Annotated in this window: 54 protein-coding genes (1 of these 54 cut by a window edge); 23 read left to right on the top strand and 31 right to left on the bottom strand. The window is 61.5% G+C overall.

Annotated elements, in window-relative coordinates:
- The 4 genes from mdh to AB8A50_RS20730 all read right to left on the bottom strand — a co-directional run.
- Positions 1-776: the 5' portion of a malate dehydrogenase gene (mdh, locus tag AB8A50_RS20745; RefSeq protein ID WP_439078776.1), read on the bottom strand. The gene continues 190 nt to the left of window position 1, outside the view; 776 of the gene's 966 nt are visible here — the first part of the coding sequence; it begins with the start codon at positions 774-776; its stop codon lies off the left edge, out of view.
- Between the two features lie 207 nt (positions 777-983).
- Positions 984-2,168 (bottom strand): cell division protein ZapE, encoded by a 1,185-nt coding sequence (gene zapE / locus AB8A50_RS20740; RefSeq protein WP_439078775.1) that lies wholly within the window; start codon positions 2,166-2,168, stop codon positions 984-986.
- A gap of 64 nt (positions 2,169-2,232) precedes the next feature.
- A complete protein-coding gene (thpR, locus tag AB8A50_RS20735) occupies positions 2,233-2,769 on the bottom strand; it encodes an RNA 2',3'-cyclic phosphodiesterase (protein ID WP_089263280.1) in 537 nt (178 codons plus the stop codon).
- Between the two features lie 227 nt (positions 2,770-2,996).
- Entirely contained in the window at positions 2,997-3,704 is a 708-nt protein-coding gene (locus AB8A50_RS20730; protein ID WP_439078774.1) for an arylesterase, read from the bottom strand.
- Between AB8A50_RS20730 and AB8A50_RS20725 the strand changes: the two genes are divergently transcribed.
- The 4 genes from AB8A50_RS20725 (at position 3,703) to AB8A50_RS20710 (ending at position 8,726) form a co-directional block, all read left to right on the top strand.
- The gene (locus tag AB8A50_RS20725; protein ID WP_089263284.1) at positions 3,703-4,443 is read left to right on the top strand and encodes an ABC transporter ATP-binding protein; all 741 of its coding nucleotides are present in this window, start codon (positions 3,703-3,705) and stop codon (positions 4,441-4,443) included. The genes AB8A50_RS20730 and AB8A50_RS20725 overlap by 2 nt on opposite strands.
- Before the next feature lie 4 nt (positions 4,444-4,447).
- Complete coding sequence (locus tag AB8A50_RS20720; protein WP_439078773.1) at positions 4,448-7,018, top strand: ABC transporter permease; 2,571 nt, start codon at positions 4,448-4,450, stop codon at positions 7,016-7,018.
- A gap of 312 nt (positions 7,019-7,330) precedes the next feature.
- A complete protein-coding gene (locus tag AB8A50_RS20715; RefSeq protein ID WP_089263288.1) occupies positions 7,331-8,119 on the top strand; it encodes a Bax inhibitor-1/YccA family protein in 789 nt (262 codons plus the stop codon).
- An 82-nt stretch (positions 8,120-8,201) separates the two neighbouring features.
- The gene (locus AB8A50_RS20710; RefSeq protein WP_439078772.1) at positions 8,202-8,726 is read left to right on the top strand and encodes a GNAT family N-acetyltransferase; all 525 of its coding nucleotides are present in this window, start codon (positions 8,202-8,204) and stop codon (positions 8,724-8,726) included.
- Between the two features lie 15 nt (positions 8,727-8,741).
- On the opposite strand, the gene AB8A50_RS20705 is transcribed toward AB8A50_RS20710, so the two are convergent.
- The 3 genes from AB8A50_RS20705 to acnA all read right to left on the bottom strand — a co-directional run bounded on the left by AB8A50_RS20705 (position 8,742) and on the right by acnA (position 13,181).
- On the bottom strand, positions 8,742-9,104 hold the full coding sequence (locus tag AB8A50_RS20705; RefSeq protein WP_089263291.1) for a DUF2794 domain-containing protein: 363 nt from the start codon (positions 9,102-9,104) through the stop codon (positions 8,742-8,744).
- A gap of 436 nt (positions 9,105-9,540) precedes the next feature.
- Complete coding sequence (locus AB8A50_RS20700; protein ID WP_089263293.1) at positions 9,541-10,293, bottom strand: DUF1223 domain-containing protein; 753 nt, start codon at positions 10,291-10,293, stop codon at positions 9,541-9,543.
- Positions 10,294-10,460: 167 nt separating this feature from the next.
- The gene (acnA, locus tag AB8A50_RS20695; protein ID WP_439078771.1) at positions 10,461-13,181 is read right to left on the bottom strand and encodes an aconitate hydratase AcnA; all 2,721 of its coding nucleotides are present in this window, start codon (positions 13,179-13,181) and stop codon (positions 10,461-10,463) included.
- 228 nt (positions 13,182-13,409) lie between these two features.
- Here acnA and ccmA point away from each other — a divergent pair, with 228 nt between their 5' ends.
- From ccmA to AB8A50_RS20665, 6 genes are all read left to right on the top strand, one after another.
- Positions 13,410-14,012, top strand: a complete 603-nt coding sequence (gene ccmA / locus AB8A50_RS20690; protein WP_439078770.1) for a heme ABC exporter ATP-binding protein CcmA — start codon at positions 13,410-13,412, stop codon at positions 14,010-14,012.
- Complete coding sequence (ccmB, locus tag AB8A50_RS20685; protein ID WP_089263299.1) at positions 14,009-14,677, top strand: heme exporter protein CcmB; 669 nt, start codon at positions 14,009-14,011, stop codon at positions 14,675-14,677. Before ccmA ends, ccmB begins: the two co-directional genes overlap by 4 nt.
- A 123-nt stretch (positions 14,678-14,800) precedes the next feature.
- On the top strand, positions 14,801-15,538 hold the full coding sequence (locus AB8A50_RS20680; RefSeq protein WP_089263301.1) for a heme ABC transporter permease: 738 nt from the start codon (positions 14,801-14,803) through the stop codon (positions 15,536-15,538).
- Positions 15,538-15,717 carry a heme exporter protein CcmD gene (gene ccmD / locus AB8A50_RS20675; RefSeq protein WP_068730071.1) on the top strand — a complete coding sequence of 60 codons (180 nt, stop codon included), beginning with the start codon at positions 15,538-15,540 and terminating at the stop codon, positions 15,715-15,717. Before AB8A50_RS20680 ends, ccmD begins: the two co-directional genes overlap by 1 nt.
- Positions 15,714-16,292, top strand: coding sequence for a DsbE family thiol:disulfide interchange protein (locus AB8A50_RS20670; protein ID WP_439078769.1), 579 nt, complete (start codon positions 15,714-15,716; stop codon positions 16,290-16,292). The genes ccmD and AB8A50_RS20670 overlap by 4 nt, the downstream gene beginning before the upstream one ends.
- Before the next feature lie 145 nt (positions 16,293-16,437).
- Entirely contained in the window at positions 16,438-16,809 is a 372-nt protein-coding gene (locus tag AB8A50_RS20665) for a ComEA family DNA-binding protein (protein ID WP_089263307.1), read from the top strand.
- A gap of 75 nt (positions 16,810-16,884) precedes the next feature.
- Here AB8A50_RS20665 and AB8A50_RS20660 read toward each other — a convergent pair whose 3' ends face one another.
- The gene (locus tag AB8A50_RS20660) at positions 16,885-17,790 is read right to left on the bottom strand and encodes a LysR substrate-binding domain-containing protein (protein WP_093757738.1); all 906 of its coding nucleotides are present in this window, start codon (positions 17,788-17,790) and stop codon (positions 16,885-16,887) included.
- Positions 17,791-18,026: 236 nt separating this feature from the next.
- Here AB8A50_RS20660 and katG point away from each other — a divergent pair, with 236 nt between their 5' ends.
- Both katG and AB8A50_RS20650 read left to right on the top strand, forming a co-directional pair.
- The gene (gene katG, locus AB8A50_RS20655) at positions 18,027-20,231 is read left to right on the top strand and encodes a catalase/peroxidase HPI (protein WP_439078768.1); all 2,205 of its coding nucleotides are present in this window, start codon (positions 18,027-18,029) and stop codon (positions 20,229-20,231) included.
- Between the two features lie 220 nt (positions 20,232-20,451).
- Positions 20,452-21,057, top strand: a complete 606-nt coding sequence (locus tag AB8A50_RS20650; RefSeq protein WP_439078767.1) for a glutathione S-transferase family protein — start codon at positions 20,452-20,454, stop codon at positions 21,055-21,057.
- Positions 21,058-21,063: 6 nt separating this feature from the next.
- On the opposite strand, the gene fabI is transcribed toward AB8A50_RS20650, so the two are convergent.
- From fabI to fabA, 3 genes are all read right to left on the bottom strand, one after another.
- Positions 21,064-21,870 (bottom strand): enoyl-ACP reductase FabI, encoded by an 807-nt coding sequence (fabI, locus tag AB8A50_RS20645; protein WP_439078766.1) that lies wholly within the window; start codon positions 21,868-21,870, stop codon positions 21,064-21,066.
- A 4-nt stretch (positions 21,871-21,874) separates the two neighbouring features.
- Positions 21,875-23,101: a beta-ketoacyl-ACP synthase I gene (fabB, locus tag AB8A50_RS20640; RefSeq protein WP_068730055.1), complete on the bottom strand. Its 1,227-nt coding sequence runs from the start codon at positions 23,099-23,101 to the stop codon at positions 21,875-21,877.
- A gap of 82 nt (positions 23,102-23,183) precedes the next feature.
- Positions 23,184-23,723: a bifunctional 3-hydroxydecanoyl-ACP dehydratase/trans-2-decenoyl-ACP isomerase gene (gene fabA, locus AB8A50_RS20635; protein WP_210269351.1), complete on the bottom strand. Its 540-nt coding sequence runs from the start codon at positions 23,721-23,723 to the stop codon at positions 23,184-23,186.
- Positions 23,724-24,032: 309 nt separating this feature from the next.
- Here fabA and irrA point away from each other — a divergent pair, with 309 nt between their 5' ends.
- Positions 24,033-24,521, top strand: coding sequence for an iron response transcriptional regulator IrrA (irrA, locus tag AB8A50_RS20630; protein ID WP_089263317.1), 489 nt, complete (start codon positions 24,033-24,035; stop codon positions 24,519-24,521).
- Positions 24,522-24,543: 22 nt separating this feature from the next.
- Here irrA and AB8A50_RS20625 read toward each other — a convergent pair whose 3' ends face one another.
- Positions 24,544-25,290, bottom strand: coding sequence for an SGNH/GDSL hydrolase family protein (locus AB8A50_RS20625; protein ID WP_439078765.1), 747 nt, complete (start codon positions 25,288-25,290; stop codon positions 24,544-24,546).
- 47 nt (positions 25,291-25,337) lie between these two features.
- The gene (locus tag AB8A50_RS20620; protein WP_068730049.1) at positions 25,338-25,865 is read right to left on the bottom strand and encodes an SH3 domain-containing protein; all 528 of its coding nucleotides are present in this window, start codon (positions 25,863-25,865) and stop codon (positions 25,338-25,340) included.
- A 224-nt stretch (positions 25,866-26,089) separates the two neighbouring features.
- Between AB8A50_RS20620 and AB8A50_RS20615 the strand changes: the two genes are divergently transcribed.
- On the top strand, positions 26,090-27,091 hold the full coding sequence (locus AB8A50_RS20615) for a 2-hydroxyacid dehydrogenase (protein ID WP_068730047.1): 1,002 nt from the start codon (positions 26,090-26,092) through the stop codon (positions 27,089-27,091).
- Between the two features lie 28 nt (positions 27,092-27,119).
- Here AB8A50_RS20615 and AB8A50_RS20610 read toward each other — a convergent pair whose 3' ends face one another.
- The 11 genes from AB8A50_RS20610 to tsaB form a co-directional block, all read right to left on the bottom strand.
- Positions 27,120-27,878, bottom strand: coding sequence for a tRNA (guanine(46)-N(7))-methyltransferase TrmB (locus AB8A50_RS20610; protein ID WP_439080010.1), 759 nt, complete (start codon positions 27,876-27,878; stop codon positions 27,120-27,122).
- A 78-nt stretch (positions 27,879-27,956) separates the two neighbouring features.
- Entirely contained in the window at positions 27,957-28,373 is a 417-nt protein-coding gene (locus AB8A50_RS20605; protein WP_068730045.1) for a helix-turn-helix domain-containing protein, read from the bottom strand.
- A 273-nt stretch (positions 28,374-28,646) separates the two neighbouring features.
- Positions 28,647-30,254, bottom strand: a complete 1,608-nt coding sequence (gene lnt / locus AB8A50_RS20600; RefSeq protein WP_439078764.1) for an apolipoprotein N-acyltransferase — start codon at positions 30,252-30,254, stop codon at positions 28,647-28,649.
- On the bottom strand, positions 30,251-31,366 hold the full coding sequence (locus AB8A50_RS20595; protein ID WP_439060157.1) for a hemolysin family protein: 1,116 nt from the start codon (positions 31,364-31,366) through the stop codon (positions 30,251-30,253). Before AB8A50_RS20595 ends, lnt begins: the two co-directional genes overlap by 4 nt.
- 1 nt (position 31,367) lies before the next feature.
- Positions 31,368-31,880, bottom strand: a complete 513-nt coding sequence (gene ybeY / locus AB8A50_RS20590) for an rRNA maturation RNase YbeY (RefSeq protein ID WP_093757733.1) — start codon at positions 31,878-31,880, stop codon at positions 31,368-31,370.
- Between the two features lie 65 nt (positions 31,881-31,945).
- A complete protein-coding gene (locus AB8A50_RS20585) occupies positions 31,946-33,001 on the bottom strand; it encodes a PhoH family protein (protein WP_439078763.1) in 1,056 nt (351 codons plus the stop codon).
- Between the two features lie 4 nt (positions 33,002-33,005).
- Positions 33,006-34,424, bottom strand: coding sequence for a tRNA (N6-isopentenyl adenosine(37)-C2)-methylthiotransferase MiaB (gene miaB / locus AB8A50_RS20580; RefSeq protein ID WP_439078762.1), 1,419 nt, complete (start codon positions 34,422-34,424; stop codon positions 33,006-33,008).
- Between the two features lie 104 nt (positions 34,425-34,528).
- Positions 34,529-35,230 (bottom strand): HAD family hydrolase, encoded by a 702-nt coding sequence (locus AB8A50_RS20575; RefSeq protein ID WP_439078761.1) that lies wholly within the window; start codon positions 35,228-35,230, stop codon positions 34,529-34,531.
- A gap of 13 nt (positions 35,231-35,243) precedes the next feature.
- The gene (locus AB8A50_RS20570) at positions 35,244-35,696 is read right to left on the bottom strand and encodes a Fur family transcriptional regulator (protein WP_068730031.1); all 453 of its coding nucleotides are present in this window, start codon (positions 35,694-35,696) and stop codon (positions 35,244-35,246) included.
- 42 nt (positions 35,697-35,738) lie between these two features.
- Entirely contained in the window at positions 35,739-36,224 is a 486-nt protein-coding gene (gene rimI / locus AB8A50_RS20565) for a ribosomal protein S18-alanine N-acetyltransferase (RefSeq protein WP_231081255.1), read from the bottom strand.
- Positions 36,224-36,919 (bottom strand): tRNA (adenosine(37)-N6)-threonylcarbamoyltransferase complex dimerization subunit type 1 TsaB, encoded by a 696-nt coding sequence (gene tsaB, locus AB8A50_RS20560; RefSeq protein ID WP_439078760.1) that lies wholly within the window; start codon positions 36,917-36,919, stop codon positions 36,224-36,226. The genes rimI and tsaB overlap by 1 nt, the downstream gene beginning before the upstream one ends.
- Between tsaB and AB8A50_RS20555 the strand changes: the two genes are divergently transcribed.
- On the top strand, positions 36,836-37,186 hold the full coding sequence (locus tag AB8A50_RS20555; RefSeq protein WP_439080065.1) for a hypothetical protein: 351 nt from the start codon (positions 36,836-36,838) through the stop codon (positions 37,184-37,186). The two genes, tsaB and AB8A50_RS20555, sit on opposite strands and share 84 nt — an antisense overlap.
- Before the next feature lie 111 nt (positions 37,187-37,297).
- The gene (locus AB8A50_RS20550; protein ID WP_439078759.1) at positions 37,298-38,977 is read left to right on the top strand and encodes a methyl-accepting chemotaxis protein; all 1,680 of its coding nucleotides are present in this window, start codon (positions 37,298-37,300) and stop codon (positions 38,975-38,977) included.
- Between the two features lie 73 nt (positions 38,978-39,050).
- Here the strand turns inward: AB8A50_RS20550 and AB8A50_RS20545 are convergent, their stop codons facing one another.
- The 4 genes from AB8A50_RS20545 to murJ all read right to left on the bottom strand — a co-directional run bounded on the left by AB8A50_RS20545 (position 39,051) and on the right by murJ (position 43,103).
- The gene (locus AB8A50_RS20545) at positions 39,051-39,620 is read right to left on the bottom strand and encodes a NifU family protein (protein WP_115032234.1); all 570 of its coding nucleotides are present in this window, start codon (positions 39,618-39,620) and stop codon (positions 39,051-39,053) included.
- A gap of 136 nt (positions 39,621-39,756) precedes the next feature.
- The gene (locus AB8A50_RS20540; protein ID WP_089263331.1) at positions 39,757-40,251 is read right to left on the bottom strand and encodes a universal stress protein; all 495 of its coding nucleotides are present in this window, start codon (positions 40,249-40,251) and stop codon (positions 39,757-39,759) included.
- A gap of 157 nt (positions 40,252-40,408) precedes the next feature.
- Positions 40,409-41,461, bottom strand: a complete 1,053-nt coding sequence (gene trpS / locus AB8A50_RS20535) for a tryptophan--tRNA ligase (RefSeq protein WP_089263333.1) — start codon at positions 41,459-41,461, stop codon at positions 40,409-40,411.
- Between the two features lie 88 nt (positions 41,462-41,549).
- Positions 41,550-43,103, bottom strand: coding sequence for a murein biosynthesis integral membrane protein MurJ (murJ, locus tag AB8A50_RS20530; protein ID WP_439078758.1), 1,554 nt, complete (start codon positions 43,101-43,103; stop codon positions 41,550-41,552).
- Between the two features lie 160 nt (positions 43,104-43,263).
- On the opposite strand from murJ, the gene AB8A50_RS20525 reads away from it, so the two are divergent.
- Positions 43,264-44,265, top strand: a complete 1,002-nt coding sequence (locus AB8A50_RS20525) for an adenosine kinase (RefSeq protein WP_439078757.1) — start codon at positions 43,264-43,266, stop codon at positions 44,263-44,265.
- 160 nt (positions 44,266-44,425) lie between these two features.
- On the opposite strand, the gene AB8A50_RS20520 is transcribed toward AB8A50_RS20525, so the two are convergent.
- Positions 44,426-45,610, bottom strand: a complete 1,185-nt coding sequence (locus AB8A50_RS20520; RefSeq protein WP_439078756.1) for a serine hydrolase domain-containing protein — start codon at positions 45,608-45,610, stop codon at positions 44,426-44,428.
- Positions 45,611-45,884: 274 nt separating this feature from the next.
- Here AB8A50_RS20520 and AB8A50_RS20515 point away from each other — a divergent pair, with 274 nt between their 5' ends.
- A complete protein-coding gene (locus tag AB8A50_RS20515; protein WP_093757725.1) occupies positions 45,885-46,214 on the top strand; it encodes a hypothetical protein in 330 nt (109 codons plus the stop codon).
- 154 nt (positions 46,215-46,368) lie between these two features.
- The gene (locus AB8A50_RS20510) at positions 46,369-47,859 is read left to right on the top strand and encodes an NAD-dependent succinate-semialdehyde dehydrogenase (RefSeq protein WP_089263343.1); all 1,491 of its coding nucleotides are present in this window, start codon (positions 46,369-46,371) and stop codon (positions 47,857-47,859) included.
- Positions 47,860-47,972: 113 nt separating this feature from the next.
- Here the strand turns inward: AB8A50_RS20510 and AB8A50_RS20505 are convergent, their stop codons facing one another.
- A complete protein-coding gene (locus AB8A50_RS20505) occupies positions 47,973-48,185 on the bottom strand; it encodes a hypothetical protein (protein WP_089263345.1) in 213 nt (70 codons plus the stop codon).
- A 278-nt stretch (positions 48,186-48,463) separates the two neighbouring features.
- Between AB8A50_RS20505 and AB8A50_RS20500 the strand changes: the two genes are divergently transcribed.
- From AB8A50_RS20500 to AB8A50_RS20485, 4 genes are all read left to right on the top strand, one after another.
- Positions 48,464-48,820, top strand: a complete 357-nt coding sequence (locus AB8A50_RS20500) for a hypothetical protein (protein ID WP_439078755.1) — start codon at positions 48,464-48,466, stop codon at positions 48,818-48,820.
- Positions 48,821-48,926: 106 nt separating this feature from the next.
- Positions 48,927-49,229 carry a hypothetical protein gene (locus AB8A50_RS20495; RefSeq protein ID WP_439078754.1) on the top strand — a complete coding sequence of 101 codons (303 nt, stop codon included), beginning with the start codon at positions 48,927-48,929 and terminating at the stop codon, positions 49,227-49,229.
- Between the two features lie 533 nt (positions 49,230-49,762).
- Positions 49,763-50,893 carry an efflux RND transporter periplasmic adaptor subunit gene (locus tag AB8A50_RS20490; protein ID WP_439078753.1) on the top strand — a complete coding sequence of 377 codons (1,131 nt, stop codon included), beginning with the start codon at positions 49,763-49,765 and terminating at the stop codon, positions 50,891-50,893.
- An 8-nt stretch (positions 50,894-50,901) separates the two neighbouring features.
- Positions 50,902-54,069, top strand: a complete 3,168-nt coding sequence (locus AB8A50_RS20485) for an efflux RND transporter permease subunit (RefSeq protein ID WP_439078752.1) — start codon at positions 50,902-50,904, stop codon at positions 54,067-54,069.
- 42 nt (positions 54,070-54,111) lie between these two features.
- Here the strand turns inward: AB8A50_RS20485 and AB8A50_RS20480 are convergent, their stop codons facing one another.
- Positions 54,112-56,304 (bottom strand): SLC26A/SulP transporter family protein, encoded by a 2,193-nt coding sequence (locus AB8A50_RS20480; RefSeq protein ID WP_439078751.1) that lies wholly within the window; start codon positions 56,302-56,304, stop codon positions 54,112-54,114.
- Positions 56,305-56,328: the final 24 nt, after the last annotated feature.

The raw sequence follows: 56,328 nt of genomic DNA, 5'->3' as shown, positions 1-56,328 counted from the left end.
TGCACGGCGCAGGGCAGAACGCGCTTCTTGTCCTTGAGGTAGCTCTCGGCCATCGCGATGGCCGAGGCGGCCGGAGCGTAGAAGGCCGAACCGGTCTTGAGCAGGTTGACGATCTCGGCGCCGCCGTTGCGGGTACGGTCGACGATTTCGTCGATGCGAGCCTGCGAGGTCCAGCCCATCTTCACGAGGTCAGGCAGCGGGATGCCGGCAACGGTCGAATACTTGACCAGCGGAACCATGGTGTCGCCGTGGCCACCGAGCACGAAAGCGGTGACGTCTTCGACCGACACGTTGAATTCATCGGCCAGGAAGTAGCGAAAGCGCGCCGAGTCCAGCACGCCCGCCATGCCGACGACCTTGTTTGCTGGAAGGCCGCAGGCCTTCTGCAGCGCCCACACCATCGCGTCGAGCGGGTTGGTGATGCAGATGACAAAGGCGTTCGGGGCGTACTTCTTGATGCCTGCGCCAACCTGCTCCATCACCTTGAGGTTGATCGAGAGCAAGTCGTCGCGGCTCATGCCCGGCTTGCGCGGCACGCCGGCGGTGACGATGATGACGTCCGAACCTTCGATCGCCTCATAGGAGTTGGCGCCGGTCAGCTTGGCGTCGAAGCCGTCGACCGGTGAGGACTGCGCGAGATCGAGCGATTTGCCCTGCGGCACACCTTCCGCAATGTCGAACATCACGACGTCGCCGAGTTCTTTCAGGCCGACGAGGTGAGCAAGTGTTCCGCCGATCTGACCAGAACCAATCAATGCGATTTTGTTACGCGCCATGGGAAATCTATCCTTTAAGCCCGAAGGGGTAGGGAGGGAGCAGGAAATGCTGACAGGCTGGTTATCCCTTTCGCGGACACCGTTCAAGTCGGAGCCTGCCCAATTGTCGAGCGCCGGCCTGCAATGCAAATTATTATGAGTGAACTGGAAATTGGAATCGCTCGCGAAAGTACCGATTCCGCTTTGATATCGATCTGATCGCGCGCGTCAGGTTTCGACCAGGCCGGTGGTGGCGCCTGACGCGGTGGAATCGCTGCGGCCATGGGGCAGGGCCAGATATGTTTCTGAACCCATCTCGAACAGCCGCGACGCGGTCCGCGCGAATTCCATTGCCTCGAAACCTTCGCTGGCCTGATACAGCGCGTGCGGTTCGCCGGCCGCCGAGGCCATCAGCTTCACGGCATTGTCATAGAGCGTGTCGATGAGTGCGATGAAGCGTTTGGCGGCGTTGCGGTCGCCGTAGTCCATCATCGGAATATGTTCGATGAACAGCGTGTGATAGTCGTGCGCCAGTTTCAGGTAGTCTGACGCGCCAAGCGGCTTCTCGCAGAGGTCGCCAAATGAAAACCGGGCCACGCCCTGCGCTTCCAGGGGAACGCGCAGCGTGCGGCCCTTGATCGAGATTTCACGCGACTTTGCCGGTGCGCCGCCCGTGAGCTTTGCCCAGGCCTTGTCGAGCGCAGCCTTTGCTGCATCATCGTCCGGCACCAGCCAGCTCTTTACGCCGGCCAGCTTTTCCAATCGATAGTCTGTGCGCGAATCCAGCTTGCGCACTTCCATATGATCTTCGATCTGTTTGATGAACGGCAAAAACAGCGCGCGGTTGAGGCCGCCTTTGTAAAGATTGACGGGTTCGACATTGGACGTCGCGAAGACGACGGTGCCGAGTTCGAACAGCCGTGCGAACAGTCGGCCGAGGATCATCGCATCGGCGATGTCGGTGACGTGAAATTCGTCGAAGCAGAGGAGCCAGGCTTCCTCGAAGATCGAATTCGCCGTCAGCGCGATGACATCGCCGTCGGGCAGCTCGCCGCTCGCGATTTTCTGGCGAAAATTATAGATGCGCTCATGGGTGTCGGCCATGAACTCATGGAAATGGGCGCGACGCTTGTGCGTGACCGCGCTGGCTTCGAAGAACAGGTCCATCAGCATGGTCTTGCCGCGGCCGACCTCGCCATGGACGTAAAGACCGCGCGGCGGTTGCATATCCTTGTCGCCGAACAGGCGTCCGAAGAAGCCCTGCTTGGGCGGTGGCTTATAGGTGGCCAGCGCACCATCGAGCGCCGCGATGGCCTCGACGGCGCCGGCCTGCGCCGGGTCAGCCTCGATAGCGCCGGAGGCAACGAGGGCTTGATATTGTCCGCGGAAGGATTGAGGAGGGCTGGACGACATGGGCCCTAACGGCCCCATGCGCCCGGAAAATGCAAGATGCGAATTGGTCGAAGCGGATATGCGCTCATGCGCAGAGCGCGTAGGAATCCTCGACCAGATAAGGGCCGCCGCCCGTGGATGCCCGCGAGGAGAACAGCACGAAGCGCGAGGCGGTGAATATCTTCGTCGGGAAGTAGCCGCGCACCGAAAGATAGTCGGCGACGTCGCGGTCGCAGGAATCGCGCAGTCGGGCCAGCGTGACATGCGGCGTGAATTTGCGGCCCTCGGGCTCGAGCCCGCAGCGGCGCACCAGCCGTTCCAGTTCGGATTGCAGTTCAAGCAGCGGACGGCTCGGCTCGACCGCAGCTACGACAGCGCGGGGTTTCTTGCCGCCGAAGCTCGAAAGGCCACGCACCGCGACCTCGAAGGGCCTACGTTCCACGCGCGACATCAGATCGGCGATTTCGTTGGCGGAAACGCCGTCGATGTCGCCGATGAAGCGAAGCGTGACATGATAATTTTCGGGATCGATCCAGCGTGCGCCTGGCAGGCCGCCACGCAAATTGGCCAATGTCTGGCCGATCTCGGCTGGTATCTCCAGTCCGGCGAACAAACGCGGCATAGTCAGCTCCTCTTTGCCGGGGCGCGATTTTCGCCGAAAGGTGCTGACTACGGTGTGCTTACGCACGCCCGCACCCCTCGGCGAAAATCATGCCCGAACAAACGAGCCGGTGACGAATCACCGATGTCTTTTTTTACCCGACTTCTGTGACTCTGCGAAGCAGATGCCGCGCTCGGTGCATGAAGGTTCCGTGAAAAACCGTCATTAAGGTTGAGGCTGCCTGTTTCTCAACTGCGTTGCCCAGCGATCGTGCCGACAAATGCCTCGACGCTGGGCAGGATGTTTTTCACGACGATGTCCACGCCCTCCGCTGTCGGATGCATCGCGTCGGCCTGGTTGAGCTTGCTGTCCCCGGCGACGCCTTCGAGAAAGAACGAATAGAGCGGCACGCCAAATTGCTTGGCGAGATCCGGATAGATCGAATTGAACTTTTCCGCATAGTCGGCGCCGTAGTTCGGCGGTGCCACCATGCCGCAGAGAAGCACGGCGATGTTGCGGGCCTTCAGCCGCGTCAGAATCTCGGTGAGTGCCGCACGCGGGACCTTCGGATCGGTGCCGCGCAGCGCGTCGTTGGCGCCGAGTTCGACGATCACGCCCTGCGTCCCCTCGGGCACCGACCAGTCGAGCCGGCCGAGGCCGCCCGAGGTGGTATCCCCAGATACACCGGCATTGATCATCTCGACCTCTATCCCCTTGTCCTTCAGGGCCTTTTGTAGCCGGACCGGAAACGCGGCTGCCGCCGGCAGGCCATAACCTGCGCTCAGGGAGTCCCCCAGCACGACCAGTTTGACGGGCTTGGCCGTGCCGGTGGCGGCCGTCTGCGCCGTGGCGGTGGGGATCGGAAGTGCGACCGTCAGCCCGGCGACGACCAGCCACATAAACGTGCGCAGCAGCCCCTCGACCGCCGCAAACGAAGTGCCATATGAAGCTCGCATGGATACTTTCATTGAAGCCTCATCATCGGCCGGCGTTTCGCCGGACACCATTTCAATCTCGAACATCAACCTCTCGCTCGGCACCGGTGCCGCGCGCGTGCATATCCTCAAGGATATCAGCCTGCGCGTCGGATCGGGTGAAGCGATCGGGCTGATTGGCCCGTCGGGCTCCGGCAAGTCCACGCTGCTGATGGTGATGGCGGGGCTGGAGCGTCCTGACTCCGGTCAGGTGGTGGTCAATGGCACCTCTTTCAATGATCTCGATGAGGACGGATTGGCGCGGTTTCGCGGCCGTCATGTCGGCATTGTCTTCCAATCCTTTCACCTGATCCCGACCATGACGGCGCTGGAGAATGTCGCGGTACCGCTGGAGCTGGCGGGTCATCCCGATCCGGCCGGCCGTGCGGCGCGCGAGCTGGAAGCGGTCGGTCTCGGCGCCCGTCTGCATCACTATCCGACCCAGCTTTCTGGTGGCGAACAGCAGCGCGTCGCGCTGGCGCGCGCATTGGCGCCGGATCCTGCGATCCTGGTCGCCGACGAGCCGACTGGCAATCTCGACGAATCCACTGGCGGCCAGATCGTCGATCTCTTGTTCGCGCAGCACGCGCAGCGCGGCATGACGCTGGTGCTGGTGACCCACGACAATACGCTGGCGCATCGCTGCGACCGCGTGGTGCGATTACGTTCCGGCCGGATCGATGGTCCCGCCACCGAGCGCAACTGGGTCGAGACGGCCTGATCCGATGACCACCATCACCGAGACCATTCCTAACAGCCGAGGCCCGTCGCTGGCGTTGCGTTACGCTTTCCGCGAGATGCGCAGCGGCCTGCGCGGCTTCTACGTTTTCATCGCCTGCATCGCGCTGGGCGTCATGGCCATCGCCGGCGTCGGCTCGGTCGCGGCTAGTCTCGGCGAGGGCGTGGCGCGCGAAGGCCGTACGCTGCTCGGCGGCGACGTGGCATTCTCGCTGATGCAGCGTGAGGCCAAGCCGGAAGAACTCGCCTTCTTGCGCGCACGCGGTGCAGTGTCGGTTGCCGCAACGCTGCGCGGCATGGCGCGCGCGCCGGACGGCAATCTTGCGCTTGTTGAGATCAAGGCCGTCGATGGTAGCTATCCCTTGCTCGGCAAGGCGACCCTGGCGCCGGACATGCCGATGAGCGATCTGCTCGCCGAACGTGACGGGGCCTATGGCGCCGCGACGGATACGACATTGATGGCCCGGCTAGGCCTCAAGGTTGGTGACCGCCTCACGGTCGGTCATGCGACGTTCGAGCTTCGCAGCGAAATTTCAGCGGAGCCCGACAAGCTCGCCGGCGGTGTCGGTTTCGCGCCGCGTTTCCTCACCAGTGAGGACGCTCTGCGCGCCACCAAGCTTCTGCAGCCCGGCAGTCTGGTGCGCTGGATCTATCGTGTTCGCCTGCCGGACACCGTTTCCGGCGATCGCGCTGCCAAGGCGCTGGCCGACGATGCGCGTGCCCAATTGCCGCAAGCCGGCTGGGAAATCCGTTCGCGCGACAACGCGTCGCCGCAGCTTGAGCGCACCATCACGCGATTCACCCAGTTCCTGACATTGGTCGGCCTCGCGTCCCTGCTGGTCGGCGGCGTCGGCGTCGCCAATGCCGTGAAGAGCCATATCGATCGCCGCCGCGATGTCATCGCGTCGTTGAAAGCGCTTGGCGCGACCGGCCGCGACGTATTCGCGATCTACCTCACCCAGGTACTGGTGCTGGCGGTGATCGGCTCGCTGATCGGCATGGTGGTCGGTGCGTCCCTGCCGTTTGCCATTGTCGGACTGTTCGGCAAGCTGCTGCCGCTGCCGGTGGTGCCGGCGCTTCATCTGGGCGAGCTGGCGCTGTCGTTGCTGTACGGGCTGCTGACGGCGCTGGCTTTTGGGCTGTGGCCCTTGGCCCGGGTGCATGATGTCCCGGTCGCGGCGCTGTTTCGTGATGCGGCATTGACGGAATCGCACCGGCCGAAGCTGCGCTACATGCTCTGGATGGCACTCGTGGTCGGGCTGCTGATCGCGGTGGTGGTCGGACTCGCTTACGACAAACGCGTCGCTGCCGTATTTGTGGTGTCGTCGATGGTCGTGTTCGCCCTGCTGCGCGGTATCGCCGGCGCATTGATGGCTTTTGCGCGCAAATTACCGCGGCCGAGCATGACCATGCTGCGGCTGGCTATTGCCAATATCTACCGGCCGGGCGCGCTGACGCCGTCGGTGGTGATGTCGCTCGGACTTGGCCTGACGGTGCTGGTGACCGTCACCCAGATCGACGGCAATCTGCGCCGGCAGTTCATGGCGGCGCTGCCGGAGAAGGCGCCGTCGTTCTATTTCATCGACATTCCCTCCACCGAGGCAGACCGCTTCAGCGCGTTTCTCAGGGAGAAGCAGCCGCAGTCGACAGTCGAGGATGTGCCGATGCTGCGCGGCCGGATCGTCGCCGCGCGCGGCGTCAAGGCGGAAGACCTCAAACCGTCATCCGATGCCGAATGGGTGCTGCAGAGCGACCGCGGCCTCAGTTACACCAACGAGGTTCCGCGCGGGTCCAAGCTGGTCGAGGGCGAATGGTGGGCGCCCGACTATAGCGGGCCGCCACTGGTGTCGTTCGAGAAGAAGCTGGCCGACGGGCTCGCGCTCAAACTCGGCGACGAGGTCACCGTCAACGTGCTCGGCCGCGATATCACCGCCAGGATCGGCAATATGCGGTCCGTCGACTGGCAGAGCCTCGGCATCAATTTCGTGCTGGTGTTCTCGCCCAATACCTTCCGCGGTGCGCCGCATACCCATATTGCCACGCTGACCGAACTGAAGTCCGATCCGTCCCAGGACGCCGGTCTGGTCAAGGCGGTGGCCGACGCATTCCCGATGATCACCACCGTGCGGGTCCGGGAAGCGCTCGACACTGTGGGATCGGTTGTCACAAATCTCGTGCTGGCGATCCGCGGTACCAGCGCGGTGACGCTGCTCTCGGCGATCCTGGTGCTCGGTGGCGCGCTGGCCGCCGGTCACCGGCATCGCGTCTATGACGCCGTGATCCTCAAGACCCTCGGCGCCACGCGTGCGCGGCTTCTGGGTGCCTATGCACTCGAATATCTGATGATCGGCCTGGCCACGGCGGTGTTTGGGGTCATCGCCGGCTCGGTGGCGGCGTGGCTGATCGTCACGCGCCTGATGACGCTGAGCTTCGTCTGGCAGGCTGGCAGCGCGGCTGGCGTCGTGCTGGCGGCGCTAATTGTCACAGTGGGCCTGGGCCTGGTGGGTACGTTGGTAGCCTTGAACCAGAAGCCAGCCACCGTGTTACGGAATTTGTGATCCGTTTTGACACGAAGCAGCCTTTGCGCGGGCTGATTCGTGCAAAATGACTGAGAAATCGCCAAGCTTGCGTCAGGCTGAAAGTTTACCCGGTTGCCTGAATGTAAATCGGAGCGACATTCCGCCACGCGTGGAAGCTTGCAGCGAATGTGTTAGTTTACCACATACCCTACGGGTCAGGCATCGAGCGCAGATGACATCGATTTTTTATTAAATCGAGTTTAGTGTCAGGAAGCGCAGATATCTGGGATATAATTCGAACCGGCGACGCGAACCCTTTGCGATCAGCCGGACAACATCGAGGTTTCGACCATGTCGGATCTAGACCGTAACTATGCTTCCCCCTTCGGCCGGGCCGGCGCGCGCGATGCCGCTGCCGTAGACGCCGGACTGCGCTCCTACATGCTGCGCATCTACAACTACATGACGATCGGTCTGGCCATCACCGGCCTCGCTGCTCTCGGCGTGTACATGGCGGCTGTCACGACCGATCCGTCGGGCGCTGCTGCCCGGATCGGTAGCTCCTACCTGACGCCGTTCGGCTATGCGATGTTCGTGAGCCCGCTGAAATGGGTATTCATCCTGGCGCCTCTGGTGATGGTGTTCGCCATCTCGTTCGGCATCAACCGGCTGAAGCCGGCCACCGCGCAGTTGCTGTTCTGGGCCTTCGCGGCTCTGATGGGCATCTCGCTGTCGTCGATCTTCCTCGTGTACACGCACACATCGATAGTGCGGGTGTTCTTCATTACCGCTGCCTCGTTCGGTGCGCTGAGCCTTTACGGCTACACTACCAAGCGTGACATGACGGGCATGGGCTCGTTCCTGCTGATGGGTCTGTTCGGCATCATCATCGCGAGCGTCGTGAACATCTTCGTGGCGTCGTCGATGCTGCAGTTCATCGTGTCGGTTGTCGGCGTGCTGATCTTCGCGGGCCTCACTGCCTACGATACCCAGCGGTTGAAGAACGACTACATCTACGGTTACGCCTCGCAGGGCGGCGATATCGCCGAGCGCGCGGCGATCACCGGTGCCCTGTCGCTCTACTTGAACTTCATCAACCTGTTCACGCTGCTGCTGCAGCTGCTCGGACAGCGCGAATAAGCTCAGAGCATAGAGACGATCTTAGCCCCGGCCGAAAGGCCGGGGCTTTTCTTTTGGGCGGAGCAAAAATAGTCTCAGCGCCATGTCCGATATTGAAATCAGGCCCGCCACGGCGGCAGATCTGCCCGCGATCACCGGGATCTATGCCGAGGCGGTGCAGTTCGGCACGGCCACGTTCGAACTGATCCCGCCAGATTTGGCCGAGATGACGCGGCGTTTCGAGGGGATGGTGAGCGGGGGCTATCCGTATCTCGCGGCTGTGCTGGAAGGCCGGGTTGTCGGCTATGCCTATGCCAGCGCGCATCGCCCGCGACCGGCCTATCGCTTTACCGTCGAGAATTCGATTTATCTCGATCCGAAAGCCCAACGGCGAGGCGTTGGCGGCAAACTTCTCGCGCGGCTGATCGCCGAATGCGAGAGCCGCGGCTACCGCCAGATGGTCGCCGTGATCGGTGACAGCGCGAATGCCGGCTCCATCGCGGTTCATCGCAATGCCGGATTTCAGATGGTTGGGGTGCATACCGATGTCGGGTTCAAGTTCGATCGCTGGCTTGATACCGTTTCGATGCAGCTCGCACTTGGCGACGGCGCCCGCACGCTGCCCTGACGCTCTGCGAATCGATTACACCACCGCCAGCTTGCGATCGATCACCAGGAGCACGCGGTCGAGTTCCTGGCCGCGGCGCAGAATCATGCCGCTGGCCGAAATCACGCTATACATGCCCTGCTTGCGCGCCAGTCGCGGATCTTTCTCGATGCGATAGAGCGGCACTTCCGACGAGCGGCGGAACACCGAGAACACCGCGCGGTCGCGCAGAAAGTCGATGGCGTAATCGCGCCACTCGCCGTCGGAGACCATACGGCCGTACAGGTTGAGGATGCGACTGAGCTCAAGGCGATTGAAGCTGACGACGGGTGCGGCGGCGGCAGAGCCCGTCGCCGCGCGATTCTCGGTGGGCTCAGTATCTCCCGGAATCACATTCATGCAGCGCCTCCTGTCATATCGTCGACATGATCGCGCCGACCGCGGTCCTCTGCAAGGGCCGATCCGCAGGCCCGATGGTAGAAATTTCCCGTCACGGGAACGTCAGGTGAATCTTATTGCCGCCAAATTTTGGCCCATCGGGCGCCCTTCTGGATTGCGACAAGAAGATACTGCGTCGGGTCCGGTTCTTCCGGTCTCGGATTCCTCAGCCCCCAGCCCCCCGCGGTCGTTGGGATCGGACCCTGCGCAGGAAGTTAATCCCCACTGGGCCAACGCAAGTTGGTCCTTTTCTTTTTGGTGGATGCTTTTGCGAGACCATCAAACGTCATTGCGATAGGCGAAGCGACGAAGCAATCCAGTCTTCGCCGAGGGCTCACAATGGTGCGGGCATGCCACGCGTAAGCGCAGCAGCAGCCGAAGTTATCAATCTGAAGACTTACTGTAGCGACGTATAGGCCGCGCCGCGCATCGCGCCGGGCTTGTCGCGCGTGCCGTCTTGCACATAAACGACGGCGGCATCGACACCATCCCTGGAGATGTTCTCCAGCGGCAGAGTCCAGTTGGCGGCGTTGCCGGTCCAGTCACCGACCTTCAGCCAGTTCCGGACGACATTGTAGTAGGTCAGTTGCTTGCCGCGATTCTCGCCGCGCCCGACCGTGATCGGCACTGCCTTCGACACGGAACAGATCCAGACTTCGCCATGCGCCGTATCCGGCGCATTGCTCGATGCGGCAACGGACACGTTGACGTGTTTGCCGGAAACCGACATCGACACCGGCACCGTCATCACGGTGCCTTTCTTGGTTTCGCTGATCGCGCCCTGGATACGATCGGCATCGCTGCCGATCACCTGAGTGGCGCCGTTGACGACGACTTGCGGCGTGTAGACGTCGCGATCGCCGCGCATCTGTGAATAGGCCTTCTGCCGCGCGCTGAAACGCGAGTCGGCCAGCGTGTCCTTCCAGCCCAGGTAGTCCCAGTAGTCGATCGGCATGCTCAATGCGATCACGGATGGGTCTTTGGCGAGGTCGCCGATGATCTTGTCTGCAGGCGGGCAGGACGAGCAACCTTGCGAGGTAAACAGTTCCACCACGGCCCTAGGCTGGGCCAGCGCGCTACCGCTTGCTGCAATGGCGGCGCACACGCTGAGCGCGCCGGTCCACTGCGATATGCCGCCAAAGGATTTCATGAGGTTTTGCCACGCTCGAGGTGAGACACATAACAGACGGTGTCGCACATTGGTGTCGCTAACACGTTCATGCCCTCAAACGCCAGAAGGCGGCCCTTCATAGGCCGCCTTCTGTTCACTAGCCACTCACTTCGCGGTGAGGCACTACGTCACACCACGTATGGGCGTCAGGCTGCAAGCTGACGCAGCACGTAATGCAGGATGCCGCCATTGCGGTAATATTCGAGCTCGTCCAGCGTATCGATGCGGCAGAGCAGCGTCTCCTTGTGGAGTGAGCCATCGGCCGACACGATTTCTGCCACCATCTGCTGGCGCGGCTTGATGTCGCCCGTCAGGCCGCGGATCGTGACCTTCTCGTCGCCCTTGAGGCCGAGCTTCTTCCACGATGAGCCGTTCTCGAAGGTTAGCGGCAGAATGCCCATGCCGACCAGATTGGATCGGTGAATACGTTCGAAGCTTTCGGTAATCACGGCGCGAACGCCGAGCAGACGGGTGCCCTTCGCAGCCCAGTCGCGCGACGAGCCGTTGCCGTATTCGGCGCCGCCGAACACGACCAGCGGCACCTGCTCGGCCTGGTACTTCATCGCGGCGTCGTAGATCGACATCGCTTCGCCATCGGGCCAGTGCTTGGTCATGCCGCCTTCCGGTACGTTGCCGTCAGCACCCTGCATCATGAAGTTCTTGATGCGGATATTGGCAAAGGTGCCGCGCATCATCACTTCGTGGTTGCCGCGGCGCGTGCCGTACTGGTTGAAGTCGGCCGGGCGCACCTGATGCTCCGACAGATACTTGCCGGCGGGCGAGGTGAGCTTGATCGAACCGGCCGGCGAGATGTGGTCGGTGGTGATCTTGTCGCCGAACAGAGCCAGGATGCGCGCATCGACGATGTCGGTGGTCGGCTCCGGCTCCTTCTTCATGCCTTCGAAGTAGGGCGGGTTCTGCACATAGGTCGAACCCATGTTCCACTTGTACGTCTCGCTCTCGACCGTCTTGATCTTGCGCCAGTTGGCATCGCCGTCGAACACGTTTGCGTACTTCTTCTTGAAGATCGTCGACGTCACGTACTTCTTGATGAAGGCGTTGATATCCTTCGTGGTCGGCCAGATGTCTTTCAGGAACACCGGCTTGCCATCCTTGCCTTCGCCGATCGGCTCGACCGCTAGATTCTTGGTCACCGTACCGGCAAGTGCGTGCGCGACGACCAGCGGCGGCGAGGCGAGATAGTTTGCCTGCACGTCCGGCGAGACGCGACCCTCGAAGTTACGGTTGCCCGAAAGAACCGCTGCGGCAACGATGCCGTTGTCGTTGATCGACTTCGAAATCTCCGGCGGCAGCGGGCCGGAATTGCCGATACAGGTGGTGCAGCCGAAGCCGACGAGGTTGAAGCCGATTTTGTCGAGATCGAGCTGCAAGCCGGAATTGGCGAGATATTCAGCGACGACCTGCGAGCCCGGCGCCAGCGAGGTCTTCACCCACGGCTTGGTCTTGAGGCCCTTGGCCACGGCGTTACGTGCCAGCAGGCCGGCGGCGATCAGCACGCTCGGATTCGAGGTGTTGGTGCAGGAGGTGATGGCAGCGATCACCACGTCGCCATGGCCGACATCGAAGTTCTTGCCCTCGACCGGAAAGCGCGCGTTGTGGTTATCCGGCTTCTTGTATTCGGTGGTTAGCGCGGCAGAGAAGCCTTCGGCGATGGCGGGCAGTGCGACGCGGCCTTCCGGACGCTTCGGGCCGGCCATCGAGGGTACGACGTCGCTGAGATCGAGCTTCAGCGTTTCGGTGAACACCGGATCGGGCGACTTGGCGGTACGGTACAGGCCCTGCGCCTTGGCATAAGCGGCAACCAGTGCGACACGCGCCGATTTGCGGCCCGAAGTTTTCAGATAGTCGATGGTGGCGGCATCGACCGGGAAGAAGCCGCAGGTCGCGCCATATTCCGGCGCCATATTTCCGATTGTCGCCTTGTCAGCGACCGACATGGCGTCGAGGCCGGGGCCGTAGAATTCCACGAATTTGCCGACGACGCCCTGCTTGCGCAGCATCTGGGTGACGGTGAGCACGAGGTCGGTGGCGGTGACGCCTTCCTTGAGTGCGCCCGACAGCTTGAAGCCGACCACGTCGGGCAGCAGCATCGATTGCGGCTGGCCGAGCATCGCGGCTTCCGCCTCGATGCCGCCGACGCCCCAACCGAGTACGGCGAGGCCGTTGACCATGGTGGTGTGCGAGTCGGTTCCGACCAGCGTGTCCGGATAGGCGACCTCGAAGGTGCCGGTCTTCTTGCCGACCGTCATCTTCTGCTTCTTCGTCCAGACAGTCTGGGCGAGATATTCGAGATTGACCTGGTGGCAGATGCCGGTGCCGGGCGGCACGACGGAGAAATTCGAGAACGCGCTCTGGCCCCACTTCAGGAACTCGTAGCGCTCCTTGTTCTGCTTGTACTCTTCGGCGACGTTCTTGCCGAACGCCTTGTTGTCACCGAAGAAGTTCACGATCACCGAGTGGTCGATGACCAGATCGACCGGGACCAGCGGGTTGATCTTCTTGGGATCGCCCTTCAGCGCCTGCATCGCATTACGCATGGCAGCAAGATCGACTACCGCGGGGACGCCAGTGAAGTCCTGCATCAGCACGCGCGCAGGGCGGAACGAGATTTCGTGCTCGAGCTTGCGCTTCTTCAGCCATTTCGAGAAAGCAACGATGTCTTCCTTCTTGACGCTGCGGCCGTCCTCGTTGCGCAGCAGGTTTTCCAGCAGGACCTTCATCGAATAGGGCAGCTTCGAAATGCCCGTCAGACCATTTTTCTCAGCGAGCGGCAGGCTGTAGTACACGTAAGTTTTAGCGCCCACCTTGAGGGTTTTTTGGCACTTGAAACTGTCGAGCGAGGTCATGTGAAGGGGTTCCACTTCAGTTAACTGATACCCGGCAATAGGTATCAAAACACCTTCGGCGAGGAGGCCGGTTTGTTTGAGGCGCCGATTGTGTGCTGCATCAAGTTCCGACTTATAGAATCTTTCTAGAACCGCTGCCATATCGACAATCGTTTGCAGCCCTGCGAAATGATGCAACAACGCCGCGGCGACCTCTGAGCCAAATCAGATGGTCATGGAAGGGTTAAGATGCGGCTCTCGGGGCGCAATTTACGATGCCTGCGGGGCGGCCGCGAAGTCTTCGCCGGGCTCGATTTCGATGCCACGGCAGGCAAGGCCGTGGCGGTCATTGGCCCTAACGGGGCAGGCAAAACCTCATTGCTGCGGTTGATCGCAGGCCTGCTGGCGCCGGCCGAGGGCTCCATCACTCTCGAGGGCGGCGACGGCGAAATGACCGTTGCCGAACAGGCCCATTACCTGGGCCACCGCGACTCCATGAAGCCGGCTTTGACGGTGACGGAAAACCTGACCTTCTGGGCCGACTTCCTCGGTGGCACGCCGGCCGATCCAGCCACGTGCATTGCAGCAGTAGGTCTCTCCCATGCCGCAGCATTGCCCGCGGGTTTCTTGTCGGCCGGCCAGCGTCGCCGGTTGTCGATTGCGCGTCTGCTGACCGTCCGCCGGCCGATCTGGCTGCTCGACGAACCGACCGCGGCGCTCGATCTGGCCAGCCAGCGGATATTCGCGGGACTGATGACGGATCATCTGGCATTGGGCGGGCTGGTCATTGCTGCGACCCATGGCCCGCTTGGCGTTCCTGCACGGGAGTTGCGCATCGGGGGCGAGGCGTGAGTGCCCTTGGCGCGTTGATTCGACGCGACATCCGCATTGCCGTCCGGGTCGGCGGCGGGGCGCTGATCGGTGTGCTCTTCTTTCTGACGGTTGTCGTGCTGATGCCTTTCGCGCTGGGGCCGGATCTGGCGCTGCTGGCACGGCTGGGGCCCGCGATTCTATGGCTCGGGGCGCTGCTCGCGAGCCTGCTGACGCTGGACCGGTTGTTTACCGCCGATCACGACGATGGCTCGCTGGATCTCATTCTGATGAGCCGGACGCCACTGGAACTCGCCTGCGCCGCCAAGGCTCTTGCACACTGGCTGGCCGCGGGCGTGCCGCTGATCGTCGCGACGCCAGTGCTGGGGCTGCTGCTCAATCTCGACGGACCGGCGACGCTGGCGGTCGCCCTGACGCTGTTGGCGGGCACCCCGGCTCTGACCTTCACCGGCATGATCGGGGCCGCGCTGGCGGTGACCCTGCAGCGCGGAGGGCTCTTGCTGGCGGTGCTGGTGTTGCCGTTATCGATCCCGGTGCTGATTTTCGGCGTTGCGGCCTCCAATGCGGCCATCGCCGGACAGTTGTCATTCTCGACGCCATTCTCGATCCTCTGCGCGCTATCGCTGGCGAGCCTCGTGATCGGGCCTTTCGCGGCGGCGGCGAGCCTGCGGCATGGACTGGATTGAGACAGTTGGATGGATCCCGACAGGCTGAGACACTGGATTGACCTGGGTCAACTCGTCGCGAGCCGTGTTGAACGAGAATAAGTTGCATTGATCGCGGACAGGGCCGCGACTATTGGAAATGCCATGACGCTGACCGAACTCGCCAATCCAACCCGGTTCCTGTCGCTCGCCACCCGCATCCTGCCGTGGCTGGCGATGGCGACGGGCATTCTGCTTGCGATCGGCTTGTATCAGTCGGCCATGGCCCCCGATGACTATCAGCAGGGCGCCACCGTCAAGATCATGTTCATCCATGTGCCCAATGCCTGGCTGTCGATGTTCGTCTGGGGCGTCATGAGCGTGGCATCGCTGGGCACGCTGGTGTGGCGGCATCCGCTCGCCGACGTTGCCGCCAAATCCGCAGCACCGATCGGCGCGGCCTTCACCTTTCTCGCATTGGTCACGGGTTCGCTGTGGGGCCGGCCGATGTGGGGTACCTATTGGGAATGGGACGCCCGACTGACTTCGGTGCTCATTCTGTTTCTGATGTATCTCGGCCTGATCGCGCTGTGGCGTGCCGTTGAAGACCCATCGCGGGCGGCGCGCGCCGCGGCGGTGCTGACCTTGGTCGGCGCCATCAATATTCCGATCATCAAGTTCTCGGTCGATTGGTGGAATACGCTGCATCAGCCGGCGTCGGTGATGAAGATGGGCGGCTCGTCGCTCGACAAATCGTTTCTGATTCCCCTGCTGGTAATGGCGGTGGCATTCTCACTGCTGTTCATCACGCTGCATCTCGCGGCCATGCGTAACGAGATCCTGCGGCGCCGCCTGCGTGCGCTGCAGATGCTGCAGGCCTCAAAGCCGGTGGCACTCCCGTGATGGCGCTTGGTCCCTACGCATCTTTCATCGTCACGTCCTACGCGCTGGTCGCAGCGGTGGTGCTGATCCTCATCGTGTGGATCGCCATCGATCATCGCCGCGTCCGCGCGCGGCTGCATGAGCTGGAATCCTCCGGCGTGGCGCGGCGCTCGGGTCGTGGAGCGACGGATCTCACATGACCGTGCAAGCCACTCCGAAGCGCCGCTGGATGCTCGCACTGCCTCTGCTGATCTTTGCCGCGCTCGCAGGGCTGTTCTGGTTTCGGCTCGGAGCCGACCCTGCGAAACTGCCCTCGGCATTGATCGGCCGCGCCGCCCCGCAGACGGCGTTGCCCGCGCTGGATGGCCTCACCGATAGCGGCGCGCCGGTGCCGGGCCTCGATCCCGCGGCCTTTAAGGGCAAGGTCAGTCTCGTCAATGTCTGGGCGTCGTGGTGCGTGCCGTGCCACGAGGAGGCACCGCTGCTGACAGAACTCGGCAAGGACAAACGGCTGCAACTGGTCGGCATCAACTACAAGGACGCACCGGACAACGCGCGCCGCTTTCTCGGTCGTTACGGCAATCCGTTCGGCATCGTTGGCGTCGACGGCAACGGCCGCGCCGCGATCGAATGGGGTGTCTATGGCGTGCCCGAAACCTTCATCGTCGGCCGCGACGGTCGCATCGCCTACAAGATGGTCGGCGGCATCACGCAGGAGAATTACGAGCGCGTGCTGAAGGTCGAGATCGACAAGGCGCTGCAGGCAGGGTCCTGAGCGCAATCCTCATCATGAGCAAGCCGGCTTAACTACCAAAATAAACTTCAGCTTTTATCTGCGGTTCATTTTCGCGCCATGGCGGCGCCATGAATCCGCAGCTAGCTTGATGGCGTTACTTAACCGTCCTTGGAGGGACACCACGATGCGCCATTTCAAATTTGCTACTTTGACCGCTGCCGCTCTCACTCTGGGTCTGCTCGCATCCGCGCCGTCGATGGCGCAGTCGCCGCAGCCTGCTGCTCCCGCCGGCAAGATGGCTCCGGCCGCCACATCCAAGATGGCGCCTGCCAGCGAATCGAAGATGGCTCCGGCACCGAAGGCTGAACTGCTTGATCTCAACTCGGCGAGTGTCGAGGCGCTCGAGGCTCTGCCCGGTATCGGCAAGGCCTATTCGGCGGCCATCGTCAAAGGCCGTCCATATAAGGGCAAGGACGAACTCGTGCAGAAGAAGATCGTGCCCGAGAAGACCTATGACGGCATCAAGGACAAGGTCATCGCCAAGCAGAAGAGCTAGGCGCGATCGCTTCGCTCGTCCGGAAACGTATCGGCGCAGCCGCGCCGGTGCGTTTTCTTTTGCGGTCCATCACGATCAGCCGATAACGCTGTCCTTCACCACATCGCCCAATGCGGCGAAGTCCGCCTTGCGCGGAGACGTCCGGCGAAAGGCGAGGCCGATGGTGCGGCCGGGCTGCGGATTCTCCAACCGCAGGAATTTGACGCGCTGGTCGCGTTGTTCGACATCGGCGGCGATCTGCGGGATCAATGTCACGCCATAGCCGCTGGCGACCATCTGCATCACCGTGGAGAGGCTGGACGCAGCGAAGGCCATGCCGTTGCCGCCAGACTGATGGCCGCGCGCTGCGGTGGCGCAGAAGGCCAGCGCCTGATCGCGCAGGCAGTGGCCGTCCTCCAGCAGGATCAGTCGGCTCTGGTCGATCTCCATCGCCTTGATGCGTTTGTCGGCCGGGCGGGGATCGTCTGCCGGCACCGCGAGCAGGAACAGATCGTCGAACAGCTTGGCCGTATCGATCTCAGGCTCGCCAAGCGGCAGCGCCAGCATCGCGGCATCGAGTGCGCCTGACTTGATATCGTCGACCAGTTGCCTGGTCTGCGTCTCGCGCAGCTCCAGCCGCAATTCCGGAAACTGTTTCTGTAGCACCGGCAGGATCCGCGGCAGCAGATACGGCGCGAGCGACGGGATCACCCCGAGCGTCAGCCGCCCGGTCAGGAGTCCGCCGCGATGCCGCGCAAAGTCCACCAGATCGCGCGAGGCCGCCAGCACGTCCTCGCCGCGCCGCGCCACTTCGCGCCCGACATCGGTCAGCATCACCTCGCCGGGCCGACGCTCCACCACCTTGACGCCCAGCGTCCGTTCGAGGTCGCGTATCTGCATTGACAGCGCAGGCTGGGTGACGTTGCAGGCCTCGGCCGCGCGGCCGAAATGGCCGTGTTTGGCAAGCGCGGCGAGATAGCGGAGCTGGCGGAGCGTGATCATGGATCATCAGGTAAACTGATCGGGAAGCGAAGACAATTCGACTGGACCTGATCTAAGAATTCTTCCAATCTCTCGTCACGAAGTCCGACTATGGTGAGCGCCAGGCTCGCTGAGGAATTCGGCAGATAATTGAAATAGACAGCTTTTGGAAAATTTGAGCGGGTTTTTGGTGGCGATCCGGTGTGTCGGTGTTGCCTTGGACGGCTCATATTCCAAACAGCCAGAAGGAGAGACTGATGGACACGACGAATGAGAATGGTGCCGGCAAGTGCCCCGTTGCGCATGCCCCCGCTGCCCGGGCCAATCGTGACTGGTGGCCGAACAAGCTAGACCTGTCGATTCTCCACCAGCACTCGTCGCTGTCCGATCCGATGGGCGATGCGTTTAACTATGCCGAGGAATTCAAGAAGCTTGATTACGAGGCGTTGAAAAACGACCTGCGCAAGCTGATGACCGATTCGCAGGATTGGTGGCCGGCTGATTTCGGACATTACGGTCCGCAGTTCATCCGCATGTCGTGGCACGCTGCCGGCACCTATCGGCTCAGCGATGGCCGCGGCGGTGGCGGTCGCGGTCAGCAGCGTTTCGCTCCGCTCAATTCCTGGCCGGACAACGTCAACATCGACAAGTCACGCCGCCTCCTGTGGCCGATCAAGCAGAAATACGGCAACAAGATCTCGTGGGCCGACCTGCTGATCCTGACCGGCAACGTGGCGCTGGAGACCATGGGTTTTCGCACCTTCGGTTTCGCCGGCGGTCGCGCCGACGTCTGGGAGCCTGATCAGGACGTGAATTGGGGTCCCGAATCCACGTGGCTGTCCCACCGGTCGCTCGACAAGTTCGAAGCTCCGCTCAGTGCCACGGAAATGGGCCTGATCTACGTGAATCCGGAAGGTCCGGGTGCCAGCGGCGATCCGGTAGCGGCCGCCAGCTTCATCCGCGAGACCTTCAAGCGCATGGCGATGAACGACGAGGAAACCGTGGCGCTGATCGCCGGCGGTCACACCTTCGGTAAGACCCATGGCGCTGCGCCTGAGTCCCACAAGGGTCCGGAGCCTGAAGCTGCCGGCCTGGAAGCGCAGGGCCTGGGCTGGAAGAGCAACTACGGTACTGGATCCGGTGCAGACGCCGTTGGTAGCGGCATTGAGGTCACCTGGACGCAGACGCCGGCGCAGTGGAGCAACTTCTTCTTCGAGAACCTGTTCAAGTATGAATGGGTGCAGACCCGCAGCCCCGGTGGGGCCATCCAGTGGGAGGCCAAGGACGCCGAGGAAGTGATCCCCGACGCGCATGATCCATCGAAGAAGCACAAGCCGACCATGCTCACGACGGATCTGTCCCTGCGTCTGGATCCGGCCTATGAGAAAATCTCACGCCGCTTCCTGCAGAATCCGCAGGCCTTCGCTGAAGCTTTTGCTCGGGCCTGGTTCAAGCTGACTCATCGCGACATGGGTCCGCGCGTGCGTTATCTCGGTCCGGAAGTGCCCAAGGAAGAGTTGATCTGGCAGGATCCGATCCCTGCGGTTGGCTATCCGGTGATCGACGACACCGACGTCTCTGCGCTCAAGGCCAAGCTGCTGGCATCGGGCCTGACCGTGTCCGAATTGGTCAGCACGGCCTGGGCTTCGGCCTCCACCTTCCGTGGTGGCGACAAGCGTGGCGGTGCCAACGGCGCGCGTATCCGTCTGGCCCCCCAGAAGGACTGGGAGGTCAACCAGCCGGCTCAGCTAGCCAAGGTGTTGCAGGTGCTCGATGGAATCCGGAAGGAGTTCAACGCGGCGCAATCTGGTGACAAGCAGGTTTCGCTTGCCGACCTGATCGTCCTCGGCGGCAGCGCGGCGGTCGAGAAAGCCGCGAAGGATGCTGGCCTGGATGTGACCGTTCCGTTCTCTCCGGGGCGCGGCGACGCCTCGCAGACGCAAACCGATGTGGAATCCTTCGAGGTGATGGAACCGGTCGCGGACGGCTTCCGTAACTACCTCAAGGCCACGTCGGCCGTACCGGCCGAAGTATCTTTGGTGGATCGCGCGCAATTGCTGACGCTGACTGCTCCGGAAATGACGGTTCTCGTCGGCGGCTTGCGAGTACTTGGTGCGAATTCCGGGCAGTCCGTGCGCGGTGTCTTCACCAAGACACCGGAGACGTTGACCAACGACTTCTTCATCAACCTGCTCGACATGAGCACGGAGTGGAAGGCGGTCGATGGCTCGAACAATGTGTACGAGGGACGTGATCGCAAGAGCGGCGAAGTCAGGTGGACCGGTACACGCGCCGATCTGGTCTTCGGTTCGCACTCGCAGCTGCGTGCCTTCGCGGAGGTCTATGCAAGCGCCGACGCCAAGCAGAAGTTCGTGAAGGACTTCGTCAAGGCTTGGCTGAAGGTGATGAACGCGGATCGTTTCGATCTTGTCGAGAAGCCGATACTGCAGGCGGCTGAGTAACCTCGGCCCGCCATCGTGAATATGAAAGCCCCTGCGACTATGTCGCGGGGGCTTTTTCTTGTCGCGCCGCCTCATACTCAACTGTCATCACTGACACTGCCGGTTACTGGATCCCGCTTTCGCGGCGATGAGAGTTTCGAAGAGTCTGAGCGCTCTGCGTCTTGCAGCTTTCTCCGAATCCCCGCACAAATGGCAAAATGTTTCTCCGGAGGATCTCCAGATGATGAAACTCTACTGGTCGCCGCGCTCGCGCTCATTCACGGCGCTTTGGCTGATGGAGGAAACCGGCGTCGCTTATGAGCGCGTGCTGACCGATATTTCCACCGGTGCGCAGCGCACGCTGGAATTCCTCGCCGTTAATCCGATGGGCAAGGTGCCGGCTCTGCAGGATGGCGACGCCACCATGGCCGAGGCTGCGGCAATCTGCGCTTATGTGGCCGAGCGCTATCCCGAAGCGAAGCTGGCGCCCTCGCTCGGCGACTCGCATCGTGCGAAGTATCTCTATTGGCTGTTCTTTGCGCCGGGCTGTATCGAACCGGCGATCGCACAGATCGCGACCAAGATGGAGCTGAATCCGGTGGCCGCGGGCTGGGGAGATGCGCAGCGCGTGTTCGATGTGCTCGAAGCCGCGCTTGATGAAGGTCCATGGATTCTTGGCGCGCAATTCTCTGCCGCCGATATCGCCATCGGTTCAGGACTGAACTTTGCCGTGCGCAATTTCAAGATGGTCCCGACGCGCCCGGCGTTCGAGCGCTATCTCGACCGTTGCAGCGCTCGCCCAGCCTTCCAGCGTGCGATGGAATTTGCGTCGGGGGAAAAGACGTAAGGCGAATTACTCGCCTGCCTCTGCCTTCAACGCATCCGGATGCGGCATCGAGATGATGTTGTAGCCGGAGTCGACGAAATGCGTTTCGCCGGTCACGCCGCCGGAAAGATCCGACAGCAGATACAGCGCAGTGCCGCCGAGTTCTTCCAGTGTGACGCCGCGGCCGAGCGGCGAGTGTTTCTGCTGGAATGCGAACATCGCGCGGGAATCGCCGATGCCCGAGCCGGCCAGCGTGCGCACAGGCCCGGCAGACACCGCATTGACGCGAATGCCTTGGCGGCCGAAGTCCGATGCAAGGTAGCGCACCGAAGCTTCAAGCGCCGCCTTGGCAACGCCCATCACATTGTAGTTCGGCATCACGCGGGTCGATCCGCCGAAAGTCAGCGTGATCATGGCGCTGCCGGGTTTCATGATCTCCGACGCGCGCTTGGCGACTTCGGTGAAGGAGAAGCAGGAGATCACCATGGTGCGCGAGAAATTCGCACGCGTGGTGTCGGCGTAGCGCCCCTTGAGTTCGTTCTTGTCAGAGAAGCCGATGGCGTGGACCAGGAAATCCAGCCTGCCCCATTTCTCCTTGATCGCAGAGAACGTAGCATCGACGCTGGCGATGTCCTCGACGTCGCAGGGCAGGATCAGATCCGCATTGAGCGATTCCGCCAGCGGCTTGACGCGCTTGCCAAGCGCATCGCCTTGATAGGTGAAAGCCAGTTCGGCACCCTGCGCATGCAGGGCCTTGGCGATTCCCCACGCGATCGAATGATCATTGGCGACGCCCATGATCAATCCGCGCTTGCCCTGCATCAGTGATGGCATCGCGTTATGCGTCCATCCGCTTGAAGACCAGCGTGGCGTTGGTGCCGCCGAAGCCGAAGGAGTTCGACAGCACGGTGCCGACCTTCACATTGTCGATGCGCTTGCGCACGATCGGCATGTCGGCGAACACCGGATCGAGTTCGGTGATGTTGCCGCTCTCGCAGATAAACCCGTTCTGCATCATCAGCAGCGAGTAGATTGCTTCCTGCACGCCGGTGGCGCCGAGCGAGTGGCCGGTGAGGGCCTTGGTCGCCGAGATTGGCGGGCATTTCTCGCCAGTGCCGAACACGTTGCGGATCGCCTGCATTTCCGGCGGATCGCCGGCGGGTGTCGAGGTCGCATGCGGGTTGATGTAGTCGATTTTGATGCCGCCGGTGGTGGCCAGCGCCATCTTCATGCAACGCTCTGCGCCTTCGCCGGATGGAGCGACCATGTCGTAGCCGTCCGAGGTGGCGCCGTAGCCGATGATTTCGCCATAGATCTTGGCGCCGCGTGCTTTCGCGTGCTCGAGTTCTTCGACCACGACCACGCCGGCGCCGCCGGCGATGACGAAGCCGTCACGGCTGACGTCATAGGGACGCGAGGCCGTCGATGGGGTGTCGTTATACTTAGAGGACATTGCGCCCATGGCGTCGAACAGCACCGAGAGCGACCAGTCGAGCTCTTCGCAGCCGCCGGCGAATACGACGTCCTGCTTGCCCCACTGGATCATCTCATAGGCATTGCCGATGCAGTGGTTCGAGGTCGCGCAGGCCGAAGAGATCGAATAGTTCACGCCCTTGATCTTGAACCAAGTCGCGAGCGTGGCGGATGCCGTCGAGGACATCGCCTTCGGCACTGCGAACGGACCAACGCGCTTCGGACCCTTCGTTCGCGTGATGTCCGCGGCTTCGACGATGGTGCGTGCGGAAGGTCCGCCCGAGCCCATGATGATGCCGGTGCGCTCGTTCGAGATATCCGACTCTTCGAGACCGGAGTCCTGGATGGCCTGTTCCATGGCGATGTGATTCCATGCGGCGCCTTCGCCGAGGAAGCGCATCGCGCGACGGTCGATCACATCGGCCGGATTGATGGTCGGTGCGCCCTGCACCTGCGAACGGAAACCAAGCTCTGCGTATTTGTCGGCGCGCGTGATGCCCGACTTTGCCTCATGGAGGCTCGCAAGCACTTCCTGAGTGTTGTTTCCGATAGATGAGACAATGCCCATCCCCGTGACGACAACCCGCCTCATGATCGCCTCGCCCTTTGAATTACGTTGTTGTGGAACTGGCGGTCGCCCCCTCGGAGACCGCCGTTGAATGGCACCCGGTAGATCACGTTCCCGGCTGCAATGCGGCAGGTGCTTCCTGCTTGAACAGGCCGACCTTCAGGTCCTTGGCGCGATAGATAATCTCGCCATCGGCCGAAAGCGAGCCGTCGGCAATCCCCAACCACAATTTTGAACGCATCACGCGCTTGATATCGATGGTGTACACGACCTTTTTGACGTTCGGGAGAACCTGGCCGGAAAACTTCAGCTCGCTGAGCCCGAGCGCACGTCCGGGGCCGATGCCGCCCGACCAGCCCAGAAAGAACCCGACCATCTGCCACATGGCGTCCAGGCCGAGGCAGCCCGGCATGACCGGATCGCCCTTGAAGTGGCAGGCAAAGAACCAGAGGTCCGAATTGACGTCGAGTTCAGCGCGCACGAGACCCTTGCCGAATTCGCCGCCATCAGCCGTGATCTCGGTGATGCGGTCGAACATCAGCATCGGCGGCAGCGGCAATTGTGCGTTGCCTGGTCCGAACAGCTCGCCGCGGCCGCAGGCCAGCAGGTCTTCATATGCGTAGCTGTTGCGTTGTTCCTGGATCATGCCGGCTTTCTGGGTCCATCGATGGTGGTGGCTGCCCCGGGTTGGAGTCGCCACATATAGAATTGTTCCAAATGACGCGGGAACTTGCCCCGGTTGGGCGCTCTCTATCATAGGCTTATGGGGCGGCAAAGCGGCGGATCGCCTGCTATTGGCGGGTTATTGACCATGTTGCGATGCACTGCGGAAGCATCCCTTCTGATGCATGGCTCCTAGTTGCGAAAACCTTGCATCTGAGGCCCCGCCTTTCTATAATAGAAGGCTAATTCAGTGTTCTTTTTGAGTGTGAACGGCAGGATTACTGACGTGGATATGAGCGACAGCGTTTCAGTTCTGGATGACGCAGCTGCGGTTGCGGAAATCAATCACGGCCGCCAGCCGGCTTTGACTGGTTGCCCGTGGCATGACGTCAACGAGATGCTGCAATCAGTCGGCTTGCGTCCCACCCGTCAGCGCATGGCGCTGGGCTGGCTGCTGTTCGGCAAGGGCGCGCGTCATCTCACCGCGGAAATGCTGTACGAGGAAGCGACTCTCGCCAAGGTGCCGGTGTCGCTGGCGACCGTTTACAACACGCTCAATCAGCTCACGGATTCCGGCCTGCTTCGTCAGGTCAGCGTCGACGGTACGAAGACCTATTTCGATACCAACGTGACCTCGCATCACCACTACTATCTCGAGAACAACCACGAGCTGGTCGATATTCCGGACCAGAACCTCGTGCTGACCAAGATGCCGGAAGTCCCCGAGGGCTTCGAGATCAGCCGCATCGACATGGTCGTTCGTCTGCGCAAAAAGCGCTAACGGCTTTATCCAAATTCTGAAGTTATTTGCGCCGCCGAATCGTTTTCGGCGGCGTTTGCTCGCCAGCTGCAGTCGTCGCCACGATCGCGCGGGCAAGGGAGCGGCCGGTGCATTCGTAGCCGGCTGCGGAATTGTGTAGTCCGTCCCAAGCCGTTAGCGCTCCCATGGAGAGCCCTGCGTCTACTGCACGGCGCATCAGCTCGAAGCGTGAGAACAGCGGTACGCGTTCCTGCCGGGCGGCGTCAGCTATGCTCGCCTGCATCTTGGAATATTGCGATGCGAGAATGACCGGCGCGTATTGCTGATCCATCAGGATCACGTCGGCGCCGTCAGCCTTCAGCAGGCTGATGCCCTCGACGATCCTGCCGGTCAGGCTGTCAGCGCTTTGCAGCCAGGTCACGTCATTGGTGCCGATCTGCCAGATCACCAGATCCGGGCGATGCGCCAGCACATCGCGGTCGAAGCGCGCGATATTGCCCGGGATCGTGTCGGCGTTCCGCCCACTATTGATGACCTCCAGCCGCAGTCCCGGCTTCAGGTGTTGCAGCTCGCTCTGCAGCATGCCGGGATAGGTTTTGGCGGGGTCGGATTGCCACAGGCCGAGCGTCGAGGACGAGCCCATGGCGACGATCTTGAGCGGGCCACCGGTTTTGAGCGCAGCCACGGTGCGCGGAAGGGTCGCATCACCAGACAGCCGCTGATCCACAGCCAGACACGTCTCAGTGGCGGATTGCGCACGAGCCGGGCCGGACCATGGCAGCGCTGCCATGGCGACCACTGCGCCGGCGCAGGCCAAGCTCCCGATGCGGGATGTGCTCAGTTCACCTTCTCGTCGGCGTAGACGCCCCATAGCCGTTGCTGTTCGATCCAGCCATCAAAGCCGTTGCCGATCACCCGGCACCAGCCATTGTTGCAGCGCTTTACCTGCGCCACGACACCCGCCTGTAACCGCGCTGCGACGGCGCTGGTCGCATCCGGATTGTCGTAGATCGAGGCGAGTTCGTCCTTGGATTTCATGGTCACGACCGCGGTGCGGCGGCCGGACAGCAGCGAGTGATAGACCCAGCCCTCGGCGCCCTCGGAATCACGAACGCGGCGCCAGTTCTCGTATTCGGCGGTGATCTCTACCGGCAGGCCGGAGCGAGTATAGACCCAGGCGACATCGTTGTCCTTGGTGGGGCCGGCGCGGACATTAACGTGATCCGACTTGAGGCTGACGTAGCGTGGCACCGGCAGGCCGCTGGCGCCCAGCGGCGTGTCCTTGGCAGCGAGAGCCGGATCGATTGCTGCCGCGATCAGAGTACCCATCGCCAACATCGCACACGCAAATCGCCGGAACGCCATCAACCCCACCTCAACCCAATCCAAAGAACGCAAGTGCCGCCGCGCCGCACGCGCCTGTTGGGTTCTTGTTTTGGCTTGGTCTTCTGCTAGAGAGGACCGAAGGCCAAGGCACCAAAAAGGGTGTCGGGGAACCCGAGGAAACGGTGAATTCGCGGCTGCGGCAGTTTCGAACAACCGGGTTAATGCGGACTGAACGGATTAGCCAAAGCGCGAGTGAGCAGGACATGTCGGTCAAGAAAAAGCCTCTCGTCATCGTCACGCGCAAGCTGCCGGACTCAATCGAGACCCGCATGCGCGAACTGTTCGATGCGCACATCAATCTCGACGACACGCCGCTGACGCCCGAGCAACTCGCTGAAGCGACCCGCACCGCCGATGTGCTGGTGCCGACGGTCACCGACGAAATCACCAAAGAGCTGCTCGAGCATCCCGACTGCAAGCTCAGGCTGATCGCCAATTTTGGCAACGGCGTCGACAACATCGATGTCGTCGCGGCCCATGCCCGCGGCATCACCGTCACCAATACGCCGAAGGTGCTCACTGAAGACACCGCGGATATGACCATGTCGATGATCCTCGCAGTGCCGCGCCGGCTGATCGAAGGTGCCTCGATCCTGACCGAAGGCAAGGACTGGCAGGGCTGGTCGCCGACCTGGATGCTGGGCAAGCGGCTTGGCGGCAAGCGGCTCGGTATCATCGGCATGGGCCGCATCGGCCAGGCCGTCGCGCGCCGCGCCCGCGCTTTCGGGCTACAGATCCACTATCACAACCGCAAACCCGTCGCCCCGAAGATCGCCGAAGAACTCGGTGCGACCTATTGGGATTCGCTCGACCAGATGCTGGCGCGCATGGACATCATCTCGGTGAACTGTCCGCATACGCCGGCGACGTTCCACCTGTTGTCAGCACGCCGTCTCAAGCTGATCCGCAAGGACGCCTATATCGTCAACACCGCGCGCGGCGAGGTGATCGACGAAGAGACGATGATCAAGCTGATCGAGTCGGGCGACATTGCCGGTGCCGCGCTCGACGTGTTCGAACATGAGCCCGCGGTGAGTCCGAAGCTGGTGCGGCTCGCGCGCGCCGGCAAGGTGGTATTGTTGCCGCATATGGGCTCGGCGACGATCGAAGGCCGTGTCGAGATGGGCGAGAAAGTCATCATCAACATCCGTGCCTTCCTCGACAATCACAAGCCGCCGGATCGTGTGCTTCCGAACATGCTGTGAGGCGAAGCGCTTACGCTCGCCGCTTATCTTACGAGATCAGTTTGAAGATGAGATAGGCCGCGATGCGGCCCTCGCGCGTGGCTTTGCGGCCGTAGCGCGTCATGGTGTAGTTCGGCCATGGCAGACGCCAGTCATCGGCGCGCTCTGCAGTCCAGGTGAAATCCGGCGATCGCGACACATGCCAGAGTGTCCACGCGACGTAATCCGGAATGTCATGCACGAAACGAAATTCGCCTGACGGCCTCAGCACGCGCGCCATCGCAGCCAGTGTTGCGTCCTGCACGAAGCGGCGCTTCCAGTGACGCTTCTTCGGCCACGGATCCGGATGGATCAGGTCGATGCGTGACAGCGATTGGGCCGGTGCCCATGTGAGAAGTTCAGCGGCGTCGCCGGCGACGAGGCGGATATTGCCGATGTTCTGCGCCTCGATCTGCGTCAGAATCTTCGCCATGCCGTTGATATAGGGCTCGCAGCCGATGAAGCCGATGTCGGGATGCGCCAGCGCTTCCGCGACCAGATGCTCGCCGCCGCCGAAGCCGATCTCCAGACGCACGGTCTCGACATCAGTGCCGAACAGCGTGCGAATATCGTCAGGTGCCGGATGTGCGATGTCGACGGTGAGCGCCGGCAGCAGCGTCGCCATCAGATCGGCCTGATGGTCGCGCAGCTTGTGGCCTTTGCGGCGTCCGAAGAACGAGCCGGTGTAATGGCCGCTCTCGGCAGGCGTGGACGCACCCGCATCAGCGGGGGCATCGTGATCGTTATGATTGGAATTGGCTGTGGTCATCGCGCGCGAGTGATACAGCCGAAACGCCATCGGCGCCATCAGGCGCGATGACGAATTTCCGTTGAAAGTACCGTGATTTTAGCGCTGATCCGGGGCTTCGCGCGAAGCGATCTGTTCGACCAGGTCGACGATGCTGCGGCGGAGCTTGGCATCGGTGATGCGCGTGAAGGCGCGGGTCAGAGCGAGGCCTTCGGAGGTGGCGAGGAAGTCGGAGACATAGGCAGGCGAGGACGCTTCAGCGAAGCCTTCGCCGTTATGGATCGCGCCGGGGCCGCCTTCGAACAGGAACGAGACGGGGACCTGCAGGATTTCCGAAATCTGCTGCAGCCGGCTGGCGCCGACGCGGTTGGTGCCCTTCTCGTATTTCTGAACTTGCTGAAACGTCAGACCGAGGGCTTCGCCCAGCTTTTCCTGACTCATGCCGAGCATAATGCGCCGCATGCGCACACGGCTGCCGACATATTTGTCAACAGGATTGGGCGCTTTCGTCGACATCTCAATTACTCCTGGATCACATCAAGGGAGACGGATCATGCGTGGCAATCCGTCATTTAGGGCGGCTTCGGTTGTAACCAAAGGTATCCTAGTGGATTATAACAACCGCGCAAATTTTCCTAAGCGGAAAATTTAAGCCACTGCACCTTTATTTCTCAATAGGTGAGAAATAAAGCTTACAAAGCTAGCTTAAAAAGCAATCACCCCGAGAGGGTTGTTCGGTAGGCGGCGAAAGCTAGCTTGCAAGCTATATCAAATGCTTCAAGTATCAAGCTAGTGACGTACCGGCGTACGCCGCCGAACGGCGAAAATGATCGCGAGCGCGACAAACATCGCGGCGGGAATATCGCCGATTTTCGAGTAGACCGTCGGCGAAATGGCCGCTGGTAATCCCGAATCCAGCACGCCTTCGACACCGAGATCGAGCCGCGCGATCAGGCGGCCGACAGGGTCGACCACGACGGAAATGCCGGTGTTCGCAGCGCGAACCAGCGGCAGGCCTTCCTCGATGGCGCGGACGCGGCTTTGCTGCAGGTGCTGATAGGGGCCCGTGGAAATCCCGAACCAGCCATCATTGGTGAGATTGACGATCCAGCCCGGCCGATCGTTGCGCGTGGTGATATCGTCCGGGAAAACCGCCTCGTAGCAGATCAGCGGCAGCATGCGCGGCGCGCCGGGAATGTCCATTGGCTTCCGGCGCGTGCCGGGAATGAAGCCGCCATGGACTTTGGTCAATTGCTGGAAGCCGATCTTCTCCATGAAGCTCTGGAACGGCAGATACTCGCCGAACGGCACCAGATGAAGTTTGTCGTAGGTCGACAGGATGCTGCCGTCATGGTCGATCACGTAAATGGAATTATAGGCCTGCGTGATGCGCGCGCCGAGTGGCGCATCCGGCGGGCGCACGGCTCCGGTGACCAGCACGGTGCCTTTCGGCAGCAGATTGGCGATCTGCGCCATCGCATCGGGTTCGCGCGACAGGAAGAACGGGAATGCCGATTCCGGCCAGATCAGGATGTTGGCTGCGCCGACGCCTGAATTCTGTGGACCGGTCGCGCGGTCAGACAGCGCAAGATATCTGCTCATGACATCCGCCTTGGCGGAATAGTTGAAGCGCGTGTCCTGCGACAGATTCGGCTGCATGATGCGCAGTTTCACATTGGCAACCAGTTGCGTCGGGGTGCGTGACAGCCGGGCCATGCCATAGGTGCCCATCACGACGAGCAGCACCAGCGCAAGCGCCGGCGCCAGCCACGGCCGCTGCGTGCGCGAGCGTCCGTCGATCAGAACCGCAGGCGATGCAAAGATCGCTACAGTGATAAATGTCAGTCCCCAGAGGCCGACCAGCGATGCGCTCTGCGCCAGTGCGAGCGGTTCGGTGAGTGCATAGCCGAACGCATTCCAGGGAAAGCCCGTCAGCACGTGGCCGCGCAGCCATTCGCCGATCGTCAGGCTGGCGGCGAGCGCGAAGATCCGGCTGGCATCCTTGGTCCAAAGCAGGCGTGCCAGCGCGAAGCCGATCGCAGTGAACAGCGCGAGATAAGCGGGCAGGCCGCAGATCGCGGCGGGCAACAGCCATGCGAAGGTCTGCGCGTCGACGAGGAAAGCGTAGCCGATCCAGTACAGGCCCGGCACGAAATAACCGAAGCCGAACCACCAGCCCGCCATGGCGGCCGCTGGAATGCCGCGCATCTTGCCGGCGGCGGCGCCATCGATCAGCCAGACGACGACGGGGAACGTGATGAACAGCACCGGCCAGGCGTTGAACGGCGCCATTGCCAGCGACGATACCGCGCCGGCCAGCAGCGCGATGCCTGCGCGCTTCCAACCCCAAGCGAGAATGATGCTGAGTGCGACCGAGCGCAGGCTGCGTGATGTCACGGCGTTCCCGCGCTGTCGCCTGATGGAGGCGTATTCACATTGTCATTGGACGGTGCTGCGCCTGTGTCTGACGTCGTATCGCGGCGGCGCGGCTCGCGGGTGCGTGGCGCAGGCCGCTCCTTGCGGGGGCCGACGCGCAATCGCTTGACGCGGCGCGGATCGGCATCGAGCACTTCGATCTCGAAATTACCAGGGCCGGAAATCACTTCGCCGCGCACGGGCAAACGGCCGACATGGGTGACGAGATAGCCGCCGAGCGTTTCGACTTCCTCGCCGTCTTCGCCGGTCTCGAATTCTTCACCGATCATGGCGCGCACGTCATCGAGGCTGGCGCGTGCATCGGCGATGAAGCTGTCGCCCTGCCTGACAATGGATGGCGGCTCGTCGCTGTCGTGTTCGTCATCGATCTCGCCGACGATCTGCTCGACGATGTCCTCGATAGAGACGAGGCCGTCGGTGCCGCCATATTCGTCGACAACGAGTGCGAGATGGATGCGTGCTGCCTGCATTTGCGCGAGCAGATCGATGGCGCGCATCGATGGCGGCACGTAGAGCAGCTTGCGGATGATGCCGGTGTCAACGACGGTCTGCGCCAGATCGACCGAACGCAGGTCGAGGCCTGCGGGAAACACTTTCTTCTTCTTGGCCGTCGACGGCACGACGTTGCGCGCCTTCACGGTCATGTATGCCAGCAGGTCGCGGATATGGACGATGCCGACGGGATCGTCGAGGGTTTCGTTGAATACGACCAGGCGCGAATGCGCCGCGCTCTCGAACAGGCCCATCAATTCGCCGAGCGAGATATCCTGCTTCACCGCGATAATATCGGCGCGATGCACCATGACGTCGGCGATGCGGCGCTCGTTGAGCCCCAAAATATTGCGCAACATCGTGCGCTCGATGGTGGAGAAGCCGGTCTCGTCCGGCGCGGAGGCGTCGAGCACGACTTGCAGGTCGGCACGCACCGAGCCCGGCTTCCAGCCGAACAGCGAGCGGATCGCGCGGGTCAGCCAGGTCTCCGACGTCGGGCGCATGACCTCGCCGTCGTGAACCACCGCAGGCAGATTGCTTGAGGTCTTCGAATGATCGCTTCTAGTGTCGCCGTCCGGCATCTCAGGTCACCCGATCCTGATCTGCATAGGGGTCCGGGATCCCGAGCGTTGCCAGGATCTCGCGCTCCAGCGCTTCCATCTCTTCGGCTTCGTCGTCCTTCTCATGATCGTAACCGACCAGATGCAGAAAACCGTGAATGGCGAGATGGCTGAGATGGTTGGCGAAGCTCTTCTCTTCTTCGTCAGCCTCGCGGCGCGTGGTCTCGTAGGCAATAGCGATGTCGCCGAGCATGCGCGGCATGTCATCGGGCTCGTCTGCGCCTTCGGGCGGCTGCAGCGCCGGAAATGACAGGACGTTGGTCGGCTTGTCGATGCCACGCCAGTTCTGGTTCAGCGTGCGGATGCCGGCATCGTCGGTGAGCATGATGGCGAGTTCGGCGTCGGCCGTATCGGTATCGACCATGGCGGCGGCAGCTTCGATGGCGCGGTGAATCACGGCGTCAGCATCGGCCTCCGCAGACCAGCAATCGGCGACAACAAGAACCTCTGTCGCGGGAGATGAATAGGTCGGCATCGGTATCGAACTTCTTTCGCGAACGGACCCGATCCCGGGTCCGCCGTCAGCGTATGAGTGTGTCATCAGGTCTTTGTAGCAGCCGCCTTCTGCGGCGTTCCTTCGTAGGCGGCGACGATGCGGGCCACGAGTTCGTGGCGGACGACGTCTTCGCCGGTGAATTTCACCTGCGAGATACCCTGCACGCCGTCGAGCAGACGCGCGGCCTCGGCGAGACCCGAGGTCTGGCCGTTGGGCAAGTCGACCTGCGAGGGATCTCCGGTGATGATCATGCGGCTGTTCTCGCCCAGACGCGTCAGAAACATCTTCATCTGCATTGAGGTGGTGTTCTGCGCTTCGTCGAGAATGATTGCGGCATTGGTCAGCGTGCGACCGCGCATGAACGCAAGCGGCGCGATTTCGATTTCGCCGGTCTGCAACGCGCGCTCGACAATGCGCCCGTCCATCAGGTCATAGAGTGCGTCATAGATCGGGCGCAGATAGGGATCGACCTTCTCGCGCATGTCACCGGGCAGGAAGCCGAGCCTTTCGCCGGCTTCCACCGCCGGACGCGACAGGATGATGCGATCGACCTCCTTGCGCTCGAACAGCATCGCCGCCTGGGCGACTGCGAGCCAGGTCTTGCCGGTACCGGCAGGGCCGATGCCGAACACCAGTTCGTTGCTTCTCAGCGCGCGGATATAGGCGTCCTGCGTCGCGGTGCGGGCACGCACCGGGCGCTTGCGCAGATTGATGGTGTCGAAGTTCGAGGCGGCTGCTTTCGACCCCTTGGGATCGAACGGAAACAGCGTGCCTTGTGCCAGCGTCGCGCGGATCGTGCCTTCGACATCGCCGGGGGCAAGGTCATGGCCCTGTACTGCTTGCGCATAGAGCGTTTCGAGCACGCGCCGGGCGGCATCGCAGGCGTCGCGGGTACCGGTGAGGGTGATGTGGTTGCCGCGGGAATCGACGACGACATTCAGCCGGCGTTCGATGATCGCGAGGTTCTGGCCATAAGGCCCGACCAGCGAAGAGGCCGCCCGGTTGTCATCAAAGTCGATGACGACCTGCGTCTCGGCCTGCGGTGGAGTATCGAGTTTGCGAACAGCGAGCGTAGACGAATCCGATGCGCTTTTGGCCAAGAATTCAGGCTCCCGTGACGGTGTGAGAACGGACTGGCTGCAACACTGGTGGTACTGGAGAACTAGCAACTGGAGGTGATGCGAGGCTGCCGAGCAGGCTATAGCGCTCAAGGCTCTCAATGGTGACCGGAAGCACCTGGCCGATGATGTCGTCAGAAGCCATCACATGGGCCGGCTGCAGGTAAGCGGTGCGACCGACGATCTGGCCGGGATTGCGCGCGGGGCGTTCGAACAGCACATCCACAGTGCGTCCAATCGTGGCCGCGTTGAAGGCCGATTGCTGGCTGTCGATCAGGTTCTGAAGCCGCACCAATCGCTCGTCCATGTCAGCCTGTGACACCGTCTCCTGCAAATCCGCGGCCGGCGTTCCCGGACGCGGCGAATACTTGAACGAATAAGCGCCAGCGTATCCGATTTGTGTGACGAGCGCGAGCGTGGCTGCAAAATCTTCCTCGGTCTCGCCCGGGAAGCCCACGATGAAATCAGAAGTAAAAGCAATGTCTTGCCGCGCGTCGCGAAAACGATCGATGACGCGGCGATAATCTTCGGCTGTATGTTTGCGGTTCATGGCCGCCAGAATCCGGTCGGAACCGGACTGGACGGGCAGATGCACGAACGGCATCAGCTCCGGCAAATCGCGATGCGCCGCGATCAGCGTGTCCTCGACATCGCGGGGATGGCTGGTCGAATAGCGCAGTCGGGCGATACCGGGAATCTCGGCGAGGCGATAGAGCAGCGTGCCCAGCGCCCACGGGCGGCCGTCGGGGCCCTCGCCGTGATAGCCGTTGACGTTCTGGCCGATCAGCGTGATCTCGCGCACGCCGTTGTCGGCGAGCCGCTGCACGTCGTCGATGATTTTCGCCACGGGGCGCGAGACTTCGGAGCCACGGGTATAGGGCACCACGCAGAAGGTGCAGAACTTGTCGCAGCCTTCCTGCACGGTAACGAAAGAGGAAATGCCGCGGGCGCGAATCGCTGCCGGTTTCGGCGGCGGCAGGAAGCCGAACTTGTCCTCGACCGGAAATTCGGTGTCCAGCGCGCGGCCGCCGGCTTTCGCCTGCTTCAGCAGCGCCGGCAGGTTGTGATAGCTCTGCGGCCCGACCACGACATCGACAACGGGCGCGCGGCGAATGATCTCGTTGCCCTCGGCCTGCGCGACGCAGCCGGCGACGACCACATTCATCTTGCGTCCGGCCTGCGCGGCTTCCGCCTTGGCGACGCGCAACTTGCCGAGCTCCGAATAGACCTTCTCGGACGCCTTCTCGCGGATGTGGCAGGTGTTGAGGATCACCAGATCCGCGTCGTCGACATTGGCCGTCTCGACGAAGCCTTCAGGCGCCAGCGTGTCCACCATGCGCTGGGCATCGTAGACGTTCATCTGGCAGCCGTAGGATTTGATATGCAGCTTACGCGGCGCGGTCATGGAACCTGTAATGGGCTGGAAATGCGCTTGCTGCGCAGCGCTCAATTATAGGCTAACGTCCGGAAAATCCAGCATTTCTGCAAAATATAAGTGCTCGCAATGGCTTAGGCGAGGCCGACGGGCTCGCCAGCCAGTGCGCCCCTGGCCACCAGGCCAGGGAGCTGCCGCATATCGTCGAATACGAGATGGGCTCCAGCGGCCGTCAGGGCTGCCGCGGTGGCCGGGCTGCAATGGCCGCCGCCGTGATAGCCGAATACGGTCATGCCGGCTGCGACCCCCGCCGTCACGCCGGGAATGCTGTCCTCGATGACCACGCAGCGGTTGGGTGCGGCATTCATTTGCGCGGCGGCAAACAGAAACAGGTCGGGCTGCGGCTTGCCGCGCTCGACCTGCAGAGCGGAAAACAGATGCGGATCGAAACGGTCGAGCCCGGTCGTGGTGAGGCTGCTGCGAATGCGTGTCGGTGTGCCCGAGGACGCTACGCAAACCGGATGTGACAATATTGCGAGTGTCTCGGCGATATGCGGGATCGGCTGCAATTTTGCGCCGAATACCTCGTCGATCGTGGCTCTCAGCGTCGCGGTGTAGTCATCGGGTAGCACGCGGCCGAGCTCGGTCTCGACTTCCAGGCGCGCCTCGCGCGCGGACCGGCCGAGGAAACGCTCATGCACCTGATCGGCGGTGATGGGATAACCGAACTGCGTCAGGACATCCGCGTGGACGACGCAGGCGAGGGACTCACTGTCGACGAGCACGCCGTCACAATCGAAGATGACGAGATCGAAGCGCGAAGAAACTGAACTCACTTGGTTGATTCGCTCACTTGGTGGTTTTGTCCTCGTCGAGCGGTACGCAGTACAGCTCCAGCCGGTGATCGACCAGCTTGTAACCGAGCTTCGCGGCGACTTCAGCCTGCAATTTCTCGATTTCTTCAGACGTGAATTCGATAACGGTGCCGTCACGCAAGTTGATCAGATGATCGTGATGGCTGTCACGCATCGTCTCGTAGCGCGCGCGGCCTTCGCGAAAATCGTGACGCTCGATGATGCCGGCGTCTTCGAACAGCTTCACCGTGCGATACACCGTTGAGATCGAGATCTTGTCATCCACCGCAACGCAGCGGCGATACAGTTCCTCGACATCGGGATGATCGTCGGCTTCCGCCAGAACGCGCGCAATCACGCGGCGCTGCTCCGTCATGCGCATGCCGGTCGCGGCGCAGCGCGCCTCGATACCAGCAGACTTCATCGCAGATGATTTCAGTGCAGTCATGATCCGGATCCCATCGTGGCTTCTTTTGCCACTCCGCAGGCGTCAGGACAAGTCGCGCCGCATCACCAGCGCATTCAATTCCGCTCCATCCGCTTCCTTGTAATAGCGTTCGCGGCGTCCCGCGACTGCGAAGCCGGTTCTGTCATAAAGCCGCCGCGCCGGTTGATTGTTTTCCTCAACTTCGAGGAACACGGTACGCACGCCGCGACCGGCCAGATGACCGAGATGGGTGAGGAACAGGTCGCGCGACAGGCCGCGGCCGCGATGAGCGGGCGACACGGCAACGGAGAGAATCTCGGCTTCATCGGCGGCGATTCGTGAGACGGCGAAGCCGATGAGGCGGCCGCGCAGTTTGAGCCGATGCACGAGGGTGTTTTGTTCGCGCAGCATCTGTTCGAATTCCCCGGCACCCCAGCCGCGATGGAAGGATGCGGCATGCAACTGCGCGAGTTGTCGCGCGTCGCGCAGCGTGGCGGGCTCTACCACAGCATTGCCGTGGCCGAACAGGCGCGACCACCAGGCCGGCATCATGATGCGGCTAGTGCGGCCTGCTGCATCAGGCTGCTTTGCGGCTTGGCGTCGGGTGCGCGCAGATAATAGGGACGCGCCAGCGCGGTCTCCGGATTCACCGCGGCGCCAAGCCATGCCACCCATGAGATTTCGGGAGCGGGTTGCATATCGACGCGCAGCGGCGCCGGTGCATCGGACGGCCAGCGCGCGGCAATGATCTCGGCGGCATTTCCGACCAGATACGGTGCGCCGAACTGTGCGGCCTCAAGGGCCTCGTGGATGGGGATGACGCCTGGCCGCACCAGCGAGGTGCCGTTACCGCTGACGACCTGGAAATAGACATGGTCATGCCGCGCATCGATGGCGGCGATGACAGGCGCATCCATGTTCTCACTGACGACGGGTGCCGCATAGGCCGTCAGTGTGGTGATGCCGACCACGGGCTTGCTCGCCGCCAGGCCAATGCCGCGCGCCGCCGCCAGGCCGACGCGCAGGCCGGTAAAGCTGCCCGGACCAGTGGTGACGGCAATGCGGTCGAGGTCGGCGAAGGCAATGCCGGAATCCGCCATGACGCGCCCGAGCAACGGCATCAGCGCTTCGGCGTGACCGCGCTTCATCGGCATGGACTCATGCGCAATGAGCTTGCTGGTGCGGGTGTCGAGCACACCTGCGGCACAGGCGTCAAGGGCGGTATCAATGGCAAGGATCAACATAAAAGAGACGCTACCACGGCTTGCGAGGGTTTGCGCCTGCCACTCGCAGAATATCGCTCCACGCGCAATGGTGCTGTGATTCGCGTTGCTGCCGGAGAGGGGGCGGCAGCTTTAGCGTGCATCCACTACTCGCTTTCTCATAAAGATATTTTCACAAGATACGATAGCGAGATCGTGAAAGTTCCCGTGAGCGAAATGCGCCCGTGGACAGCTTCAGTTTCGCTCTGGCTAAAAGCTTCACTTAATAAATTCTTCGGAGATCGATGAGATAAGCATACCGTTCGGAAGCGACATTTCGCGGATGCGCGTGGCTTTCATGCGGGCTGAAATTATTCGTCTAATTTTTTGAATACGATTATATTTATGGGAGGCGATTCGATGCTGCATTGGTTGAGCAGTTCAGGGGCGCGCGAGGGGCTGGCCCTGGCGGCAGCGATCAAAAAATCGCAAGCGGTGATCGAGTTCAGCGCTGACGGCACGATCCTTGGAGCCAATCAAAACTTCCTGTCCGCCCTTGGATATACGCTGGAAGAAATCGTCGGCAAGAACCACAGCATGTTCGTGACGCCGGAGATGAAGAGCAGCGCGGAATATCGCACGTTCTGGAACAACCTCAATCGCGGCGAGTACCAGGCCGGCGAGTTCAAGCGTCTCGGCAAAGGTGGCAAGGAAGTCTGGATCCAGGGTTCCTACAACCCGATCCTTGGGAATGATGGCAAGCCCCTGAAAATCGTCAAGTTTGCCATGGATACAACTGCAGTGAAAATCCGCAGTATGGACGATGCCGGCAAGATCGCAGCCATCGGTCGTTCGCAGGCTGTCATCGAGTTCAAGCTCGATGGGACGATTGTCACGGCCAATGACTTGTTCTTGAATGTCATGGGTTACAATCTCGCGGAAATCGAAGGCAAACATCACAGCATGTTTGTCGATTCGGCAACTCGCGACGGCGCGGCCTATCGCGAATTCTGGGCCAGCCTCAATCGTGGTGAATATCAGGCCGCCGAATACAAGCGGATCGGCAAGAACGGCAAAGAGGTCTGGATTCTCGCAACCTACAATCCAATCCTTGATGAGACAGGCCAGCCAATCAAGGTGGTCAAGTTCGCGTCCGACGTCACCGAACAGAAGCTGCGCGCGGCGAATTTCTCAGGTCAGATCGAGGCCATCGGCAAGTCGCAGGCCGTGATCGAATTTAGCATGGATGGCATCGTTCTCAGCGCTAACGAGAATTTTCTGGGCGTGCTCGGCTACGCGCTCTCGGAAATACAGGGCAAACACCACAGTATGTTCGTTGTGCCGAATGAGCGCGACGGTGCGGACTATCGCGAATTCTGGGCGGCGCTCAAGCGGGGTAACTATCAGGCGGCGGAGTACCAGCGGATCGGTAAGGGCGGCAAACAAGTCTGGATACAGGCTTCGTACAATCCGATCCTCGATCTCAATGGCAAGCCCTACAAGGTCGTAAAGTATGCCACCGACACCACGGCGCAGGTGATCGCGCGCATGAAGAGCGAACGCGTGCGGGCGATGATGGAATCGGTCGCCGCCGGCGCCGAGGAACTGAACGCGTCGGTGCGCGAAATCTCTGAAGCGATGATGAAATCAAAGACCACGGCGATGTCTGCCGTGGGCAAGGTCGAGTTGGCGGACGATCAAGCGCAGCGTCTCAGCACGGCAGCGCAGGCGATGAGCGGGATCGTCGAGCTGATTGGCAACATCACCGGACAAATCAACCTGTTGGCGCTGAATGCCACCATCGAATCGGCGCGTGCCGGCGAAGCCGGTCGTGGCTTTGCGGTCGTTGCATCGGAGGTGAAAAATCTGGCCAACCAGGCCAAGCAGGCGACCGATAAGATCGCCAGCGAGATCGGCAGCCTCAATGGTATTTCGAGCGATGTGGTCGATGCGCTGAACGCGATCAAGCAGGAAATCCAGAACGTCAGCGAATATGTCACCGCAACGGCGGCTGCCGTCGAAGAGCAGAGCACGGTGACGAACGAAATGTCATCGAGCATGCAGCGCGCCGCCGAAGAAGCCGCAAGCATCGGCCGCTAAACGAAGGCTGTTCCAGAAACGAAAATGCCCGGGATTGTCCCGGGCATTTTTATGTGTCGCGGTGCGACCGAACTTACATCGGGCGGACTTCGACAACGTCCGGCACGAAGTGCTTCAGCAGGTTCTGGATGCCGTGCTGCAGGGTCGCTGTCGATGACGGGCAGCCGGCGCACGAGCCCTTCATGTTCAGATAAACGATGCCGTCCTTGAAGCCGCGGAAAGTAATGTCGCCGCCGTCATTGGCCACGGCCGGGCGCACGCGGGTCTCGATCAGGTCCTTGATCGTATCGACTGTCTCGGCGTCTTCCTCATTGAAGAATTCTTCCTCGTCGTCGGAGATCACATCGCCCTTCACGCTGCCGTCGGCCATGAGCGGCGCGCCGGACATGTAGTGCTCCATGATGGCGCCGAGGATCGCCGGCTTGAGGTGCTGCCAGTCGCTGTCGTCCTTGGTCACGGTGACGAAGTCGGAGCCGTAGAACACTGACGTGACGCCCTTCACGGCGAACAGCTTTTCGGCCAGCGGCGAACGCGTTGCGGCTTCCGGTGAGGTGAATTCCATGGTGCCGCTGTCGAGCACGTCGCGGCCGGGAATGAACTTCAGCGTGGCGGGATTGGGGGTAGCTTCGGTCTGGATGAACATCGGTCTCTCCTGCGTCGCCGGTTCAAGGCCGGCGCGTGAGTATCCCCTAGCAGATGGCGACGAAAAACGCACGATCAAGGCGCGAAATCGCCGAATTCGGCCTATTTCGCAGTCCCTTAGCCGTCCGAAAGGGTGGTTACGACAGGGCGTCGATGTCGAGGTCGCTCAGGGCGCCCGACACGATGACGACCGGCACCGGAAACGAGCCGACCAGCTTGGCCATCATGGTGACGATCGGGCCGGGGCCTTCCGCGCCGGCCGATGCAGCCAGCACCAGCATGGAAATGTCGACGTCCTTGTCAATCACGTCGAGGATTTGCTCGGTGGGATCACCCTCGCGGATCACGCGTTCAGGGGTGATGGCGGCGATGCCATTGGCGCGGCCTGAGGCGCGGTCCAGCGCGGCATTGGCACCTTCTTCCGCTTCGGCCTTCATGACATCGGCAACGCCGAGCCATTGCTGGTTGCGATCTTCGGTGTCGATGATGCGCAGCATCACCACGCCGCCACCGACACGAATGGCCCAGCGGCTGGCGTAATACACTGCGCGGTCCCATTCCTCGCTGTCATCGACGACCACGAGGCATTTCGGCTTGTGGCCGCTTTCATAACTACGTCGCTGGGTGCTCATGCATGTCCCGATGCTGTGGCGCGTCTGATGCGCCAGAATGTGAGCGGCTTGGCAATGACGTCATGCTGCCACGGCGCAGCGGCGTTCGACAAGCGCGACGCAAGGATGACTTGCGTCGCGTCGATTGTGGCGGAGAAAAGGAATGCGATAGCGAAAATTACCGCTTGTGGACGAAGCCGATGATGTCCTTCACGGACTTGATGGTTTCGGCGGCAATGACGCCGGCGCGTTCGCCGCCATCGGCCAGAACCTGATCGACATAGGTCAGATCGGATGTCGTCAGCCGCTTCATCTCGCCGGCGATAGGTGACAGTTTTTCGACAGCGAGATCGACAAGGCTCGATTTGAAGCCCGAAAACTGCGCGCCGCCGAATTCTGTGAGAATGTCAGCCTTCGACCGATTGGACAGTGCGGCATAGATGCCGACGAGATTATCGGCCTCGGGACGTGGCTCAAGGCCCTTCTCTTCTGACGGCAATGGTTCCGGATCGGTCTTCGCCTTGCGGATCTTCTGCGCGATGGTGTCGGCATCATCCGTGAGGTTGATGCGCGAATTGTCCGAGGCGTCCGACTTCGACATCTTCTTGGTGCCGTCGCGCAGACTCATCACCCGCGTGGCCGGGCCAGTGATGACAGGCTCGGGCATCGGGAAGTAAGGGCCGTCATGGCCCTGCGTTGCGATGGACTCGGAGAAATCGTTGTTGAACTTCTGCGAGATGTCGCGGCACAGTTCGAGATGTTGCTTCTGGTCCTCGCCGACCGGAACGTGCGTGGCGCGATATAGCAGAATGTCCGCAGCCATCAGCACTGGATAATCATAGAGACCCACGGACGCGTTTTCGCGGTCCTTACCGGCCTTTTCCTTGAACTGGGTCATGCGGTTCAGCCAGCCGAGGCGGGCGACGCAGTTGAAGATCCAGGCCAGCTCGGCATGGCCGGAGACCTGGCTCTGGTTGAAGATGATCTGCTTTTTCGGATCGATACCCGAGGCGATGAAGGCGGCGGTCACTTCACGGGTGTTGCGGCGCAATTCATCGGGTCCGCCCCACACGGAGATCGGCACGGTGACGGCATGCATATCGACCACGCAGTAGATGCAATTATGCGTCTCCTGCAGTTTGACGAAATTCACGATCGCGCCGAGATAGTTGCCGAGGTGCAGATTGCCCGTCGGCTGGACGCCCGAAAAAACCCGTTGAGTAAAAGCCATCGTCTAGTTCCTGTGTGCCCGTGGTGGAATGCGGGCCAAGGGGCGTGACTTGCCATAGGCGCCGGGCGGCGTCCATTGCCAATCTGCCCTAGCCGGCCGCCGGTGATCGCTTGAGGGCGCCGCGGACCTCGGCCCAGCGCACGGCCCCCGTCAGCGTCAGTAACGCGGCGTAGATTGCCAGCCCGCCAACGATCAGGAGGCCGAGCAAGCTCGCTCGTACCAGGCCGTGGGCCTGTGCCGTCCAGGGCAAGACAATATGCGCGGCGAGCCATAGCAGGCCGCCCATGGCCAGCGAGGACAGGACGATGATCGGCAGCCGGCGTCTTGCATCATGGTCGAGTGAGAAGCCGAAAGCTGCTGCGCTCCGGACGATCAAAAAGATCGCGCTGCCCCACGCAGCCAGAGCGATCGCCGCTGCGATGCCGCTCGCACCGAATGGGTTATTCAAAACCAGTGCGGAGATGATTGCGATTACCAAACCGACGAACGTCGCCAGCAGCGGCGTCGTCGTGTCCTCGCGTGCGAAGAAGGCGGGCGACAGAGCTTTCACAAGCACCTGCGCGGGCAAGCCCAGCGCCAACCATATCAGCGCACTTGCAGTCGAGACCGTGTCGCTCGCGCCGAACGCGCCGTGTTGAAACAGACACTGCACGATGAGATGGCTCAATATCATCAGTCCGAGCGTAGCCGGCAATGCGAGACCGATCGCGAGTTCAAACCCGCGCGATTCCGCCTGCGCGATGGCGGCTTGATCGTCTGATCGCACGGCGCGCGTCAATGCGGGGACCAGCACAGTGCCCATGGCCGTGCCGACGATGCCGAGCGGTAGTTCAATCAGGCGGTTCGCGAAATACAGCCACGACACGGCAGCCGGAGTCGTCGATGCGATGATTGCGCCGGTGACGATGAGAAGCTGCGGCCCGGAATTGGCGACCATGCCAGGCAGTGCCTTGCGGAAGAAGCCGCGCATCTCGCTACCGAGCGACAGCCGCAAAGGCGCCGCCAGATTGCCGCCAGATTTCCGCAAGATCAGCATCAGCAATTGCAGCAGCCCGGCAATGCCTACAGTGGCCGCCATGGCCATAGCGGCAGTGTCTGGCTCTTGCCGCCACACTAGCAGTAGGGCCATGACGGTGATCAGGGCGATGTTGAAGAGCAGCGGCGAAAATGCGGTCACCGCGAAGCGTTGTTGCGCGTTCAGCAGTCCCATCATGACAGTGACGGGGCCGGCGAAGGCGAGATAGGGCAGCATCAATCGCGCATTCTCGACGGCGAGCTGCAGCGGCGGCTGGCCGACGAAACCCGGGGCAAGCATTGCGATCACGAGCGGCATCGCAAAGCCGAGCAGGATCGTCGCGACCATCAGCGCAACGCTGATGGTGCCGAGCACACGACCCGCAAAAGCTGTGGCTGCGACAGCGCCCTGCGTCGTCTGGATGCGCAGCCAGGCCGGAATCAGCGCCGCGTTGAGCGCGCCCTCGGTGAGCAGCCGCCGGATCACGTTGACGAGCTGAAATGCCACCAGAAAAGCATCCGCGATCGGGCCTGCACCGAGCAGCGCAGCCACCATTGCGTCGCGGGCAAAGCCCAGCAACCGCGACGCCAAAGTGCCCGTGGAAACGGTCAGGATGGAACGGATCATAGAACCATCGTAAGGGGCTGTCCTTGCTGGCGCGGGGCAGAACGTGATAGTCGCTGCAGCCATCAAACCGGCCTTTACCGACGGCTCAACTTGGGCGACCGCGAGACGAGTTGAAACGGATTTTCAGCCTCATCGCAATTGCCGCAACGGGATATTCTTAATGACCTCAGCAAAATATGACGTGCTCGGAATCGGCAACGCGATTTTCGATGTGCTGGTGCAGGCCGACGACAAGTTTCTCGCCGCGCATGAGATGACCAAGGGCGGTATGGCACTGATCGACGAAGCCCGCGCCGCTGCGATCTACAAGGCGATGGGCCCTGCCACCGAAATGTCCGGCGGTTCGGCCGCCAATACCATCGTCGGCCTCGCCAGCCTCGGCGCCCGCGCGGCCTATGTCGGCAAGGTCAAGGACGACCAGATCGGCACGCTCTATACCCACGACATCCGTGCGGCCGGCGTTGCGTTTGACACCAAACCCGCCACCGGCGGTCCGGCCACCGGCTGTTCCTACATCCTGGTGACACCCGATGGCGAGCGCACCATGAACACCTATCTCGGTGCTGCGCAGGACCTGACGCCCGACGATATTGACGCCGCTGCGGTCGCGGCCTCGTCGATCGTCTATCTCGAAGGTTATTTGTGGGATCCCGCCAGCGCCAAGGAAGCCTTCGTGAAGGCCTCGAAGATCGCCCATGACGCCAAGCGTCAGGTCGCATTGACGCTGTCGGACGCGTTCTGCGTTGGTCGTTATCGTGCCGAGTTTCTCGACCTGATGCGGTCCGGCACCGTCGATCTCCTCTTCGCGAACGAGGCCGAACTGACCTCGCTTTACGAAACCACGGATTTCGATGCGGCGCTCAAGCAGCTCGGCCAGGACACCAAGCTCGGCGTCGTCACCCGCAGCGAGAAGGGCTGTGTCGTGACATCGGGCGATGGCATCGTTGCGGTGCCTGCACACAAGATCGAGAAGCTCGTCGATACCACCGGCGCAGGCGATCTATTCGCGGCAGGCTTCCTGTTCGGTCTGGTGCGCAACGCCGGCTATGAAAATGCCGGCAAGCTCGGTGCGATGGCCGCCGCTGAAGTCATCCAGCATATCGGCGCGCGTCCCCAGGTTTCGCTGAAGGACCTGGCGGGCAAGAACGGGTTGCCGGTTTAAGGCTGCATTTCTTGGGCTTTCTTCTCTGTCGTCATGCCCGGCCAGCGCGAAGCGAGCTTCGCTAGATGTGCCGGGCATCCACGTCTTGGCAAGAGAGGAAAGTCGAGGATGGCCGGGTCAAGCCCGGCCATGACGTGGTGAGATCAGCGCATCGCGGCTCTCACGCCGCTTTCTTCGCACCCAGCCCCGCATAAACGGCGCGTTCGAAATCTGAAAACACCTTCAAACAAGTCGAATCCGCAAATGGTAGCACCTGCATCATGATGACGCCGGTGACGTCGCACACCGGATCGATCCAGTAATAGGTGTTGGCGAGGCCGGCCCAGGCGAGGCTGCCGGCGCTGCGGCCTTCGGCTGACCGCACCGTATTGATCATGAAGCTGAGGCCGTATTTCTTGTCGATACCCGGAAGGAAGTCGACATTGTTGCTGGCGCTCGGCACTGCTGAGGTCATCGGCGTCATGTCAAGTTCGCCGATGTGGTTTTGGCTCATCAGCGCGACGGTCTCCGGCTTTAATATCTGATTGCCGTTGCCGGTCCCGTTATTCAGCATCATTTGCGTAAACTTGATGTAGTCGGGGGCGGTGCCATAGAGCCCCCCGCCACCGGCGAAGAATTCCGGATCCTGTTTGATCTCGAACGGGATCGGGGTCAGTGCACCGTCGGCGCCGCGGCTGTGCATGGCAACGAGGCGCTTGCGCTGGTCGCCGCCAATCACGAAGGCGGTGTCGGTCATCCCAAGTGGCGCCAGCAAATGGTTCTGGAAATAGGCGTCCAGGCGTTCGCCGCTGACGGCCTCGACGACCTTACCGACGAAGTCGATATTGGTGCCGTACTCCCAGCGGGTCCCGGGATCGCGCATGATCGGCGCCTTCATGGCGGCGTTCAGTCCGGAGCGAAACGGCGGAATGCCGGTTGTCTCAAGATAGCGCACCATGTCGCCGTTCCACATGTCGTAGCAGAAACCGGCGGTGTGGGTCAGCAGATTCCGCAAGGTGATCGGTTGGCGCGGTGGACGCAGCCTTGGCGTGCCCTCACTGTCGAAGCCATCCAGCACCTGTGTTTCCGCGAGGTCCTGAAGCATGGTCGCCAGCGGTGCGTCCAGCGTCAATTTGTCCTGCTCCACCAGCTGCATCGCTGCAGCGGCCGTAATCGCCTTGGTCATGGAGGCGATCCAGAACACGCTGTCCGGCGTGATGGTGGTATCCTTGGATGCGTCGCGCTTGCCGAACGCCCCTTGGTAAAGAATCTCGTTCCGCATCGCAGCTATCGCCACGGCACCGGGAATGGCGCCTGTTTCACTGGCTCGCTGCAGAATCCGGTCAATCTCGGCTTGAACTGACATCCGTTGCCTCCCCGATTTTCTTTGATCTTACCGATTTCCGGCGTGGACATTCAACTTGGGCGCGAGGTCGTCGGTCTCGCGGATGTGATTACATTTGCGCTGGTTTTAGCGTCTGAGGGGAACCATATCGGGCATGGGAGCGAGTTCGATCGCGCCTTGGAACGAAATTGGCGCAGCTGTGTTCAAAAAATGACGTGAACGTCAAAGCGCCTTCCGACACTAATCCGTAAGACCATGAGTAACACGTGCAGCGTGTCAGCTGCGGAGACCGACGATGATCGCGAACTGGACCGACTGGAAACATTATCCCCGCGCTTCCCGTGGCGAGAGCATCGAGGCCCCGATCGGTCCAGGAATTTTCGAAGTTCGCGTGGCGCAGACCGGCGCCCTGTTCGCTTTCGATGCGGCTGAAAATCTGGCGCAGGCGCTGGCGAAGATTTCGGCCCCGCCCAAATCGTTTATTTCCTGGTTCGGTCGCAGCGACGCAGCGATGCTGCCGGAACTGGAATACCGCACCTTCTCCACGACCACCCGTGCCAACGCCCGCATCGCTTTCGAGCGAATGATAGATCGGCGCGAGACCTATATGCGCGGCGCGGCCTGATCGGGCTTGCGGCGTTCTGCGACTGTTGAATTCGGGCGTTAAATACCCCTGCGGGCGATAGCTGCCATTCGCCGCCAAGGGGCGCTTTCGGGCCTATACTCCTCTACAAGTCCGCGGCTATACGTTCGCGACACTTTCCGCAGGAGAACCGCCCATGTCACCGACCTCAGCCGCACGTCAGTCCACCGCCCCTTCGCTGCGCGACCGCCTCAAGGATCCTTCGCTGCTGCGCGACAAGTGCTATATCGACGGCGCCTGGGTCGGCACCGGCGAGACCTCGGTGACCAATCCGGTCAATGAGATTGAAATTGCCAAGGTGCCCAATATGGGCGCCAAGGAAACGACGCAGGCTGTCGAGGCCGCCGAAAAGGCGTTTCCGGCCTGGGCCAAGTTCACCGCCAAGCAGCGCTCCAACATCCTTCGCAAGTGGTTCGAGCTGATCATCGCCAACCGCGAGGATCTCGCGCTGATCCTGACCACCGAGCAGGGCAAGCCGCTGGCCGAAGCGCTGGGCGAGGTCGATATCGGCGCCGCCTATATCGAATTCTTCGCTGAGGAAGCCCGCCGCGTCTATGGCGAGACCATCCCGACCCAGCGTGCCGATGCACGCCTGTTGGCGATCAAGCAGCCGATCGGCGTTTGCGGCGCGATCACGCCGTGGAATTTCCCGAACTCGATGATCACCCGCAAGGTGTCACCGGCGCTGGCCGCCGGTTGCACCGTGGTGATCAAGCCTGCCAACGAGACGCCGCTGTCGGCGCTCGCGCTGGCTGAACTCGCCGAGCGTGCCGGCGTGCCGAAGGGTGTGCTGAACATCATCACCGGCGACGCATCGGCGATCGGCCTCGTGCTCTGCGAACATCCTGCGGTGCGCTTCGTCGGCTTCACCGGTTCCACCAATGTCGGCAAGATCCTCTACAGGCAGGCTTCGGTCGGTGTGAAGAAGCTCGGCCTTGAACTCGGCGGCAATGCGCCCTTCGTGGTGTTCGATGATGCCGACATCGACGCCGCCGTCGAGGGCGCGATCGTGTCGAAGTATCGCAACATGGGCCAGACCTGTGTCTGCGCCAATCGCCTCTACGCTCAGGACGCCATCTACGATCAGTTCGTCGAGAAGCTGGCGAAGAAAGTTGCGGCCATGAAGGTCGGCGACGGCACCGAGCAAGGCATCACCCAAGGCCCGCTGATCAACGAAAAGGCGATCGAGAAAGTCGAGCGTCACATCGCTGATGCCGTGAAGGGCGGCGCAAGGATCGTCACCGGCGGCAAGCGCCATGCGCTCGGTGGTACGTTCTTCGAGCCGACGGTGCTTGCCAATGTGAAGTCGGATGCGCTGGTCTCGCAGGAAGAAACCTTCGGCCCGCTGGCGCCGGTGTTCCGTTTCAAGGACGAAGCCGACGTCATCGCCATGTGCAACGCCTCGCCGTTCGGTCTGGCATCGTACTTCTATTCGCGTGATCTCGGCCGTGTCTGGCGTGTTGCGGAAGCGCTGGAGTCCGGCATGGTCGGCGTTAATACCGGCCTCATCACCACCGAAGTCGCTCCGTTCGGTGGTGTGAAGGAGTCGGGTTTGGGCCGCGAAGGCTCGCATCACGGCATGGAAGAATATGTTGAGATCAAATACATCATGATGTCAGGGATCTGAGGCGTCGCCTCCGACGCAATTAAAATTCATTATGCGTCATGCCCGGTCAGCGCGAAGCAAGCTTCGCTAGATGTGCCGGGCATTTGCATTTGGGCTGGCCGAGCCAGCGTCGCTCAGTAGCAGCGACGTACGCGCACGCCATTGACCCAGACGGTGCGGCACGCGACCGCCACCGGGCGGCGCACCACCGCGGCGCCACGATAGCCGGCGCAGCCGGCACGGTAAACGCCGCGTGCGCAGACGACGGCGTTGGCGTCGGTGGCTTCAAACGTCATCGTCGTGCCGAATGCGAGAACGGCTGCAACCATCATCAAGAAAGTACGCATGGTGATCTCCCGGCTGTGTTGGTTGGCAAAACAAAACGAAGAAAGGTTCGTGGGCTTCAGTAGGCGGTATTAAGAACGATCAAATGAGAAGTGGCTTCACGCGCAAAGAGTAGTTCGCAGGAGACGCAAAGGCTGAGTGGTCAATGAGAAATCTTGCGACGCCGCCTTGCGTCTCGATCCGACAGAACTTTTATTCAATCTCGTAAATACAAATCCTTGCCGACCAGAAACATGCGATGTGATGATTTCGCCCGGTGTTGATCTCAACAGGAGAAAGCATGTCGGATTTCAGAACCAGGTGGCTTACTTTTCACGGTCGACATATCGAGCCCGCTTCAAAGGAAATATTCAGTCACGTCGAAAAGATGGTGATCGGCACTTTGATCATCTCGGCCGGGGCGCATGTGTCGAGCAATGAGCCCCTGATCGTCCTGTTTGGATATTTGCGCCACGGTCTTGTCGGTCGCGGTGTCATGCTGTTCGGAATTGTTTTGTTGCTGCTGAATTTCCTCGATGGCCTCTACAAGCTCGCAAAGTTGGAATGGCACGTGGCGCTTCAGATCGTCATGTCGCTCTGTTACGTCATTCTGTCTGTCCGGTTGATCCAGTTGATTTTGGCCTTCCGTGGAGAGTGATCCCGCCGATTTCCGGGCGCATCGTGTTCATCGTTGAGCGAATGGCGCAAGAACGCTGGTGCAAGCCGGCGAAAGTGATGCGCTGTTGCTAGCCAGGCATTGCACGATGCGGCCGCCACCCGGCGCTATGCCGCCGCAGAGCGATCTGATGTCGCCGCCGCATGCTGATCTCATCACGAGCAATTCTTCGCGTGGCCGCATCGGCCGCAGCACGATGGCTGCAGGAGCAGCGGCGGCGGCAGGCGTAGCGGTTGTGGCTGCCGCAGCAGGTGGCGGGGCTGTGCTTTTCACTGCCGCCTTTGGTGCGGCAGTGGCGGGCGCGGGCTTGGTAGCCGGTGGTGTTGCTTCTGTCTTGGGCGCTGCAGCAGGCGTTGGCGCGGTGGCCTTCGGTGCCGCAGTTGGCGCCTGAACTGCGCGCACCGCGCCCGCACATCCCGCAGAAAGACTAGCCATGTTCTTTTGCAGGCATTGCAGCGAGGCTTCTCCACCAGGAGGAACGCTTGAGCAATGCGCGATGTAATCCGAGCGACACTGCGTCTTGATCGCGTCACGCTGCGCCTGGCTCGGCGCTTGCGCAAAGGTGGGGCTCGCGATTGCGATTAGAATGATAGTAGCCATCGATACGCGATATCGCGCGGCCAAGCCGAACATGAAATTCATCGCTGAAATCCTCGTTGCTACCGCCCGGTTAGTCAGGGCAACTGCGTAAAATCTTCAAGAAGCGTGAGTTCTGAAAGGCATTCGCAAAACAACTTCGGTCCGACATCATTTTACGGTTTCGGTTTCACTACAAGTGGATTGTTGCTATTGATGCGGGCGGCTGTCGTTTTTGGCCAAGGCTTTTTTTGAGAGTCTTTTGATTGAGGCAGGACAATGCGATTTGTGCGCGCCTGTTCATCTGGACCGAAAACCCGCATTGAGCAGCTGCAGCATGTCACGGTCATGCGTGTTTCAAGCATCGCGCTGGCGAGTCTCTTTTTAAGTGCCTGCGAGCAAAACACTTTCGTGCAGCCACCGCCGCCGAAAGTTGAGGTGGTGGTCCCTGTGCAGCGCGGCATCACACGCTTCCTCGAAGCGACAGGCAATACAGCACCGATCAAGAATGTCGATCTCGTGGCGCGCGTTCAGGGCGTTCTGCAGTCGATCAACTACCAGGACGGCTCCTTCGTCAAGCAGGGCACGACGCTGTTCACGATCGAGCCTGAGACATACCAGTTGAAGCTTGAACAGGCGCAGGCTGCGGAAGCCGGTGCGCAGGCGTCTGCAAAGCAGGCAGAATCGGATTTCAAGCGCCAGTCGGACCTCGTATCCCGGCAGGTTGTTGCGCAGTCAACGCTCGAGCAGTCGACGGCGACACGAGAAAATTCACAAGCCAATCTGCAGCAGGCGCAAGTCAACACTAAAATCGCGGCCGTCAATTACGGTTATACGAATGTCATTGCGCCATTTGACGGCATCGTCAGCGCACATCTGGTGTCGGTTGGCGAACTGGTTGGTGTCGCGTCGCCGACCCAGCTTGCGACGATCGTGCAGCTCGACCCGATTTATGTGAATTTCAACGTCAACGAACAGGACGTTCTGCGCATCCGAGATGAAGCCCGGCGACGCGGGCTGACGGTGAACGATCTCAGGCAGCTGCCGATCGAGATCGGACTGCAGACCGAGACTGGTTTTCCGCACAAGGGCCAGATCGACTACATCTCGCCGACCATCAACCAGTCGACGGGTACGCTGCCGGTGCGAGGTGTTCTGCCAAATCCGGATCGCATCCTGTTGCCGGGTTTTTATGTTCGCGTGCGCGTGCCTATCGACCAGCAGGACAACGCCCTGCTGGTGCCGGATGTATCGCTCGGCAGCGATCAGGCCGGGCGTTATGTGCTGGTCGTGAATGGCGACAATGTCATCGAGCAGCGCAAGGTCGTCACCGGCCAGCTGGAAGGTGAGCTTCGCGTAATTGAAAGCGGTCTGAAGCCGGATGATCGCGTCGTCATTGCAGGCCTGCTGCGTGCCATTCCGGGGCAGAAGGTCGATCCGCAACTGAGAAAGATCGAAGCGCCGACCCCGACCAAATAGGACAGGTCATGATTTCGAAGTTCTTCATCGAGCGGCCGGTCCTGTCCAATGTCATCGCGTTGCTGATGATCCTGATCGGCGGCGTCTCGCTCTATGGCCTCGCAGTCGCACAATATCCGGACGTGGTGCCGCCGACCGTCCAGGTGACGACGCGCTATCCCGGCGCCAGCGCCAAGACCATCGTCGACACGGTGGCGCTGCCGATCGAGCAGCAGGTGAATGGCGTCGAGGACATGCTCTATATGCAGTCCTACAGCGCAGCCGATGGTACCTATTCACTTACGGTCACGTTCAAGATCGGTACCGATCTGAATTTTGCGCAGGTGTTGGTGCAGAACCGCGTATCGAGCGCGCTGTCGTCGCTGCCGACCGCCGTGCAGAATCAGGGCGTGACCGTTCAGAAGAAATCGACGGCAATCCTGTTGTTCGTGACACTGACGTCGCCCAAATCGACCTATGACAGCCTGTTTCTGAGCAATTACGCCACGATCAACATCCGGGACGAGCTGTCGCGTCTGTCGGGGGTCGGCAATGTGACGGTGTTCGGCGCCGGCCAGTATTCGATGCGGATATGGCTGGATCCGAGCAAGCTGCAAGTGCGCGGGCTGATGCCGCAGGATATCATCCAGTCCATCCAGCAGCAGAGCCAGCAGGTTTCTGCGGGGCAAATCGGCATGCCGCCGACGCCCGCGGGACAGGCCTTCCAGTACACGCTGAACATCAACGGGCGGCTGGATGATCCCGGTGAATTCGAGGGCATCATCGTCAAGACCGGCGACAATGGCGATGTCACGCGGGTCCGTGACGTCGGACGCGTCGAATTGGGTGCGCAGACCTACAGCCAGATCTTTTCGCTCAACCAGAAGCCAGCCGTCGGCATCGGCGTATTCCAGTCGCCGGGCGCCAATGCGCTCGAGGTGGAGAAGGCTGTCGAGAAGAAGATGGCGGCGCTGGCCACGCAATTTCCCGACGACATCAAATACGACACGCCGTTCGACACCACGAAATTCGTCCAGGCATCGATCAACGAGGTCTACAAGACGCTCCTCGAAGCAGGTTTGCTAGTGCTGGTGGTCATCCTGATCTTCCTGCAGGACTGGCGCGCGATGCTGGTGCCGGCGACCACTGTGCCGGTGACGATCATCGGCGCCTTCGCGGCGATGGCGGTGCTCGGTTTCACCATCAATCTGTCGACCCTGTTTGCCATTGTGCTGGCGATCGGCATTGTCGTCGACGATGCCATCGTGGTTGTCGAAGGCGCGGCCTACAATATCGAGCAGGGCATGTCCGGCCATGACGCGGCGATCAGCGCGATGGACAAGCTGTTCGCCCCGATCATCGGCATCACGCTGGTGCTGATTTCGGTGTTCCTGCCGGCGGCATTCCTGCCCGGGCTGACGGGGCGCATGTACGCGCAATTTGCACTGGTCATCGCAGCCACGGCGCTGCTCAGCGCCGTCAATGCGGCCACGCTGAAGCCGACACAATGCGCATTGTGGCTGCGCCGCCCGGTGCCGCCGGAGAAGCGCAATTTTTTCTATCGTGGGTTCAACAGGGTCTACGACCGGCTCGAACGGGGCTATGCCGCTCTGATCGGTCGCATGGTCGCGCACAGCAATCTCTCGGTTGCCCTAGCATTGATCCTGATCAGTATTGGCGGTTACGGCCTATCCCGGATTCCCACCGGCTTCATCCCGATCGAGGATCAAGGTTATCTGCTGGTCGCAGTCCAGTTGCCCGATGGTGCCGCGCTGGATCGGACTCAGCGTGTACTCGATCGGGTCAGTGAATTGGCCGCGAAGACGCCAGCGGTGGAACAGGTGGTTACCATCGCCGGCATCTCCGCGCTCGACAGCAGCTCCAGCCTGGCCAATGCCGGTGTCGCCTATCTGATCCTGAAAGAATGGAGCGAGCGCGGACCGGGACAGGATCTTCGTTCGCTGTTCGTTGGATTGAACGAGAGCCTGTCGGTGATTCCAGAGGCGCGCATTCTGGTGATCCCGCCGCCGCCCATTCAGGGCATCGGCAACGCGGCGGGCTTCGCCATGCAGATCGAACTGCGCGATGGCAATGCCGATTACAGCAAGCTGCAGGCGATCACCGGGGCGATTGTAGCTAATGCAGAGACGCAGAGTGCCTTGCAGCGCGTCAGTTCGCCGTTCCGCTCAATGGTGCCGCAATTCGATATCGAGATCGACCGTATCAAGACCCAGACCCTGCATGTCACGACGGATCAGGTGTTCTCAACCCTGTCGTCCTATCTGGGCTCGTCCTTCGTCAACCAGTTCAACAAGTTTGGCCGCACCTTTCAGGTCTACACACAAGCAGATGCCAAATTCCGGCTGACTGCCCGGGACATCGAGAACCTGATGGTCCGCAACCAGCAGGGCAACATGGTTCCGCTTGGCACCGTGGCGAAGATTACGCCTGCCGTGGGGCCGTCGCTGATCAGTCTCTATAATCTTTATCCGACGGCGACGGTGATCGGCCTGCCAGCACAGGGCTACAGTTCGGGGCAATCCATGGCATTGATGGAGCAGATTGCGGCGAAGACGCTGCCTCCGGGAACGGGCTTCGAGTGGACGGCGATGTCGTATCAGGAAAAGATCGTCGGCAATCAGCTCTATTATGTGTTCGGTCTTGCGTTGCTGCTCGTCTATCTGGTGCTCGCGGGGCAGTATGAAAGCTGGTACGCGCCGATTTCGGTGATCCTGGCCGTGCCGCTGTCACTGCTCGGCCCGATGGCGGTACTCACCGCGCTGCGAATCGAGAACAATCTCTACACTCAGATCGGCATTATTCTTTTGATCGCGCTGTCGGCGAAGAACGCGATCCTGATCGTTGAGGTGGCGATCGAACTGCACGTGCATGATCGCAAGCCACTACTGGAGTCGGCGGTCGCAGCCGCACGTGCGCGATTCAGGCCGATCCTGATGACGTCCTTCGCCTTCATTCTCGGCGTGCTGCCGCTGGTGCTCGCGACCGGCGCCGGCGCCAACGCCCGCAAGTCGATCGGCATCACCGTATTCTCGGGCATGCTTGCCTCGACCTGCCTTGCCGTCCTGTTCGTTCCGACCTTTTTTGTCGTTGTCCAAAGGTGGGAGAACTGGCGCGCCAGCCGCAAGGCAACGAAACCTGCCAATTCGACCGTCGGTGCCGGCGGTCCCAACTCGTAGACGATCGTGACATCCGTTTCAGATGCGCCGCGTGGACTATTCTTACCTTCGCAACACCGCAATCATCCGGCTCGCAAAAGCCAGCCGTTCCGCCATGACCGACACGAAATAAGTCAGCAGTTTCTGGCTCAATGCTGGATGGTTCTGCTTGATGTCCTCGAAGGCGTCGGCGCGCAGCAGATACAGCACGCTCGCGATCTCTGCCTGGATGGTGGCGCTGCGGGGAGCATAGGCGACAAGGCCCATTTCGCCCACCGTCGTGTAACGCCCGAGGCTGCGCACCCGCGTCAGCTTGCCATCGCCCGCCGGCACCATGATGCCGAGTCGGCCGTCCAGAATGAAGTGCATGGAATCGGCAGCGTCGCCGGCTTGAACGATGATCTCGCCGGCAACGACCTCGACGCGCTGGCAGCGGCGCATCAGTTCTTCGGAATCGTCGGCGGTGCGCAGGATCTTGGTGAACCAGTCGCGCAGGTTGGCTTCTTCTTCGGCGAGCCCGCGATGCCGCGCGATCACCTCGTTCTCGCACCACTCCAGCGCGTGATCGAGTTCGCCCATGACCTTGACGGCGTCATCGATGAACAGGCTGGCGCGCAAATTGCGATTGGCTGAGGGATGAAGATTGGCGAGCACCAGCGTGGTGCCGTGGCCTTCGGCGATGCGCTTGATCTGGGCGAAGCTGTGGGCGGCCGACGAATCGATGCCCGTCACCAGCTTGAAGTCGAAGACGAGATAGCGGCACTCGGGATGACGGCGCAGCAGCGCCTTGACATGCAGATAGAGCCGGTTGGCCGAGCCGAAGAACAAATAGCTCTGCAGGTTAAGGCCCTGGATTTCGCGGCCATGCGCCGCCAGCGTACGCTGATCCTCAAGTGATCGATCGAGCGAACTGCGATATTCCGAGCCATCGAAACCGTATTTGATCGAGGATACCCGCGATACGCTGAGCGCAAAGGTGGCGCAGCCGATCACGATGCCGATCAGCACTCCGGCTACGAACCCCCATGTGAGAATAATGATGATGATTGCCAGCAGGGACAGGTAGTCGAGCAGCGACAGCCGCTTGCGGGAGTCGACGATCCAGCGATGAAGTTGCTCCAAGCCGAGATACAGCAATAGGCCGCCGAGCACGAAGCGCGGCATATAGGCCAGCAGCGCGGGGTCGACGACGAGCATCAGCGCGGCTGCCGCCGCGACGGTGAGGCCCGAAAGCCGCCCCGTGGCACCGCTGTTGCGATTCAGGAGCGAACGACTGATCGAGATGCAGCCGGCATAGCCTCCCAGTACCCCGGCCAGGATATTGGCCGCCCCGGTCGCATTGAGCTCGCGTTCGATATCGGCTTCCCGATGTGCGGCGACTTCGAGGCCCGTCGTATTGAACAGGGTACTCACGGCCGTCACGAAGATCACAGCGATGAAATTGCCGATGAGTCCGGGCAGCGCCTGCCATGGATAGCCGTCGCTGAAGAAGGCCCAGGGTAAGGTCAGGTTGGCCTTAGGCGGCGATGCGAAGGTCCAGCCCATAGCCTGGGCCTCGATCACGGACACACCGGCGATCTTGAAAACTAGATGAGCCGCTATGACGCTCCCGATGAGAATCATCGGCAGGCCTAGTGGCTTACGGGACCGATGCCAGGTCGCATAGATGGTGAGTGCGACGGCTACCGCGGCCAGCAACTCGTAGAACATCATCGGATTGGCGAGTTTTGCCAGGTTCGCCCATTGCAGCTTGTAGCCGGTGATCACCTGAATGGCGCCGGTGACGATCAGGCAGGCGGTGGCTCCCAAAAATCCGCCGATCACCGGATAGGGCACATAGCGGATAGCGCGTCCCATGCGGGTAACGCCGAAGCCGCACAGCACAATGCCGGTGATGATCGTGGCCGAGGATAGGGTGATGAGCACCGGGCCAAGCAAGGCAGACGGTGCATCGGCCGTAACGATGTGCTCGACCAGAGCCGCCGCCAGGATGGCGGTGACGGCTGCGGTCGAGCTCTCGGGGCCGGCGACCGCGAAGGGGAACGAACTGCCAAGGGCGATCAGGGCGGCTATGACGCTTGCAGAGATGAAGGTCGCGGCAATGCCGTAGGGCAGCAGCGAGGCCAGCGGCCCGGTGAAGATCAGCACCGAATAGGAGAGGCCGAAGCTGATGGTGAGGACGCTGGCGATCAGGCCGCCGAACACGTCATTACGCCATGCGTGCAACACGCCCGGGCTGACAAGGGAGTCAGTCATGGGCGGCTACTTTCGCAATGACGG

The sequence above is a fragment of the Tardiphaga sp. 841_E9_N1_2 genome, from assembly GCF_051811065.1.
In the GTDB taxonomy this organism is placed as follows: domain Bacteria; phylum Pseudomonadota; class Alphaproteobacteria; order Rhizobiales; family Xanthobacteraceae; genus Tardiphaga; species Tardiphaga robiniae.
The sequence above is the reverse complement of the archived record's forward strand: the minus strand, read 5'-3'. Positions and strand labels throughout refer to the sequence as shown.

Bases quoted from the DNA above. Each gene is read 5' to 3' on its own strand.
- zapE (WP_439078775.1), bottom strand. From the start codon at position 2,168: ATGTCGTCCAGCCCTCCTCAATCCTTCCGCGGACAATATCAAGCCCTC.
- thpR (WP_089263280.1), bottom strand. From the start codon at position 2,769: ATGCCGCGTTTGTTCGCCGGACTGGAGATACCAGCCGAGATCGGCCAG.
- AB8A50_RS20725 (WP_089263284.1), top strand. From the start codon at position 3,703: ATGGATACTTTCATTGAAGCCTCATCATCGGCCGGCGTTTCGCCGGAC.
- AB8A50_RS20730 (WP_439078774.1), bottom strand. From the start codon at position 3,704: ATGCGAGCTTCATATGGCACTTCGTTTGCGGCGGTCGAGGGGCTGCTG.
- AB8A50_RS20720 (WP_439078773.1), top strand. From the start codon at position 4,448: ATGACCACCATCACCGAGACCATTCCTAACAGCCGAGGCCCGTCGCTG.
- AB8A50_RS20715 (WP_089263288.1), top strand. From the start codon at position 7,331: ATGTCGGATCTAGACCGTAACTATGCTTCCCCCTTCGGCCGGGCCGGC.
- AB8A50_RS20710 (WP_439078772.1), top strand. From the start codon at position 8,202: ATGTCCGATATTGAAATCAGGCCCGCCACGGCGGCAGATCTGCCCGCG.
- AB8A50_RS20705 (WP_089263291.1), bottom strand. From the start codon at position 9,104: ATGAATGTGATTCCGGGAGATACTGAGCCCACCGAGAATCGCGCGGCG.
- AB8A50_RS20700 (WP_089263293.1), bottom strand. From the start codon at position 10,293: ATGAAATCCTTTGGCGGCATATCGCAGTGGACCGGCGCGCTCAGCGTG.
- acnA (WP_439078771.1), bottom strand. From the start codon at position 13,181: ATGACCTCGCTCGACAGTTTCAAGTGCCAAAAAACCCTCAAGGTGGGC.
- ccmA (WP_439078770.1), top strand. From the start codon at position 13,410: ATGCGGCTCTCGGGGCGCAATTTACGATGCCTGCGGGGCGGCCGCGAA.
- AB8A50_RS20680 (WP_089263301.1), top strand. From the start codon at position 14,801: ATGACGCTGACCGAACTCGCCAATCCAACCCGGTTCCTGTCGCTCGCC.
- ccmD (WP_068730071.1), top strand. From the start codon at position 15,538: ATGGCGCTTGGTCCCTACGCATCTTTCATCGTCACGTCCTACGCGCTG.
- AB8A50_RS20670 (WP_439078769.1), top strand. From the start codon at position 15,714: ATGACCGTGCAAGCCACTCCGAAGCGCCGCTGGATGCTCGCACTGCCT.
- AB8A50_RS20665 (WP_089263307.1), top strand. From the start codon at position 16,438: ATGCGCCATTTCAAATTTGCTACTTTGACCGCTGCCGCTCTCACTCTG.
- AB8A50_RS20660 (WP_093757738.1), bottom strand. From the start codon at position 17,790: ATGATCACGCTCCGCCAGCTCCGCTATCTCGCCGCGCTTGCCAAACAC.
- katG (WP_439078768.1), top strand. From the start codon at position 18,027: ATGGACACGACGAATGAGAATGGTGCCGGCAAGTGCCCCGTTGCGCAT.
- AB8A50_RS20650 (WP_439078767.1), top strand. From the start codon at position 20,452: ATGATGAAACTCTACTGGTCGCCGCGCTCGCGCTCATTCACGGCGCTT.
- fabI (WP_439078766.1), bottom strand. From the start codon at position 21,870: ATGCCATCACTGATGCAGGGCAAGCGCGGATTGATCATGGGCGTCGCC.
- fabB (WP_068730055.1), bottom strand. From the start codon at position 23,101: ATGAGGCGGGTTGTCGTCACGGGGATGGGCATTGTCTCATCTATCGGA.
- fabA (WP_210269351.1), bottom strand. From the start codon at position 23,723: ATGATCCAGGAACAACGCAACAGCTACGCATATGAAGACCTGCTGGCC.
- irrA (WP_089263317.1), top strand. From the start codon at position 24,033: ATGAGCGACAGCGTTTCAGTTCTGGATGACGCAGCTGCGGTTGCGGAA.
- AB8A50_RS20625 (WP_439078765.1), bottom strand. From the start codon at position 25,290: ATGGCAGCGCTGCCATGGTCCGGCCCGGCTCGTGCGCAATCCGCCACT.
- AB8A50_RS20620 (WP_068730049.1), bottom strand. From the start codon at position 25,865: ATGGCGTTCCGGCGATTTGCGTGTGCGATGTTGGCGATGGGTACTCTG.
- AB8A50_RS20615 (WP_068730047.1), top strand. From the start codon at position 26,090: ATGTCGGTCAAGAAAAAGCCTCTCGTCATCGTCACGCGCAAGCTGCCG.
- AB8A50_RS20610 (WP_439080010.1), bottom strand. From the start codon at position 27,878: ATGACCACAGCCAATTCCAATCATAACGATCACGATGCCCCCGCTGAT.
- AB8A50_RS20605 (WP_068730045.1), bottom strand. From the start codon at position 28,373: ATGTCGACGAAAGCGCCCAATCCTGTTGACAAATATGTCGGCAGCCGT.
- AB8A50_RS20595 (WP_439060157.1), bottom strand. From the start codon at position 31,366: ATGCCGGACGGCGACACTAGAAGCGATCATTCGAAGACCTCAAGCAAT.
- ybeY (WP_093757733.1), bottom strand. From the start codon at position 31,880: ATGCCGACCTATTCATCTCCCGCGACAGAGGTTCTTGTTGTCGCCGAT.
- miaB (WP_439078762.1), bottom strand. From the start codon at position 34,424: ATGACCGCGCCGCGTAAGCTGCATATCAAATCCTACGGCTGCCAGATG.
- AB8A50_RS20570 (WP_068730031.1), bottom strand. From the start codon at position 35,696: ATGACTGCACTGAAATCATCTGCGATGAAGTCTGCTGGTATCGAGGCG.
- rimI (WP_231081255.1), bottom strand. From the start codon at position 36,224: ATGCCGGCCTGGTGGTCGCGCCTGTTCGGCCACGGCAATGCTGTGGTA.
- AB8A50_RS20555 (WP_439080065.1), top strand. From the start codon at position 36,836: ATGCGCAATGAGCTTGCTGGTGCGGGTGTCGAGCACACCTGCGGCACA.
- tsaB (WP_439078760.1), bottom strand. From the start codon at position 36,919: ATGTTGATCCTTGCCATTGATACCGCCCTTGACGCCTGTGCCGCAGGT.
- AB8A50_RS20550 (WP_439078759.1), top strand. From the start codon at position 37,298: ATGCTGCATTGGTTGAGCAGTTCAGGGGCGCGCGAGGGGCTGGCCCTG.
- AB8A50_RS20545 (WP_115032234.1), bottom strand. From the start codon at position 39,620: ATGTTCATCCAGACCGAAGCTACCCCCAATCCCGCCACGCTGAAGTTC.
- AB8A50_RS20540 (WP_089263331.1), bottom strand. From the start codon at position 40,251: ATGAGCACCCAGCGACGTAGTTATGAAAGCGGCCACAAGCCGAAATGC.
- trpS (WP_089263333.1), bottom strand. From the start codon at position 41,461: ATGGCTTTTACTCAACGGGTTTTTTCGGGCGTCCAGCCGACGGGCAAT.
- murJ (WP_439078758.1), bottom strand. From the start codon at position 43,103: ATGATCCGTTCCATCCTGACCGTTTCCACGGGCACTTTGGCGTCGCGG.
- AB8A50_RS20525 (WP_439078757.1), top strand. From the start codon at position 43,264: ATGACCTCAGCAAAATATGACGTGCTCGGAATCGGCAACGCGATTTTC.
- AB8A50_RS20520 (WP_439078756.1), bottom strand. From the start codon at position 45,610: ATGTCAGTTCAAGCCGAGATTGACCGGATTCTGCAGCGAGCCAGTGAA.
- AB8A50_RS20515 (WP_093757725.1), top strand. From the start codon at position 45,885: ATGATCGCGAACTGGACCGACTGGAAACATTATCCCCGCGCTTCCCGT.
- AB8A50_RS20510 (WP_089263343.1), top strand. From the start codon at position 46,369: ATGTCACCGACCTCAGCCGCACGTCAGTCCACCGCCCCTTCGCTGCGC.
- AB8A50_RS20505 (WP_089263345.1), bottom strand. From the start codon at position 48,185: ATGCGTACTTTCTTGATGATGGTTGCAGCCGTTCTCGCATTCGGCACG.
- AB8A50_RS20500 (WP_439078755.1), top strand. From the start codon at position 48,464: ATGTCGGATTTCAGAACCAGGTGGCTTACTTTTCACGGTCGACATATC.
- AB8A50_RS20495 (WP_439078754.1), top strand. From the start codon at position 48,927: ATGCGGCCGCCACCCGGCGCTATGCCGCCGCAGAGCGATCTGATGTCG.
- AB8A50_RS20490 (WP_439078753.1), top strand. From the start codon at position 49,763: ATGCGTGTTTCAAGCATCGCGCTGGCGAGTCTCTTTTTAAGTGCCTGC.
- AB8A50_RS20485 (WP_439078752.1), top strand. From the start codon at position 50,902: ATGATTTCGAAGTTCTTCATCGAGCGGCCGGTCCTGTCCAATGTCATC.
- AB8A50_RS20480 (WP_439078751.1), bottom strand. From the start codon at position 56,304: ATGACTGACTCCCTTGTCAGCCCGGGCGTGTTGCACGCATGGCGTAAT.